This window comes from Sporomusa sp. KB1 (assembly GCF_007830295.1).
Lineage (GTDB): Bacteria > Bacillota > Negativicutes > Sporomusales > Sporomusaceae > Sporomusa.
On sequence record NZ_VLKC01000002.1, the window covers coordinates 752,969 to 810,639 of the forward strand.

Here is a 57,671-nt window from a genome sequence, read left to right on the forward strand (position 1 = left end):
CTGAGATAAAATTCACCCTGACCAGGCGCTCCTGTAATCCCGCTTACAGGACCGACACGTTGGGCATTTACTATGACAACAGGAATTTCACTGCCCAAAGCCCAGCCATATGGGTCAGCGTACAGAACGTAACCGGGGCCTGATGTGGAAGTCATGGCTTTGAGCCCTCCCAGCGAAGCGCCAATACACATATGCAAGGCTGATAACTCATCCTCAGCCTGAATATAATAGCCACCTATCTGGGGCAGGCGGCGGGACATATTCTCGGCAATCTCGGTTGCCGGCGTAATCGGATACCCTGCAAATACCTTGCAACCGGCAAAAATAGCGGCTTCAGTAATAGCTGCATTGCCTGTATCAAATATTCTTTTCACGACAATCCTCCTTCGCCGGTTTTTCATTTATAGTAATGGCAAAATCCGGACACGCAAAATAGCAGCGCCGGCAGCCGATGCATGCTTCTGAAGACTTAACTTGTACCGGCCTATATCCCTTATCATTAAAATAGTCAGCCTGAGTAAACACTCCTTGGGGGCAAACTTCTATACAATAGCCGCAATCCTTGCAACCTTGCCCATCGACCTCTACATTATATTTTTTGTTCTTTTGTTGCTTGCAAGCCATAATAGCCGCTAGCTCCTTTCTACGATAATTTCTGGTTCACTGAGATGCTACGACGCTCTCGCTCCCCGCTGCGGCAGGAGAAGCCGCAGTGAGTCTGCTATAAAGTTCGATTAGTTTACGCCGCTGAATTTTTCCATTAGGTCCTTTAGGAAAATCGTCTAGATATAGAATGTTTTTGGGGATTTTGAAATCGGACAGACATGTTTTGCAATGATCCAGTATTTTTTCTGTACTCAATTGCGCTCCTGGCCTTAATTGTACAAAAGCTACGATTTCCTCACCAAATAAGTTATCAGGCACACCTACCGCTGCAGCCACTTCAATCTCTGTCAATTGATACAAAACCTCATCCACTTCCCGTGGCGAAATCTTTTCCCCGGCCCGGTTGATCAATTCTTTTCTTCTGCCAGTCAGAAAGAGATATCCGTCTTCATCAAAATAGCCCAAATCACCCGTATAGAACCAGCCGTTCTTAAAGCTTTCCTTATTAGCTTCAAGGTTGTTGAGATATCCCGGGGTAACATTAGCCCCCTGGAGAATAACCTCTCCTACTGCCCCGGTAGAGACTAGGTTGCTCTGCTCATCAACAACTCGAATTTCGTTACCCACAGGCAATCCGACTGAACCGGCTTTTCTAGCTCCAGGTGGCAACAGGTTGGTTGCGACCTGACTTCCCGCTTCAGACAACCCGTAGGCTTCAATCACCGGCACGCCAAACCGCCTTTCAAATTCTTGCAGAATAGCTACCGGCAATGACGATGATGCCGAACGGGCAAACCGCAGACTAGCTGACCGAACAGACTCATCGACTTCTTTTGAAAGCAAAATCGACAAAATGGTTGGAACAGCACTAAACCAGGTTACCTGATATTGATTGACCCAACCCCAAAATCTACTGGCACTAAATTTTCGTGGTACGATAGCCTGCCCCCCAGTAAACATAGGGGTAATTAGCGTAATTACCAGTCCATTGATATGAAAAAAGGGCAGTATACATAGAACAATATCCGTTGCTGTTAGTTGGTGTCCCTGGCTGATGAAGCCAGCTTCAGCCAACAGGTTGCCATGGGTCAGCACAACGCCTTTGGGAACTCCTGTTGATCCGGATGTAAAAAGCAAGAGAGCCTCATCAGCAACGTTTGGCTCAGACGCCTGCAATACGTTCTTTATACATTTTTCAAAAATAGTAATAATACAGAGTTCTTCTTTTCCTTCATTATTTATTTGATATCGTCTGATGTTTTCATTAAATTGGGGGGGCAATGCCTTGGCCCCCTCGCGGTCTGCAATAATCAATTGAACCCCGGCCTGTTCCAGTAAACCCGAGATTTCCGAGGGTTTGAACCGGGGATTCAGCGGAACAACAACCCCGCCTGCCAAAAGAATACTCCAAAAAGCGACCACCCAGTTTACTCCATTATCCAATATCAGTGCTATCCGTGAACCTTTTTGCAAACCTAGCTGCCCTAACTGTTGCGCAAATTCTTGCGCTACCCGGTAGAACGCACCATAAGTTAAGTCAGTCCCTTGTTCCGGCGCTGATATAAAGATACGTTCACCGTCATTCAAAACACGATATTTAATCAACTGAGCCAAGGATTCAAAACTCATACTCTCTCCCCTTATACGGTATACTGTGCAAAAGTTTGCTTGCAGGGATTACCCTAGGCATAATGCATTGTCCGCTTATCAATATCATAAATGGCGGTAGATACACTCTTATTGTTTACTCTTTTTATAATAACGGTCGTCAAATAACTCGTTAATATCATAGTCTTTCTTGAGGACTTTGGTTTCTTTGAGGAAGTCCTTTACCTGCTGGAGAGCAGCGATATCTTCCGGAACTATTTTAGAATCCCAATCAGAGCTTTTTACAATTCTTGAAATAGCAGATACAGGAAGTTTACTTTCTTTCGCAATTAACTCCAATGCTTCATCTGGATTACTTTTGATGAATGCAGCAGCTTTCTCGTTCACTTTAAGGATGCGTTCTGCGTAATCCGGGTATTTTTGCGCAAACTCATTTCGAGCCAGGAATACGCCAATATAGCGTTTAACTCCACTCGAAGAATCTTCCAGAATTTTGCCAGCCTTAGCATTCTCTAAAACAGAATTCCACGGTTCCCAGGTTACCACTGCATCCACATTGTTAGTTTCCAATGCTGCCTGATGATCACTTGCCGGCAGATTAACAATATTAACATCATTGGTATTTAAGCCATTTTTCTTCAGCAGAAGAATTAAGAAATGATGGGCGCTCGAACCAACCTGCACAGCTATCTTTTTTCCTTTCAAATCGTTAACAGATTTAAACGGTGAATCGGGCCGAATCAACAGCGCATTACCCCCAGGAGTATAGCCGGCACGGCTAATTACCTTGATATCTATACCAGCTGACCGAGCCGATACAGGCGGCATATCACCAGTGTGTGCAAAATCGGCACGCCCGCCGGCAAAGGCTTCAATCATGGGTGGCCCTGACAGATAGAGATCATATTTTACAGCTACTCCATCTTTGGCGAATTCTTCTTCATACATTCCTTTGGCCTTTGCCAATAGAATGATTATGCTTGAGTTTTGATAAGCAACGTGAATTTCCTGCGGTTTCTCCGCCTTTTTTTCTACTTCTGCTGTTTTAGTGTCTTTACCAGCACACCCTGCAGTCAAAATGCCAATCACAAATAATGCCAAAAGAAATACCACCAGCTGTTTCTTTTTCATACTCTCAACCCCTTATTGCTTTAAAATTTTAATAAGTTCCATTTGAAGCCCGATTACCAGTACCGCTTCCCCTTCGTCGACTAAGTTAAGCATTGCTTTAGATACTATAAGCAAACGGCACTTCAACGTCTGAGAAAAATTCAGTGTAAATTTTCTTACGGATTTTTACAAATTCAAAACTGTTCCGGTCACGCGGACGGGGCAAATCAACAGGAATAATAGATTTCGTCGTAGCAGGCAGCTTAGACATCACTACAACCCGGTCTCCCAAAAAGATGGCTTCGTCGATATCATGGGTAACCAACAAAATTGTAGTCTTTTCTGCTCCCCATATACGGATAATCTCCTGTTGCATCGTAATACGCGTCATAGCATCCAGGGCACCAAACGGTTCATCAAGCAATAAAACCTGTGGACGGTTTACTAATGCCCTTGCTATACTAACCCGCTGTTGCATACCGCCAGATAATTGATACGGATAGGCCTTTGCAAACCCGGCTAAGCCCACCAGTTCCAGGTGTTCCTGAACAATACGCTGCTTTTCCTCATTGCTACGCCCGTTGCCCAACCCAAAAAGCACATTCTCTTCGATCGTTAACCAAGGATATAGCCGTGCCTCCTGGAAAACCATCCCTCTGTTTACTCCTGGTCCCTCAATCAAATCCTCACCAAGACGTATCTCTCCAGAGAAACCTCGTTCCAGACCGACAACAAGCCTGAGAAGTGTACTTTTACCGCAGCCGCTGGGACCTATGATGCTGATAAACTCCCCCGGCGCTACCGTTAAATTAATATCTTTCAAAACATCCACCGATTTACCCGCGATTTGGAATGTTTTATTCAAATTATCAATCGTAAGCGTTTGTGGTATTACCGACGCTAGGCTCATCTCTCTCACTCCCTTTAGTGAATGTTTACATTCCATCTTAGCAAACGCTTTTCGAGCAATTGTAACAGTTGTTCAATAATGATTCCGGTAAATCCAATGGAAAGTACGCCAACCAATACAACATCAATTTGTGATAATTCCCTGGCATACATAATCATATAACCAATACCCGAGGCTGCTGCAATCAGCTCAGCTGCCACTACGCTGCGCCACGCCACGTCAATGCCGACTCGAACACCAGTAAAGATTGCTGGCAAGGCTGCAGGCAAAATCACCTTGGTTAACAGTGTCATATGATCCTTTTCCAAGATAGTAGCTACTTCCAGGTATTTTTTATCGACATTTCTAATTCCCTCTACTACACTGACCAATACCGTCCAGAAACTCCCAATAGCGATAACGGTAATCTTTGAGCCTTCATCAATTCCCATCCATAAAATAAGAACCGGAATCCAGGCAATGACCGGAATAGGTCTAAGCACCCCAAAAATCAGGCTAACTGCTATCCGCATTTTCTTTGATAACGCTACCTGAACACCCACTAGAACGCCAAGCCCTGCCCCAATAATAAATCCTTCAGCAACCCGCAGAATACTAACGCCTAAATTAGCAAGCAATTCTCCGGAAGCCAGTAGTTCAACCAACATAACGGCAATGACGGAAGGCCTTGGCAAAAGGTTGGCCCGAATTAAACCAAGCTGACTGGCCGCCTCCCATACAGCCAGGAGTAAGACAGGTGCCACTAATGCAAGATAATTTTCTTTCAACCATAAAGCAATTTTTTCCATTGACTCTCCTCCCCGCTTTTCTCAATAAGCTTTATTTTTTAAATAAAAAAAATAAAGGCCAAGAATTCCAAAGAATTCTTAGCCTTCAGTTCTCTGATCAGCCAATATATTAGGTTTAGTATATAGTACCTTTAAATTGCTGTCAACATAAATTAATTATTATTTGATAAGATAAGGGACCTCTTTCAATGTAATTGCTTTATTCGGACACACGAATGAGCAAATATCACAATACCAGCAGTCATCACGGTATTTCATAAATGGTACATCATCGTCTCCTTTTCTCAAAACATCACGCGGACAGTAGTCAATGCACAAACCGCAGGAACTACACTTCTCACCATTAAAATCTAGCCATTGATACTGTTTGCTTTCTTTGCAGCTCATTACTTTACGCCCCCTTTTCCTGGAACAAACCGGGCCGGAATTTCAAAGCCCTCTCTTTGAACCTTTTCTTCAATCCAGGGATCTCTTACCTTATTAGGCGGGTGTTTATAGCCAGTACCAATGCTAAGATTTAAAGCTGGATATTCATAATCAAGTCTGGCCGGGAATGTCCATTGAGGGGCAGGCACTTCTTGTTGAGAGGCAATCATGCTTCCGGACGCTCTATCCTTATGTAACACTACCCATTTGTTGTCCCAGTCCGGATCACGCTGAGGATATGCTAAACGGTAATGACCTAGTCCCCATCTGCTTTCTGTCCGGTACAATGATGCTCTGGCCGCCATTTCCGCACAATCGATAATGCTTTGTATCTCGGTTACTTTGATTAAATCATGATAATCATTAACCTTTATGCGCGGCAAATCCTCTTTGCGAATTCTTTCCGTCCACCATAGCAGCTTATTCATCAGTGGATCACTCTTCGGGGGCGTTAGATATTGACTTATCTTGGAACGAATCTTATATTCAACTTGTTCTACCGGTATACCCTCTGCCAGCTCTAAAGGCCGTACAACTTCTTTGATAAGTTGATTTATGTCGACGTCGAGCTGCGGCGCCTTATGCGTTTTCGCAAACTCTGCCGCACGCTCTCCGGCAATACTACCAAACACAAACGCCCCTGTAAGGTACTGATGAGGAACTGCCGCGCAATCGCCAGCAGCATACAAGCCAGGCACGTTGGTTTCTGTATGCTTATTTATTTGTATTCCAGACATACTGTGCCCGCTGCATAGCGTTATTTCCTCCATACCCTGCTCAACTGAATCCCATCGTCTATAGTTTTCATCCCGTTGAATATGAAAAAGTCCCCGCGATGTACGCTCGGTTCCCCATAGGATTTTTTCCAGACCTTGAATAGTCTCTTCAGGAAGATGGTCCATTTTAAGATACACAGGTCCTCTTCCCTCCTGGAATTCCCGCCAAACAGCCAAGAACATATCTCCTGACCAGTAACCATGAGTCCAGTACTTCTCACCCAGTGCGTTTACACCATAACCGCCTCTTGGTATAACCACATAGCCGCAAGCAGGCCCATTGTAGTCTTTCATCAATAGGTTAGTCTGGAAACATTCCAGATTTATTAAGTTAGCGCCTGCATGGTACGCCATGGCAAATCCCTCTCCGGTATTACCCGGGAACTCGTATAACCCACTGAGATAACCATCTCTTGGCAGACCAAACTTACCAACAGCACCTGCCGTCAAGATAACGGTAGGTGTATTTATTACATAAAAATCACCTGTGCGGATATTAAAAGCAAGCAGCGCCGACACCCGGCCATCGGTAGTTAAGAAACGTACGGCAGGCGTAAAGTCAAGTACCTGCACCCCTAGATCCCGTACCCTTTTAGCCAAAGCCCGTTTAATGTCTTCTCCATCCATAGCAAGATATAACGGATGTTCGGTCGGATGGAGAAAGCTAGCTTTATAATTGCCATTCTCATCAATCGGAAACAAATCACCAGGCTCGCGGTTAGTATATTCTTCAAGATCCTTAATCACCTGAAGGCTTTTTTCGCCAAGTACATAGGCGCATTCTTGATCTAATATCCCTTCGGTTACCTTGGTAAGTGCTTCCACTACATTTTCGGGTGTGCCATATCCGGGAACGGCCACAATATTTAGAGCGTCCATTCCTCTACCAATGGCACCTGAAGTTTCTATGGGCCCCTTATCTAAGATAATGACTTTGGCGTCAGGATTTTTGCTTTTAGCTTTTATCGCCGCTATTGTACCTGCACTGCCACCTCCAATAATGCTTACGTCAGCTGAAATATAATGTACTGCCATTCCTTATTCCTCCTCATGTTCCCTATATGACATACTCTAGAGAAGTCTCAGTGACTAGTGAAAACTCCCTAAAAACACGATCACGAATTTTGTTAAAATCATAGTCTGTCCTATTGCGGGGTTTAGGTAACTGGACGTTAACAATAGCATTCACTTTACCTGGATTTGGCGTCATGATTACCACCCTATCACCAAGGTAAATGGCCTCGTCAATATCATGAGTTACAAAAATCACCGTCGGACTATTCTTCTTGCAGATGCTGGTAAGTTCGAGCTGGAGCTGCATCCTGGTAAAGGCATCCAGCGCTCCGAAGGGTTCATCCAGTAACAGAATCTTAGGCTCCAGTACAAGGGCGCGGGCTATTGCCACCCTTTGTTTCATTCCTCCGGATAACTGATGCGGATATACGTTGGCAAAGTTGCAAAGATTTACTAAGTTTAAATACTCAAGTGCCTTCTCACGGGCCGCTTTAGCCGGTACCTTTCTTAAATCCAAGCCAAACTGAACATTCTCAACAACTGTTCGCCAGGGAAATAACGCATAATCTTGAAAAACAATAGCGCGATCACTACCGGGCGCGGTTATCCTCTGACCATCAATCTCCACCCAGCCGGAGCTTGCCTGTTCGAGACCGGCAATAATCTTCAGCAATGTGCTTTTGCCACAACCAGATGGCCCCAGCAAACACACAAATTCCTGATCATTTACGCTGAGACTTACGTCATTCAGGGCAATAATCTCTCTGTCTTTTTTAAGATGAAATGATTTTCGAACATCGTGCACCTGGATTGCCATGGTCTAGCCCCCAATTTCTTCACGCCATTTTAACAAGCTTTTCTCAATTATTTTGATTAGTTCAAAACATACTGTACCCATTGCGCCGATGGTAATCATCCCGATAATGGTCTCCGAATATGCCATTAACGTGTAGGAAGTCCAGGTATAATAACCAATTCCGTATTTCCCGGAAATCATTTCAGCGGCAATTACACTCATCCATGATACTCCGATTCCAATAGTAAAGCCTGTAAATATATTCGGGATAATTCCCGGCAAGTAAACATACTGTAAAAGCTGTAACTTAGTAGCATTCATGCTCTTGGCCGCGATAATTAGTGATGGATTGACATTAGCTACTCCAGCAATTGTATTAACAAGAATGGGAAAAAAGGCTCCCAGGAAAGTGATAAAGATGATACTCCCTTCCACTGAAGGGAAGATTAATATCGCTACCGGTATCCAGGAAATCTGGGGAATGGGGCGCAGCATATCAAAGATAGACAACAGCAAATCTTCGGTAACCCTTGATAGTCCAATAATTAGCCCCAAGACTACTGCAAGTGGCAGAGCTGCTAAACTACCAGCAAGAATTCTCCCGAAACTCACCAGTATGTGGTAGTAATATACCTGCTTTTGCAAAACAGCAATGAAGGTTTCCCCAACCTCTACCGGGGAGGGTAGATTGCCAAACATAAGCGGCGACATGACATTATTACCAACTAAAACCTGCCATGTGCCAACAAAAACAATTATAGCTATTATCTTTCGGATTACCCTGGTAATTCTATATCGAAAAGAAGATAAATCCGACATACCGCCACCTCTATTTCAACGGAATCCAATCACCTTTCAGCTCAGTTTCAGTAGGATATTTGTAGCCTAACTCCTTAAATGCAGCCTTTAAATACTGATCGTCAACAAACTTGTTCAAATCAATACTCTTGAGTTTTTCAAGCTTTTGCAGAAAATCCCGGCTACCCTCTAATGTCGTTATGTCTTTCGAATAGATTGCCGCATCAAATCTGACATTCTGAACAATCTTTTTGGTTACATCAAGCGGATATTGGGATTCCTCCTGGAAGATCCTCGCCGCTTCCTCAGGGTTTTCTCTAATAAACTTATGCGACTCAATCAACGCCTTTAAAAAGGCAACAGCATATTCCCGATTGTTTTCCACCCAGGTGCGATCAGCCACAACACCATCTAAATAATCCACATTAGTCTCACTGCCATCAAGCAAAACATCACCAATATCTTTTGTTTGAATTAGGCTGGGATAGGGCTCCCAGGTAGCATGGGCAATAATTTTGTTTTGTTCAATATTACTCATGCCCACAGTAACGTCCTGGTTAACAATTGTCACATCATTCGTTAAGCCATATTTATCCAGGGCCACTAGCAGCATCCTGTGAGCGCTAGATCCAAGAATTGTCGAAATCGTTTTCCCTTTCAAATCTTCCATCTTTATGTTGCTGCCTTTGGGAGTTAATATGGCCTGATTCTTCCCTCCAGCACCTTTTCCGTCGAAAGCAAGAAATACGGATTTGTAATTGCGGGATGTCTGTCCTTGCTCGCCGTTAATTAGTATGGGCATGTCCCCCATGAGTGCTAGTTGCAGCTTCCCCGCAATCATATTATTTGTTAGCGGGGGACCGGAAGGTGAATTAAACCATTCAATCTCAAAAACCTTATCCGGATACTTTTCCTGCAAGTACTTTTCGTAGAGTTTTTTGTTTTTGATAATTAGCGCACCCCAGGTTTGAGCTGTTGGTGCTTGATAGCCGATTCCTATTTTCACAACTTCCTTTTGGGATTTCGGCGTCTCTGCCGCACTTCCGGATGTACTGCTCTGGTTCTTCCCCGAGCACCCTGCGATTACCAAGCTGGCTGTAAGCAGTACAGCAACCAAGTAGCCAACAAACGTTTTTTTCCCTAACACTAAAATTCCTCCTTACATTCTTAGCATTACACCGTCTCTACGACTCTCTTCACCCCCTTTAGCGCAATATAAAAAAGAACAGACCGCTACCAAACGGTAGTTATCTGTTCTTTGTTAAGAAGAATAACTATTTCATTAAAGGATTTTTGCCTTTATCAGGCTTTTAATCCAGATAAATTGTCCAACATGATAAATTTTGTTCAAGTATCCAACTGGGAAAAAAATACTTAATCTTTCGGTCAATAACCTGATAAATTATCTTCTCAATATCATTAACACATTGCATGATATACACTCTACGATAATCAATAACTTTATCCAAATGGCCTGACTCAATGATTAACTCTTCGGCTTTGGTTAAAAAACCATGCTGCACACAAATAAGTATATTATCAGCAATACGTACCTCAGTTTTACTTGGTCCTTTCCCAATTCTCTCCTTGGCAAACTTGGCTATTTCTCTTTCCAGTAGTTGCTCTTGCTGATTAATTGTCAGGCCAAGCTGTTTTACGGTATTCAATATGTACACCTCTCAATTCCCTAAGCCTTGTCGATAGAGTAGAATGGTATACCTGACAAAAAATAAAAGGCCGGAAGAGTCGGTAAAATATCTACCAACTGCTTCGGCCTTCAGTTTTTCTAATCAGCCTAGCTAAAATATTGTATTAATAGTATCATACTCTATCGATGGCGTCAATAGGTAACTTTGGATAAGCAGGGATTATCAAGAGCACTTTTTACAGTGTTCAACCGCTCAAATTGTTCTTCACGCAAGGTTAAATTACCCAGAGGATATTCTTTTCCCAAATACTCGTATTTTTGCTGCCCTAAACGGTGATAGGGCAACAATTCATAACCAACATTGGGCCTTCCCTTAATAAAGTTAATTATGGCTGTAATATCTTCCTCTGAATCATTAAATCCAGGAATTACAGGTGTTCTGACCAATATGGGCAGGTTAGGAAAAGCCGCTGTCAGTCTGACAAAATTTTCAAGGATGATATCGTTAGCTAGCCGGGTTTGCTCACAGTGTCTACCTGAATCCAGGCACTTTATATCATAAATAAGCGTATTTAAATAGTGGCACGCCTTCTCCAGCGTCTGCCAGTCAGCATAACCGCTAGTTTCCATTGTGGTATTTATCCGCCTGCGTTTGGCCGCCTGTAAAAGTTCAACCGCAAAATCAGGCTGCATTAGTGGTTCCCCGCCACTGAGAGTCAGGCCCCCGCCTGACCGGGAGAAAAAAACGTTATCTTGTTCTACCACCTCTAAAATATCGTCAATACTCATCAATTGGCCGAAAGTATGTAAGGCCGTTGTAGGACACGCCCCTGCGCAAGAAAAGCACTGTTTGCAAACATCCCGGAGAACTACTGGCTTATCAGCTTCTCCCTGCCGTAATGCGTTATGGGGGCAGGCGTTGAGACATCTGCCACAGGCAGCGATCCCAATACACTTGTTTTGGTTGTAAGCCAGCTCCGGCTTGCTCGCCTGGGATTCCGGATTACTGCACCAGCGGCACCGCAGCGGACAACCTTTTAAAAATACAATGGTTCTTATTCCCGGGCCATCATGCACCGAAAATTGCTGGATATTAAAGACATACCCTGACCGTTTGTGATTGGGTTCCATGGTAGTAGCCTCCTACAAACTATGCTCGGTTCTGGCAATGACATCGTTCTGCAAATCAGGCGAAAGATCTATGAAATACGCACTATATCCGGCCACCCGGACAAGCAAATTCCGGTATTTATCAGGCTCCTTTTGGGCTGCCAGCAAGGTCTCTTTGTTGATAATATTAAACTGCAAATGCCAGAGCTTTAAATCACACCAGCTGCGGATGAGGGAAGTGATTTTTCTTGTTCCTGCTTCACCTTGCACACATGAAGGGCTTAACTTTATGTTTAATAGTCTTGATGCCCGTTCCTGAAAACCCAAATTTTTTGAATTAGCATTTGACATGAGCACGGCAGTCGGCCCTTTCACGTCTGCGCCATGCGAAGCAGAAGATCCGTCAGAAAGAGCCGCACCTGCTTTTCTACCATTGGCGGTAGCACCAACAACCTTACCGAAGGGAACGTGAGAAGTTACCGGTACATACCTTACATCAAGGCTCACACCTATTGTCTTGGAGTATTTGTGCGTAAATTGAAGGGCCGCTAAATCTATATTTTTTGCTATAGAATCGGCATAAGGATCATTGTTCCCATACCGGGGAGCATTTAACAGCAATTGTCTTACAGCTTCCTGCCCCTGAAAATCATTAGCTAGTACAACTATCAACTCATCAATAGTTATCTGCTTCTCTTCATATACGAACTTTTTAATGGCAGCCAATGAATCGACTACCGTAGCATAGCCGATAATGTCAAAATAACCCAAGTCGATTCCGCCAGCAATACTTGCTGAATGAAGATCTTTATAATCCTTTAGGCATTGTTCATGCAACACAGATCCCAGCGGAGCAGCAAAGTGCTTTTCCCGTAAATTATTCGCGATATACTGTTGCTTGAAAGCTTGCTTAAGCAAATAGGTTTGCTGTCCAATATAGGCCTGCCAAAATTCTTCCCAGGTTGCAAAACTTCTTGGATTCCCTGTTTCAATAGTTAATAGTTCATCATGGTAGATTTTCATTCTTCCATTGTACAAAACCATTTCTAAGGCAGCGGCTATATTAACATACGCGCAGGGACTGGTATATGTATCCCGGTTGGGCATTCTGACCTCGGTGCAGCCTGAGACAGCATAGGTATTTGCCTCTTTAAAACTAGCGCCTTTAGCAACCAGTAAGGGAATAACCTCTTCATCATTGATCAGTTTAGGAAAGCCTGAGCCCTCCTTTATCGTCTCAGCTATCTCATATAGATATCGTTCCGGTGAACGTGCATGAACCCTGGCGGCTAAATCAGGATAGTTGATAGGAAATTCCCGTTTCGATTCTAAAAATAAATACGTTAATTCATTGGTAGCATCCTCACCATTCTCATCCTGCCCACCAATGGTAACAGCTTCCCAATGCGCATAGGCTTCATTAAAGCAGGCACCAGCCGGGCTAACATATAAATCAATATACTGAGCCATTCCTACCCACATACATTCTAAAAGCTCTTTGGCCTTTTCCTGATCGACTCGCCCCGCTTGTAAATCAGCTTTGTAAAACGGATATAAGTACTGATCCATTCTTCCATTAGAGATAGTAGCACCGGTCTTTTGCTCCAGTCGGGAAAACATTTGCGTAAACCATTGTGCCTGAGCAGCTTCATAAAAAGTACGGGCAGGATTTTCTGGCACCCAATCACATATTCTGGCAATCTCCTCTAACTCGCGCTTTCTGTTTACATCAATTTCATTTGCAGCAAGTTCGGCGGCCAGTCTTGCGTGCCGCTTGGCCCATACAACAATAGCCTCTGATACAAGGATGACAGCCGCAAGGAAAGGAGCCTTCTCAAGCGCGTCCTTGGGATCAAACAGGTCAAGAGCCTCTAGTTGGCTTTGGGCCTCCTGTTTTATGGCCTTAAAGCCCTTTTTCAATACTTTCTCAAAATCATGAACCCATTGTAGTGCTGAGCGCATAGTGGCCGTTTCATTAACAATAAATCTTGATTTCGACACATTTACCGGATCGTAAGTTACCCTTAAAACATCTTCAGGCAGTGATGTGGCAAGGTCTTCATAAAACGTTTTCCCTTTCCAATAGGGTGCAATCTCCTGTTTGATATAGGCCATATCTTCATCGGCAATATAGAAAGGAGACTCTATCCGGTTAGGCAATTCGTCTGCCATTTGTTCCAGAAAGCAGCCATCCAGTTCTGGATAAATGACTCCATATCTACCCTGGCAACCTGCCCGGCCTGCCAAAAGCTGTTGATCGTCGATATATACCGTAATGTTTTCAGCAATGTGCTGAAGAGCCTTAGCCCACCGCAAGATTAACGGTTGCCCCTCAGTTGTCTTAAAAGATTCGGTAAAATACTTTGCTCTTTCGATATCGATTTGGGGGCGTTCTCCTTTAAATGAATTAAAAATGTTATATGGTCTTGGTCTTTCACAAGCTTTGTATTTACCTGTTAATTCTTCAGTTACTCGCTGCTCCTGCGGTGATAAAACAACGGCAGACAAACCCATAATTAACCCTCCCTATTTTACGCGTACTGAAAAATAAAAAAGGCTAAGTGATGGTTTCTGTTACCAACACTTAGCCTTCAGATTTCTGATCAGCCGTTTACTGTATATTTACGTGTAGCCTCTGGATTTCCAGTTAGCTTTATTTTGCTTATTTTATCATTGACAATTCTATTCGTCAATACCTAATTCAGGACATACACAGATCAAACTACATCTTTTGCATAGTATGAGATTAGCTAGCCGGCAAAATTAATAGAGGGAAGGTTTAATCCTTCCCTCTTGCCTAAAGCGCCCATCCCTATAGCAGTCACTGTACTTGATACCCACTAACCATATACAACTTAGCTTGCGAACGGGAACAACCTAATTCTTACACCCAATGGAAAGCTGTGATTCAATTAACCTTTTTGAGGAAACAAAAAACACTACCCTGCCAGATTAATAACCTACTTTGCAACAAACGGAAAACGGAACGTTTCCTACCTACTGCAGCTTGGGTTTGAATCTACACTATAAGGATGGTGCTTACTTAAATAATATCATAGACGAACCACATTTGCAAGTAGTATTATTCTGAAATTTTCGATTGTTGCAACCATTGTTTCATTCTGTCTTAGTAGTAACGCTAGCCTCTAATAATTGATTTTATTTCATCCTTAGTTGGAACTTTCCCTTTCACCTTAACGACACCATCCACGACAAGTGCTGGTGTCGTCATAACTCCGTAGGCCATGATATCTTTCATATTTTCAACTTTTACAATCTCGGCGGTAATTCCTAGCTCAGCAACTGCTTCCATTACCCGTTCGGTTAGGGTATGGCACTTTGCACACCCCATTCCCAATACTTCAATCTTCATTTGTAATTCCCCCTTGTAATATCTTACTCCCTTGTACAACTACCTTTTTTGCACACCCCACAGGGCAACCATCAATTACAACTACTTGATTGGCTTTTTTTTGCTGCATCAATAAACGGCTGCATGTGTGCTGCAAAATTTGTATCCTACATCAAAAGATAACTAAAGGCATTAAATGCGTAACCACATATAATAATGCCAATGGTAACAATACCCACAAATATAGCTAACAGCTTTGTCTTAACAACTTTCTTTAACAGAATCATAGACGGGAGCGAAAGTGCCGTTACACCCATCATAAAGGATAAAGCAGTACCAAGTCCTGCTCCCTTCAAAACTAACGCCTCCGCAATTGGTAATGTTCCGAAAATATCAGCATACATTGGAATTCCTACCAAAGTTGCCACCAAAACAGAATACCATTTGTCTTGACCTAATACAGCACTTATCACTGCCTCTGGAATAAAATTATGAATAGCAGCACCGATTCCCACACCGATCAAAATATATAGCCATACCTTTTTTACTATTTCCATCACTTGATATTTTGCAAACTCTATTCTGTCACTCGTTGTTAATTCTTCTTGTTCCATTTCCAGCATCTTGTTGCTGTGAACAAAGGGCTCAACATACTCTTCCAGGTTTAATTTGCTAATGATAGTTCCACCAACAACCGCAAGTACAAGGCCCATAATCACATAAGCTATTGCGATCTTCCAGTTAAATATACTTGCAAGCAGAATTATAGATGCTAAATCTACAAGTGGTGAAGATATCAAAAACGAAAATGTAACACCAATTGGTAGTCCTGCATTTGTAAAGCCAATAAATAAAGGAATTGATGAGCAAGAGCAAAAAGGCGTAACCGTTCCCAGTAACGCAGCCAATATATTTGCTGAAATTCCTTTAAATCGCTCTAATATCTTTTTCGTTCTCTCAGGCGGGAAGAAGCTTTGGATATAGGAAATCATAAATATTAAAACAGTAAGTAAGATGAATATCTTTATAACATCATAGATAAAGAAGTGAATACTTCCACCCACTTGACTACGTATATCTAACCCAAATACATTTTGTACAAGTAAAGTAACTAAATTATAAAGCCATTCCATTTTGAGTAATTGGTTATTTAACCATTCAAAGATAATCAAAAAAAATCATCTCCCTAATAATTTTTATGTGCTTGCACCGGTTTACTATACTACCGTAAAGATGCAACTCCCACCGCGGCAATCATGATGCCAAAGGTAATGAGGATTACAATTGTTAGACTTTGATTATTACCCTCGCACCATATGCCATTATTATGAGCGTGATCATGATTAAACATAAAAAACCTCCCTTTTTACTATCCCTTCGTTTTATTTATATTATAAATTTATCATATTATAATATAAATAATTGATAAGCACAAGATATAAAAAAATGCTAGGATTATTTTCCTAGCATTTTTTGAAAATTTGCCATTTAAGTTTGATACTAATATGTATTGGATTGGATTGGATTTTTGAGTCATTATTAACGTCTTAAGGTTACAATTAGTCGTTTCGGATTTAGGAGCAATTTAATAGCATCTTCAGGATTTTTAACGATGATCGTTGCCGCTGCCATTACTGTTAGAACAATTTGACGACACCAATTCCCAGCCAGGTAGCAAAAAAACCGACCAGGATATTAAGCCCGACATTATAAAAAGCCTGCATGACATTCACTTCCTCCAAGAGATGCAGCGTTTCATAACTAAACGACGAAAAGGTAGTCACGGCCATAAACAATCCAATAATAAAACACCCCACGACATTAACCAGCAACGTCCCCATCGGAAACTCTGTACCAAACCGCACTGCCGCCCAGTTAGACGTCAGATACCGGGTAGTCGCGCCAATCCCCCACCACCTACCGCCACTAAAATGATTTCTAGCATATCGTTTCACCTCGCTTGCCCCGATTACCTATCCACTATTTTCAACACTTGAGTGGTTTATTGCCATATTTGATGACTTCAACATCATCAATTGTCACAAGCCCCTTTTCCAGCATTTCATCTAAATAAGGCAACAATTTCGCTATATATTCCTCACTGTCAACAATCTCAACAAGTATGGGCAAATCACTTGATAAATCTACAATACTCGCTGTATGAATACGTTTATCGGCTCCATATCCCAACAGGCCTCGAAATACAGTCGCGCCTGCCAGATCCAGCTCTTTGGCCTTTTCTACGATAGCGCGATACAGCGACCGCCGTTTCCAATGGTCACTTTCCCCGATATAAATCCGTAATCGTTTGGCTTGACATGCAATTTTGGGCACAAAGATTCCTCCTTCAACTTTGATATTCAAATCTACCACTATTTACGTTCTCGCTGCAAGACCAACAGGTTCTGGTATCTCGTCCCATGCAGTAATATGCCAGGAACAGGCTTCAGTCAAAGACGGCATATGCGCGATTCCCCCTCCTGCATCGTTTTATAAAAAAGCAAAGACTCCTACCGTTAGTATGGTAGGAGTCATCACCTGGTTAACCAGGATTCGAGCGAACTCCATCGCTCATTATAATTACTATAATTTTACAAGCTGAACTCCTTCTCGTCAAGAGTCCAGCTTATAATTTTTCACTTATTACAATCATAACAAATGTTTCGATAATGTTTGATTTAGGGTTTGACTTTAACTAGCGAGTCTTTGCCTCCCTGCTGCCTGAATAACAAAAATTCTTCCATTACCTCCCCAAATCTCTGGATAGTGTCCGTTGTATCTTTTCCCTCTTTATCCAGCCGATCAAGTTCTTCAGATAGTTGCCAAATTTCATCATATAGCTCAGTCTCTTGTTTCTTACAATCCCGGTATCTGATATTCATAAGTTAGTTAAACCCACCCCTCCTTATTTTATCTGGAGGCTTCTATGCCCTCCTGTAATCTCCCATGAATGGGAATTTTACAGGAGGAAATTAAAAAGGATCACATATGCAGGATTATTTCTACCCTACACATGCGATCCTAATCGATTATTGCAACAGTATCAAGATACAGAAAACAACCCAAATAACAGAACCCGTCAGCGTGTCCTGCTAAACCTGTATCAAGATATGATACCATCGAATATTGCATGCAGTCGCTCAGCCCCTGCCTTAACGCGCCAATCATTACACCCCAATTGTCAAAACTTGTAATTCAGCTAACAACCGGGTATAATAAGATTGTCGTCGTGGACAGTTCGCTGTTACGTGTAGGTGCCCTTTCACCTGCTCGTGCCTATAGGTGTTCCACCACCTATGGGACACGGCGACTTAACTTTTTAATTTCCACCTATTACTAATATTAGTACTCTTTTACATGAATTGCAAGTACATGAAGATAAAAAGATTGATTTTCTATTAATAAGACCGTCCCAAAAGCTTAACAACTTTTAGGACGGTCTTATTCTTGGTTTAGTCTACTGTATTTTTTTAACCCAACCGAAGCAGTGATTTTTGCGGACAGTTCATCTTTTCACTTTTGCCGCAAAGAATTTTTTCAGATTATCAGGTACATCCTTGATTATATGTTGAGACGCTTGCTGCCCCCCGTATACATGTCTTAGTATTGCATCGACAATCATCGCCTTAGGCGGAGTGGTGTATTCTTGTCCCTGCCAGGTCCACACCCTGCAGTCAACATCTTCCCCGCAGACATCGCCGCAGGATTCACAAAGGCTTTCCTTGAAATCTAGTTGAATATCCTGGCCATTGATACGGATGGTTGGCGAACTTACAAATCCTAGTTCTAATGCCTGTTGTTCGCTTTCAACCAGTATCTTTCGAACTTCGATTTCGTAACCTGTTGCCTTCAAAACGTTCGCCACCTCTATGATGGCATCCTCAAGACTCGCGTCAGTCCCCAGACACCGGTCACACACCTCCAGGTCGATATACAGGAACTCGATAAGCAATCGCTTTTCCTGGCACTCCCCGGATGTACAACAATTCGTACCACACCCGCAGCCTTTTGTATTTTGTTTCACCGTCTTTCCTCCCGTCATTATATAAAATGGGTTCGCATTAACTAAGACGGAAACATCGTCAAAAGGACGCAACCTTTATTATAAATCGCAAAATGGATTGGACTTCACTTTTACCTTATATTCGATGATGTTTCCACGGCGATCAAGTTCCAGGCTGCAACACTCACAGAGCATTTTTTTCAATCTTTTTTGCGCCCGCTGTACACGCGATTTAGCACCCGAGTAAGATAAGCCCAGTAATTCAGCCAATTGCTTTTGTGTCAGACCCTTATACTCCGTAAGAACTATTGCCTCCCTATCTTTGTCAGGCAAGTGGTCAATCATGGCCCTTAGACAACTGGAGATTTCCTTGTTGCCGTTGCTGTCATCTCTAACCGCTTCCGGCTCCGGTGGTTGAGCAAAGGGTTCTTCCTGCCTGCGGGCGCGATAGTAGTCGTGGATCGCGTTGCGGGCGATTTGAAAAATCCAGGCATTCACCTTGCCGGCGTCGTTAAGCCTGTCAATATTCCTGTATATCTTGTAGTAGACCTCCTGCAAAATGTCTTCGGCATCCTGAGGGCTAGGAACCCGTTTTGAAATAAATTTTTTCAAGTGACCCGCAAACTCCCCGGAAATGTAGTCCCCGTAACTATTCACATCTTTCACCTGCCTAACTTTCTCGCGAGCTCATCCTATACCGAGGTATCTCGATCACTCAGATAAGATTTGCTTGAAAGGTTTTAGCCTTTCCCCCTAACAACTTTCTTTTACTCTCCACTATGATAAGAACTGAAAACTACATCTTATCACTTGCAACCAGCCGTTTGAAAAAAAAGATTTTTTCTATTTTTATCGTAAGCCTTTTAAATATTTCGGCTACAGTTGGATGATAGTATACTTCAATTCCATCAATATTAACTTGTTTGTAATGGACGGCCTTGTCAGTTTTGCCCAATCGCACGGATGGGATACGCGGTGTTTGCCCACCGCATTTGCCGCCACTTCAAACCCCGCCTGGCCGTTCCACAACCCTAATACTAATCGCAAGCTCTGATGACTTACGCTGAATGTATTCTCTGGCCGATCCTTCAATTATTATTTCCACCTTGATGTCCCCTTATCTTGGACTTGACTCAGATTTAGCAATACCCGCATAATTACTGCAAAAAAAGCCACCAAATTTGCCCTTCATATCCTCAAAAAGTGTTGACTCACGGTCAACCTATCACATTTGTCAGCCTTTACCTTCAACATCGCCAATTTGTATTGCGACTCCATCTTTGACAATGACAGGTACTTTATCAGAACCATATCGATCTTTACACAAATTCTTAGCCCAATCGTGCACACTTGTGTTGACTTCTTGAAATGCAATCCCTTTCTCCCGATAGTCTTGCAATACCTTAGCGCAGAACGGGCAACCTGTTTTCGTATAAATTACAATACCATCCCTGTTTGGTTCGCTAGTAATCGTTTGATCGCTGACAGGTGCATCCTTGCTACCACTCTCACACCCACAGCCGCAACTGCTACCGCCGCAACCGCAATCACAGGTTCCCTCGTCACAATTGTTGTTCTGAGCAGCCTTGGCTTTTTCGTACATGGCAGCCACTGAGTCCAGCACATGCGTAACAATACCTGAAACTTTATCAATTTCAGACATGTACCTATGAGCTCCATTAACACTGGCAAGAACTTCTTGCTCGCCAATAAGATCGCCTATATTTATCCCGACTATCGGTTTAAAGCAGTACTTTTCAACAGCCTTTCTGGCACAAGCTTTAGCACAGCCATCAAGAGTAATCGTAGGATGATTCATGGAAAATCTCTTTTCATTGGCAGTACCGATAAGCAGACGTGGAAGACTGAGAGCAACTACCTTTGTTGCTCTCAATTCGTTCACGACTCTTGCAGCTACAGCCCGAGAGATATAACCACCTGTACATTCACTGCCACAGCAAGCAATAATGCCGATTGTTTTGGGGTGCACTATCATTTCTCTCCCCCCTTTTCGGCAAGTTTTAAATCAGCTATTATTTTACTAGCTATTTCACAAACTTGCCTTTCTCCACTTTCGCTTAGTCTAACAATGGTGCCTAGACTTGCAGTATCAACTCCGGCCACTAGGCGATCAATAATATACTCAATATCAATATCGCCACCCATTATATCGACAATGTTGGTCGCACACTCTTTGCTACATCCATTGATGACAATGCACGGTGTATTTGCTATTGTTTGTACCGTCTCTGTTTCTCCATTTACCAGACAGGCTAAGCCAAGCATTTTCGCCTGCTTATTCACCTCTTCTTTCACCTTTAACGCTATTTCTTGAGTCATTAAGCCATAAACAGAATCAATGCCACAGCACGGAATAATAACTGGTATTTTTTTATCCAAATTACACCCTCTCCTAACTTATTTAATAGAAGAAAACCCGGCTTAACCGGGTAAAAATGAGTAGCCTTTATATGATTCTATACCGGTCCGCGCATTCGCCGGGAAACCAGTTCGCATTCTTTAAGCATTAACGTTTGAGCCGCTGTCAAAGGCTCTCCATCCTCAACCTGGGGCTCAATAAAATAATAGCAATTAGACTTTTCTTCGGCAATAACATCCGATATCTCGAACTTATATTTAAGACACCATAACTTTCCATCACCTAATCGATCAGAAATTCCACAGGAACAACATTTTGCTGACATATCTAAGACCACCTTTCTCTTATTCTAACCCTTCTGCCCTAATAGCGTGCCAGATAGACAGGAAAGTTCCTTCTTAACCTTAGGTAGAATGTGTTTTAGAACAAAATTAAGCGCTTCTTCTGGATCTTCATCATAATAAATGCTTTTTAGTATTAATTGCTCAGATTCATCGAAGGCAACAACCATATTAGGCTTTGGAAATGATGTTGCTGCATTATCAAGGTAGATAGACATCGGTCAACCACCTTCATATTATTTTTTATACAAATCTTTACTATTTTATATTTACACGATTGCCAAATATAAGTATAATCAGATTGTATCATTGACTGTTCATATAGTCAACAGTACACCTAAATAACCACTTTGAAATTACACAAAGAAAGATGGTCGATAGAATGACAAAGGAACCCAAAAACATTTCTACTATGAGAAATGCTATAAAAATTTTTATGAGAAGTTTGGGAGTCTTGGAAGGTAAAAAAGCTTTTTGCTATGATTGTACGTATGCTCAATGTCATGTAATCTGGGAAACCGCACAAGAAAAAAAAATTTCTGTGAATGAACTTGCAACTCGGCTAAATATAACTAAAAGTGCAGTAAGTAGAACTGTAGATGACTTGGTAAACAAAGGCTACCTTGATCGTAACCCAAATCCAGATGACCGCCGCTACGTAGATATTGAACTCACCAAAAAAGGGCAAAAAGTTTTTCTGGAGATAGAACTTAACTCGCGCCGCTATTTTGAAGCTGTTTTAGAAATTATCCCCGAAAACAAACGTGAAACAACATTGGAAGGAATCCAGATTTTCAGTTCTGCCCTGTATCAGGTTTTAAAAAAAGATACTTTAGAATAAGTGTACCATCAAGGCTCCTTTTGTTTGCAGGATATTCTTTTGTTTTGGCAACTTCACCAGGATTATCTAGCCAACAACTCCATAAGCCCGCTCTCGTCGTGTACACCCTTGCGTATAAGAGAAGGGATAGGCCCTCTAAATTGAGGAGCTATCCCTTCTTTCATTTTTATATATGTTCTTTCAATCGCCTGGAAACAAGTCGCATTCTTTGAGCATTAAATGTTATTACCCTATGTTTGGCTGCGCAGGCATCAGCAACTTCATCACAAGTTGCGAATTATTGTTTATCTGGAACCACAAAATACTTCCGAAAACGCAACGCGACATTAACTAAGCCAATCATAACCGGCACCTCGATAAGCGGCCCAATAACAGCGGCAAAGGCCTGACCTGAATTTATACCAAAAATGGCTACAGCCACTGCAATCGCTAGTTCAAAATTATTACTGGCTGCCGTAAACGATAATGTAGTTGTCTGCTCATAGTTAACTCCCACACGATGGCTTATGAAAAAAGATACTAAGAACATAATGCCGAAATAGATAATGAGTGGAATGGCAATACGCACCACATCCATCGGTAGTTTAATAATATAGCTGCCTTTTAGGGAAAACATAATTACGATGGTAAAGAGTAACGCTATTAATGCCAGCGGACTAATCTTAGGTATAAAACTCTGTTCGTACCATTCACGACCCTTTGCCGGCAATAAGATACGTCTTGTCAAATATCCGGCCACAAAGGGAATACCCAGATATATTGCCACACTCATCGCAACATCCTTCATGGACACCTGGATTTGCATACCTGTAAAGCCAATCCAGCCTGGCAGTACAGTGATGAAGAAATAGGCAAACACCGAATATAATACCAGTTGAAAAATTGAATTAAGTGCTACCAGTGCAGCCGCATATTCATTGTCGCCCTCTGCCAGTGAATTCCAGATAATTACCATGGCAATACAGCGAGCCAAACCAATAAGTATTAAGCCAACCATGTAGTCTGGTTTATCAGCTAAAAAGGTTATAGCCAGTACGAACATTAACACCGGGCCGATTATCCAGTTTTGCACCAGTGACAGCACTACAACCTTGCCGTTACTAAATACCTTGCCGATTTCTTCATATTTAACCTTTGCTAATGGCGGATACATCATTATAATTAAACCGACTGCAATCGGAATTGATGTTGTGCCAATTGACAAGGAATCCAGCCACGCAGCCATCCCCGGAAAGAGATAACCGCCGCCAACTCCAATAGCCATCGCCAGAAAAATCCACAATGTCAAATACTGGTCTAGGAAAGATAATCGCTTTTGAGCCTGTGCCATTTTACTACTCCCCCTTCACTTCTTTGTGATTCCTTAAAGTACCGAAAGTTCAAACAATCACCACTCTCCTCCCTTTGTTAATTTATTACGCAACCGAGCAACTATTTAGAATGCTAAAACGATTCGGCAGCGAGCAACACTTGTCTTAATCGTCAACAATTTTTACGGCTAGCTCACAGCAACCGCCTAGTTCCCGGTATTTTTTCAGTCTTGCCACGTCCTTTTGGCGTTGCGGATCGTTCTCCATTTCCTTGGACAGCAGTTCCTTCACAAAAGAGTACTGTTCAAGTATTTTTTCATTGACCCGATAGTATATCCACTGGGCCTGTTTTTCGCCGGTAATGAGCTTCACCTGTTTTAGCTTGGTCATATGGCGAGAGGCGTTGGACTGGCTAATTTTCAATATTTCTTCCAAATCACACACACACAAGGTTTCCATATACAGCAAGTTCAAAATTCTAATTCTTGTTTCATCAGCTAATGCCTTGAGTATTTCTACAATATCCATTAGTTCCACCTCTTTACCTATTGGGTTTTGTCTTTTGAGTTATAAAAACACTTCTCTTGTATATGATTATATTCAATTTTAATCATGATCGTCAAGCATTTTTTAGGAAACATCCTACTCATAATAAAACAAACAGCACATAAAAGTGTGCTGTTTGTTTTATTATGAGTAGTAAGAAGAAGCATAAATTATTTTAAAAATTTCAATATACTCTGACTAGCACCAATCTGTTCACTTAGTGTTTTTTCCGCTGCACTAACTATTTCAAGTACAGAGGGATAAACGATTCGATAAATTACCTTTTGACCATCTTTGCGAGAGTCGATTATCCCTTGTTTCTTTAAGTTGCTCAAATGCTGTGACAAATTTGACTGTTCAATGTCCAGTTCTTCAATAATCTCGCACACACAGCGTTCACCCTGTTCCAGGGTCTGGAGAATTCTAAGTCGCACAGGATGGGCCAGTGTCTTAAAGAAATCAGCCGTCAACTTTACTACTATATCTTCTGCCACGCATATTCCCTCCTTAAAATATACCCAATCATATATATCAAAACTTCGCCTCAAAGGTTCCCTCGACTAGGCTATCCCAACTACAACCAAAATCAAATATTAGCCCTTTATCATATAATAAATCATTTCTTTTTAACATACAACCTTTACAAAAGTAAAACCTCCTACAGCAGCTATTTCAGTGCCATAGGAGGCTTTCTTCTCTTGAACCAGCTAATTTGAGGATATAACGATTAGATCAAACCAATCGATTTGGCCAATGCAAAAGCTAGACCACAACCAATAAATGGTCCAACGACGGGAACCCAGGAATAGGTCCAGTCAGAAGAACCTTTACTATTCTTTCTATTCCCGCTTGTGCAGCTAATTAATAATTTCACGAATACAATACGCCTTGCTTATTACATACCTGCCACTTGCTGCGGTTCTGGTGTGCTTAACTCAAAATCAGAAAGTTTCGCCATATTATACATAGTATAGGTCATGGTTTTAAGCATGGCAACCATCAATATAGCTCCGGTTCCCTCGCCTAGTGCCATATTTGCCTTGATGGGTATATCATCAGCCAATATATTACCTAACAGCATCGCATAAGACATACCCGGTTCTTTGGACATATGGGAAGGCAACCCGCAATGCTCTACCTCCCTGTTAATCCGTGCGGCACAGGCAAAAGCTACGGCGGTAATAAAACCATCAATGACAAAAGGAGTTTTGCGTTTTGCACACGCAATCATACCCGCACATATGGCGACAATATCAAAGCCCCCAACACAGCGCAAAATATCCTCAATGCGGCAAAAGCTCTCCCGATGCCGCTCAACGCCTTTAGCCACTACAACACACTTTCTTCTGATAATCTCGTTAGTTGGCGTACTTGCTCCATACCCTACAACAAACTCAGGTAAAATTCCGGTCATGGCATGCAGCACGGCAGAAGAAGTAGTAGTATTACCAATTCCCATCTCACCAAAGGACACCAAATTAGCCCCTTGGGTATCTATGGCATAGTTAACCATCTCTTCCCCTACATGCCAGGCCTGCTCAAATTCAGCCGGTGTCATGGCTTCCTCTTTCATAAAATTTTTGGTGCCCGAAGCAACTCTGCGGTTGATGCCTACTGATTTTTTGTTATTGATTCCGATATCAATTACCGAATAAGGAACATTATTAGCCTGACAAAAACAACTAATCGTCGCTCGCCCGTCTACCATGTTCTGTGCCTGGAGGTAGGTAATTTCCTCGGGAAAATTCACCACGCCTTCTTCAATAACGCCATTATCGGACGCAAATATTAAATGATAGGGTTTAATTTCCGGATGCATCGTGCCCCAGGCTAATAACATTTTTTTAAAAACCGTTTCTAATAATCCTAGGCTGTTTGCTGGTTTTGCTGCTCCATTAACTAAATCATCTACTCTTGCCTGATAGTTCATGCTTAATCCCCCTATTTCTTGTTTTGTACCAATACAATAAATAAAAGAAACCCTTAGCCCAAAAGAGCCAGGGTTATATTTTCATAAAATCCTGTCCTCCTGGTACTACCTCTGGCGCGGAGGTAAATAACAGCCAAAACAGGCAGGTCTCCTGGCTTACGGATCCAAAGAACACCCCTGCCTTCCCGCTTGCTGGTGGCATAATAAAAGTATTCTTCCCCGCTTACAGTGGCGCGACCGCGTCGTTTAAGGATTTAGGCAATCCTTCCGAACTTCCCTATTCTCCTCTTAGCTTACTAAGAGGCACCTGTATGGTGGCAAATTATTAAGTTTTGATTTCTGTTATACTCATTCTACAGTTATGACCATTCTCCTGTCAGCCTATGTAGGTTCGCAAGATGTTGAAACATTTAGTCAAAAACATAACTTCCCCGCTTGTCTATCCTGCCTTCAAAGAGTACAATATGAATAGAAAGTTTTAAAGGCAGGTGACAGCAATGGAGAATACGGAATTATTGCAAGCCATCCGCTCTATGATCCAGGAAGAAATACAGCCTATTAAAGAAGAAATAACTACCATCAAATCCGATATCGGCACTCTCAAGTCAGATATGGACACTCTTAAGTCTGATATGGATACAATCAAATCTGATACTTCCGCCTTAAAGTCTGATATGGATACCGTCAAATCCGATATTTCCGCCTTGAAGTCTGATATGGATACCGTCAAATCCGATATTTCCGCCTTGAAGTCTGATATGGATACCGTCAAATCCGATACTTCCGCCTTGAAGTCTGATATGGATACCGTCAAATCCGATATTTCCGCCTTGAAGTCTGATATGGCTACCGCCAAATCCGATATTTCCACCATCCAATCCACTATGGCTACCAAAGCTGATATTACCCGCTTAGAAAACAAGATTGAGCAATACGGCGAAGTCCAGCAAAAAGACATCTATCATTTGCTCCAGTTAACCAGTAAAAAAGTTGATAACATCCACGAAGACTTAAAATCCCTGGCAGAAGTCACCGGCGAACATGAAATGAAAATTCGTTCTCTTGCCCGCCGCCCTGTTTGAAAGCGTACAAGTAATTAACCCGGCTATGTGCCGGTTATTTTTTTGCGCAACAAAGCAAATACCCGATTAGAATGGCGATAGCCAACACACCTGCTGCTGTCAAACCAATCGAATTACCTAAACCAGCTAACCGTTGCCAGTTATGCCCTAGCCCAGTCCCCAGATAGATAAGAGCACCACACCAAATAACTGAACTAATAAATATTCCGAAAATATAGGCCCTGCCATTCATCTGGACAAAGCCTGCCGGAATTGGAATAGCGCCGCGAATAACAGGTAGCAGCCTTCCAAAAACAATGGTAAAAATGCCGTATTGAGTAAGCCATTTTTCAATAATCAGCAGTTTCGACTCAGTTGGTATGAGGAAGGAAAAATGTTGAGCTATAATTTTTGTTCTGCTAAACAAACCCAGTCCATAACTAATAACAGCCCCCAGTAAATCTCCCAATGCGGTGACCGCTATCGCAGGAAGCATTTCTAGTTGTCCGCTATATACTAAATAACCGGTAACCCCCAGGGTTAATTCCCCTGGCAGGGGCAGGCCTGTACCAGTAAGCAGCATAGCTGTAAAAATAGCAAAGTAACCATAGGTGTCGATATGATTAAGTACTGCTTGTTCCATTGTCGAATTACCTAACCTCCACTGCGTAATCGATACATTGCTAATGTATCCCTGATATAAAAAAAAATCCGGCTATCCGGATTTTTTTTTAGGTACAGCATCTGTCTTTTCTTAGCTCAAGAAATAAAAGTCGACACATCCTCCACCGGTTTTCGCGGCGGAACTGATACTTTATCAGCAGCAGGAACACCCAGTGGTGTCATGGCAGCCAGCTGATAGCCTTCTTTATTAAAACCAATATATGCCGAAATATCTTCAGCAGCATGCGTCGGTCCGGTCATCCAGCAAGTGCCATAACCCAGGCTGGCAGCAGCTAACAGTAGATTTTCCAAGGCGGCTGCGATATTTTGAATACCAGGATTGGGGTTGGCATATTTTATGGCTTCCTCGCGTGGCATAATGCCATCAGCTAAAAGCATATCAGCGATAGTATAATAAGGACCGGCATATACAAGAATCAACACAGGCGCAACCTTAAAAGCTGTTTGATAGGGCAGGCTTCCCTTTAACCCCTTAATTTTTGTCTCATCACATAAATATGTGCACAACTCAGCGTTCTTTCTCTCAACAATTCGGGCAATCTCGGCAATTTTCTTTTTATTTGTGATAACAACAAAATGCCAATTTTGCCGGTTTTTTCCTGATGGTGCATAAGTAGCCGCTTTGATTAGTTCTTTGATTGTTTGCTCTGGGACTTGTTCCTCTGTAAATTGACGTACACTATGACGCTTGTAAATAAATTCTAAGTCCATAATAACTGACCTCCTTGCATTTTCGGTATATTCACTGATCCCCTGCCTTCGTCCTGACTAGGCAACTTGTTAAAAAATCGTCTAATCCTTTTGGCTAACCAATTTTTATTTGCATGTAACGAACCTGATGATTTAAAGAACACCCTCACTGTACATCTTTTCAAGTTGTGTAAGAAACATATCCATCCACTTATTGCTTTGTTCAATATATTCAGGGTGAGCAAGCAGTTCTTCCGGCGTCTGCACATATACATCGGGAATCATTTCTGCGCGGCAGTTTTCTATAAGACCGGTGATGATCGACACTGTGTTTTCCAGGTGGTACTGAAAACCAAATACTCTGTTTTTATAAATAAATGCCTGCTGCTTGCAGGCATCGCTTGCTGCTATGCATTGTGCATCTTCCGGCAAAACGCTGAAAGTATCCCCATGCCACTGGAATACTATTGGCTGTTGAGGGAAAAAAGAGAATAAAGGGGATAACCTTGTTTCTTCCGTCAAGCTGACTGGAAACCAGCCAATCTCTTTATAAGGATTTTGGGTCACCTTACCGCCGATTACATCAGCAATTAATTGACCACCGAGACAGAGGCCAATAACTACTTTACTGGCGTCAATCGCTTCTCTGATGAACGCCTTTTCATCAGCAAGCCACGGATAGATTGCTTCTTCATAGATATTCATCGGCCCTCCCATGACCACAAGCCAATCGAAATCGGCCTGCTCTGGGAGCGGCTCATGCTGGTATAACTGCGTGTTTGTCAGCACATGACCGTTTTCCCTCGCCCATAGCAGAATGCTGCCAGGGTTTTCAAAAGGGACATGTTGCAAATAATGAAGTCTCATTTTGTCTCCTATCCTTTCATCGTAGTTTTCTTCTGTTCATTTTCTCACAAATAAATAAAAAAAGTCAACTCTAATGCAAATCTGCACTCCGCTTAGTTGACACTTCATTGTATGACTATTGATTATTTTTCTGACACGCCTGAACCACCAACTTGGTTAGGTCAGGCAACAACTTCCGTCGATACCGGTTTCATGCCCAATACCATCTGTTTCATAGATATGAAACTCTTCAGCGTGACCATAGTGCAAATCAACCAACTGCTTATATTTTGGAGGTCACAGCTATCTTATACACCCTGGCCAGAAGATTACATTTTTTCATAGATTCGGGTTTAGGGCTACGGAACCTATGGGATTGATCTTCTGCTAAAAGCCCGATGGCATCGGCACGGCATTGCTGACAGTGAAGCATTTGGGGAATGTCGGTTTGGCACAAATCCCGCAAAGCATTTATCTCTTTTATGCTGGTCTGGGGGAAATTCTGAAACACACTGCCTGGCGCCGGGATGAGCGGCATAATATTAGTCATTAGTGCGCCCAAACTCTTTACTTTTTTTACTACTGCCGGGATATGTTCATCATTAATGCCCTTGATCATAACAATATTGACTTTGACCAGGATACCGTTATCTGCCAAAAGCTTAATGCCTTGCAGCTGGTTGCCGATCAATAGTTCAGCAGCATTTTCACCCACATAGTACTTACCCAGATAATGAATATGATGATAGATTTTGGCCCCGATGGCAGACTCCAGACAGTTTACAGTAACGGTTACATGCTGAATCCCCAGGTCAATAATATCCTGCCCATAGTGAGGAAGCATCAGGCCATTAGTGGACAAGCAAAATATCATATCAGGCGATTCGGCCTTGATTAACTGAATACTGCTTGTTACAGCCTCCCAATTGGCTAAGGCATCACCCGGACCGGCAATCCCAACAACACTCAACTGGGGAATTTCGGCTTTTACCCGGATAAACTTTTCCAGACTCAGTGCCGGGGTCAATACCTCACTTGTCACACCAGGACGACTTTCATTTACACAATCATACTTGCGATTACAGTAGTTACAGCTAATATTGCAAATCGGTGCCACTGGCAGATGCATTCTGGCAAATTTATGATGGGCATCAAAAGAATAGCAAGGGTGCTTGGCCGTAATTTCTGCTAATTCTTGTTTTTCCATAGCTAATCAGCCTCTTTTCATTGCGCCTGAAACATATGCTCCAGATCAATTGGGTTTTCTTTGGCAGTAAGCTCCTCCGGATCAATAGAGTAAACGGCAACAGCATTGTTATCAAAGGATGAACGGTATTTATCCACAAATTGCCCTGAAAGTGGGGTTTTAAAAAACTGCGGCATAAACTTTTCTAAAAACTGCGCCAGTACTTGCGTTTTTTCGGCTAAATCCTGAACAAGAACCGCCTTACCAAAAATAACAACACTCAGGTAGGCAGTATCACATTTGGCCGGCACGGGGTCGGCTACAGTGCCAAATTCTTCAAATACGGTAAAACAGACGGACGGACTGGCGGCAAGGACGACGTTTTTTTTGCCGCTGCCCATACCATGGATATATATTTTACCATTCCAATAAACATAATTGACAGGCAAAGCATAAGGCCTCTCGGCAATTTCACACATGCTTAATGTTCCAACCCTTTTTTCGGTTAAAAAACGGTTAATCTTTTCTTTATCCGCACAAATTCGTTGGGTGTATTTTATTTGTTCCATCCTATCTATCACTCCCTTTAGCTAATAAGCGCACGCCGGTTGAGAAACACAGGCTGGCTATACTTCGTTACTGTTCTTAAAAGCCTCTCTAACTGCAGCAATCCTTGTCTGATCAAATAGTTGCTTAACCTCATTACACATTGCCAAAACGCGATCCGAATCAGATTCTTCGGGAATTCCATGATAATAATTTTCAAGAGAACAAATACCAAATAGTAAATCCAGCGATCTTATTTCCTTATTTAATACCTCAGAAACGTCAATAATTGTTTCTACTGCATCCATAAGACAGGTATAGTTGTGATTTCCCGGCTCTTCGCCGTATAAATCACATAAAGCAATAAGATAGTTTTCGAGCGCAACTGAAGCTACATTAAATATTACACTGGAACACTGTCCTTCTTCCAAAAACTGCTCGGCCCGATGATGATACATCTTGGCACTGCGATAATCTGCCTCAAACGCTTCTATATCGATTTTATTGATATCAATCATTGTTTTATCCTCTTTTTTACTATTGATTCTGCCAGAACCTGATCCGTGTCAGGAACTGGCAGAATCCAATAAATTCCCAGATGTCTTACACTAGCTGATGCTCAGAATGCTACTAGTCTTGAAGATGACTTACCAAACATTGAGAACCCATTCCTTGTTTTTCTTGTATTCCATGTCGGTAAAGAGCGTGTTCGCCATCTGCTCAGCAAGCCAGGTCGCACCCGCATAACCGACAACCGGATGACGATACAGTCCCGCTCGGTCGTAGGTGGGGAACCCTACGCGTACCATCGGAATATTATTGTCAATGGAAACAAACCGTCCCTTGGAATGACCCAGAATGAGATCAAGTTCAAGGCCCTCGTTCTTGATCCGGTTTTCCAGTTCCCACAGATCTGCATTCATGATGATTTCCATATTGAAATCGACGTTTTCCTGCAGCGCCTTAATCCGGGGATCGTCCGGGTAGGACGTATTGTCATCACCAAGCAATAGCAATACCGGTTTCATCTCCAGATCGATACAGAACTCTGCAAGTCCGATAACAAGATCGGCATTGCCATAGATAGCAACCTTCTTATCAGCGAAAAACATGTGAACTAGATCGGTCAGGGCATCAATGGCAAGTCCCCGTTCCCGGACAAGTGATTTGGGAATCGGCTTGCCGGTTAGTTTCTTCACGTTCTGTAAAAAGGTATCTGTGTTGCGGATACCGATAGGCGTCGGACCAATGATCGCCGGAATATCGAATTCTTTTTCCAGATAGGTGGCGGTTTGACCGCCTTCATACCTGTTCAAAGCAATCGTTCCCAACGCGTCCGCTGTCCCGGTCAGGTCCGCAATCGTCGTGTCACCATGGGATACATGGTTGCCGTCAGGCATCAACGGGGAATCGAAATTCTCAATTTCGAACAGCACGGTCGACTCCACCTGCATTGCCGCCAGCAGATGCTTAAGTTCTGTTACATCTCCCGGATTGACCCAGCCGGTAATCAGATTGAGTTTTCCGCTGGGTTTATTTTTTTTCGCAAAGTGACTTACAAACTCTTTCACCGCAACATCGTATCCGCTCACCATACTCCCCTTAAAACTGGGTGTATGCACCGGAATCAAATGAACCTCTCGACCGGCATATTTTTCTTGCAAAAGCTCATTATTGAGTTTCAAAACTACACCGTCGATATCATCACCGATGACTTCTGTCGAACAGGTTGAGATGATCGGTATGACTTTGACATGCGGGTACCGCATCAACAGCACATCAATTGCCTCTTCAACGCGATGGGTGGCACCAAATACCGCACCATCCTCGTGCAGCGAGGAAGACGCTATCTCAAAGCTCTCCTTGAAATGCTGTGAAAACAGCAGGCGGACGAACATAACACAGCCCTGGCCTCCATGAACGATCCCAATACAATCCTTAATTCCTATACTAGCGTACTGCGCGCCACAAGGCTGACAGGTAAATATCGGGTTGATAACGCCGGCACGCTCTTTGGGTTTTACTTCACAAAACATAGCAATTACTCCTTTTTCTATTTGTTTTGTTCTGCGTCCGCCGTAATGGCACACAGCTTTTACCTTACTCTTTAATAATGCGGGTCAGTAAGCTCTGCATTCAGCGATCCTGTAATGGTTAAGTAGTCCATACGGTCTTTGAGTCCCTGCATGAGCAACTTAATCTCCGGTTTATCCATCGTAAGCAACCATGGATACCGGCTTTTGAAAGCATCAGCCAAACACACGGCATCTACCCAATAGACTTTGTCAGTCGGATTGATAATGTCAACGGGTTCATCGCACAATAGCTGCATCGTTTTCGTAAGGATTCCCTCGTTTTGTTTCTCCCGGTCCCAGGAACGGGAGTGAAACTGCCACAGACATTTTTTCATTATATAATCTACTAGCTGCTCAGTCCTGTCTTTCATCATATCCTCCATAGCTATCATCCTCCGTTACACCGCAGAAAGCTGCTTGGCTGCTGGTGGAATTTGCGGATACGTCTTGCCGCGCAATTGTGAAATGACATCATATTTACCTGTATACTCTCTCATCAAGCTTGAAGAGGTTACGTCTTCGCTCAAGTTCGCATCAGATAACATTTTTTGAGTGACAAATCCTGTATTAGTTGGAATTTCATCCTTACTAATATCCACAAAGGCCAACTGGTGAAGCGGTGAATAGATCGCATTGTAGATATCACGGGCAAATCTGACCCAGCCTTCATAACCCTTCCAGGGACCATTGTGGTAGGCATGGGCATTGAGGTAGGGAACCCGGATCTTCTTGGCAACCTCGCCCGGACGCTTACCGGTAAAAATGATGTCAGGTTTCAGCATCTCCATCGCTTCTAGTCCTTCCAGTTCATTGGGATCATCAATGGCGAGCGCGCCTTCTTCACACCGGGAAATCCCTTTTTCAAAGTCTCCCTGATGACCGAATTTCGAATACACCGAAACGACTTCGACCCCCATCTCTTCATGAATTACATGCGCCCAGTGCCAGAGCTTGGAACCACCCGGCCAGAGACACACTTTTTTGCCTTGCAGGCGTTCCCTGTACCAGTCAAGTTCCGGTTTCCATCTGGCGGTTTCTTCATCAATGATGGCCTGGGCTCTGTCTTCAATACCGAAGAATAACCCAACCTTCCGCAGTGACGCCGACAATGGTTCGAAGCCAAATCCATCAATATCAAGCCGTGGAGTCCCGTATCGTACCCGGAGTTCATTGCAGATATACTCGGCCGAACGCGCGCATTCCAATACGTTGAGGTGCGCCCGGTGCATAGCTCGGAGATCATCATAGGACCCGTTACCGGTAAAAGTGGACAGAACCTGAATACCCATTCTCTTAAAATAGTCCTGCATAACCTCCTGGTCTCCCTGAATGTTATACTCGCCCACGTAATTAATGACATAGTCGCTGGTGATTTTCGGTTCAATATTGCCGACCTTCTGATTGATCCAGGCGATATTGATTTTATGATGTCCCCCTGACTGGCTCGGCCCCCCGAACCCGGGGGAATTGCAGACGAAGATATCGACATCAGGCATTTCTTCCATCACTTCCTGGGCAATTGCATTGATATCATCACCGATCAAAGCGGAAGCACAGGTTTGGTAGAGAGTCATCCGTTTCTTATCGGGGAATGCCTTGAACGCCTCAATAATGTTTTGCTTGAGCAGTTTTTCGGCGCCGAATATAACATGTTTTTCCTTCATGTCTGTCGCGTAAGTATATTTGAGCTGGAAGTTATCGTTATCGCTGATATAGCGTTTGGTTTGCCAGGTGTCGTAGGTACAACCGACCGGTCCATGGCTCATATGGATAACATCCTTCATCGGTGTACCAATAACATGCTTTGCCCCGCAGTACGCACAGCCGCGTTCCGAAATCGACCCTGGAATTGTATTAAGATATCCGAGGGGAAGGGCCGATGTCAAATCCTCGCCGGGCCCTTTTATCACTGCATGCTTTTTTCTTTCTGGAATACACTTGCTGCATTCAAACTCATGATATGGCATGGATTTGTTCCTCCTTACTTTTTAAAATATTAATCGGAAATACCGTATTTAACAACCATAGCCTCTAACTCATCCATCTTGAGCGGTTTAGGAATAACAAAATTCTTATTTTCGATAATCTTTTTGGCCAATTCTCCATACTCTTTTGCCTGGTTGCATTCAGCGTCATACTCGACAACTGTTTTCTTGTTAAATTCGGCTTTTTGCACGATATTATCGCGCGGTACAAAGTGAATCATCTGGGTGCCGATGGCAGCTGTAAACTCTTCCAGGAACTCTCTTTCCCGGTCAACTTTACGGCTATTGCAAATAACCCCGCCAAGACGGACGCCGCTTTGCTTCGCATATTTAACAAGGCCTTTGCAAATGTTGTTGGCTGCATAGATAGCCATCATCTCTCCGGAAGCAACAATATATACTTCCTGCGCTTTACCGTCACGGATAGGCATGGCAAAACCACCGCAAACAACATCACCAAGTACATCAAAAAATACAAAATCTAAGTCCGGTGTATAAGCACCGTTTTTCTCCATAAGATCAATGGCTGTAATTACGCCCCGGCCTGCGCAGCCTACACCCGGTTCAGGACCACCGGACTCAACACAACGAATTCCCTGGTACCCTGTTTTTACTATTTTTTCAACGGTAATTTTTTCTTCACCCTCATCACGCAGCATATCCATTAATGTCTTTTGATTCATCCCGCCGAGAATAAGCCGCGTTGAATCTGCCTTAGGATCGCAGCCATGGATAAATACTTTCTGATCGTAGAAATGGGCCATTGCCCCTGCTGTGTTTTGTTGGGTAGTGGATTTTCCGATGCCGCCTTTACCATATATCGCAATTTTTCTTGGCATTTCTGCACTCTCCTTCTTACTTTAAAGTTTTAATACTATTGGCTATAAACTGTTTACTATTCTTCCGGTTACACAGCCGCGTCGCCGGTTTCGCCGGTTCTGACACGAATGGCATCTGAAATCGGCAGGATAAATATTTTGCCATCACCGACCTTGTTATCTGTCCGGTTTACTGCGATAATTGTTTCAATAATTTTAGCTACTTCCTCATCATGGGCTAAGATAGTAAACATCCGGCGAGGAAACAACCGTGTACCATCCAAAAATTGAACAATCATTTTTTCAGTCTTGGCATCGTCTTCTTTAGACAAGGCCAATAAGGTTTTCCGCCGTTCTGCAATAATCGACAGATCCTCAACCAGCCTGCCGCGCCCCATCACTTTAGTGGCGGTAAAACCAGCCACCCCAATCTCCACCAGGGCTTTTTTTGTAGCACTGACTTTGTTCATCCTGATCACAGCAATAATTTCTTTCACAGTTGCTCCTCCTTTACAGCCCTGTAGCACCGGTGGAAACAGTATATACTCCATCAAGCGGGCTGATAAAGATTTTACCGTCACCAAACGATCCCTCGCCGCTGCTCTTAGCGTATTTGATGATAATTGACACAATTTCCTCTTTGTTTGCTGCAGGAGTCGCCATCATAATCAGGCTCTTGGGAATTTCGTCATATACGACGTCACCAACTTTTATCCCCATCTGCTTACCGCGGCCTACAACATCGACCACAGTGGCGGCATGGAAGCCGGCAGCCGATAGTTCTGAAAGAAGTACGTCTTTTTTCTCCGGTCTAACAATGGCTCTAACCATTATCATCGCTATCTCTCCCTTGATTTTTGTATTACACTGGGTTTCAACACTTTCAGCCTAGACTATACTTTGACTAACCGGTATGGCGAACGTAAGCTGATAGTAATTTCTCCTTTTAAAAAACTGTCAATCAGAGCTTCCGATTTCCTGATTTCTTTTTTATTTACCAAGGAAATTAAATCGGCTTTACAGACAGTACTAAATTTGTAATCTTTTACTTTTCGTTTAGAGAGTTCGGTCGGAAGCATACTCTGGTCTGCACTAATCCCGGGGTTGGCATATCTATTGCTGCCAATGATAGTTTTGCTGTCTGTTTTCAATGCTCCCTTTTCCACGATATTGTCTCCTCCCTATTTTTCTTCTTGAAAAGAGAATACTAACTTGTTATAATAAAATGGGTAATTTGAATAAACCTAGTGCTACTGGGAATAGTAAATTTACCTGTGCTTCATGGGTATTCGTAGTGCTCATGAAGCTTTATATTGTTATGCTTTAACTCGATATAACCACCTCCTTAAAATATCGGCATACACCAAACTTTTTGACACAACCAATTTATACAAGCTGCATTGCTTACTAAATTGACTGTGGCGATAAGTTTGTTTATTGTTGAGTAATTAATTTAAATTAAAAATGGGTAAACTAAATAAACCCTAGTGCCACTGGAAATCGAAGATTTTTCGTCTTCTGCTCCTGAGCTTGATAGATATTCGTAGTATCTATCAAGCTTTTTGTTTGACTATTTAAAAGAATAAAAAAAATCAACTAACCGCACCTTGTGACGGCTAATTGATACCCCTTTGTACCTGTAGTTGAATTACTATTTACACATACAATACAACAAAACCAAATTATAGTCAATAACATTTTCTAAATTTCAGCACTCATATCAAATAAAAACTATCTAAAACTAATTACGATTACTCCATAACGCTTTATTGACATTGTTTTTGTTTGTTTTTGTTTTGTTTTTTTAAAAATGATTTGCATTCAAGAAATAATCAGTTATAATATAATCAAAAATTGAGTTTCAAAGTCACAAGGATGTGCCGACCGGAGATAGCCGAGTCGGTTTTTATTTTCTGGAGGTGATGCCACATGTCAACTCACTTCACTTTGTCTACATAACCCGTTTTGGAACGACTTTCATCTCTGAACCACTTTCACAAACATGATGTAAACCTGACCTCGCTTCTGAAGCGGATCTGCGAACTTTACTCAACAAACTTTACGCGCAAGCGAAAGTGGCCAAAAATTAGATATTATATTATCTTTAATCATTGCTGCAGCTCCTCATATAACGTACTGCTAATACCATAATCCAATCAAGCGCCAATAAACAACGCCTACTGTTAAATATAGCACCACATGCAGCAAGGTAATCACGGTGCCAACACACCACCAAGTCTTTTTATTATTATATCCCTTTTCCATCAAAAGCGGCCCTAGCGCGTTGCCATAATGCGTCAATGTGCAAGAAATAATCATTAAATAGGCTAACACAAAAAAGGCCGGATACCTGGGTACATCAGTAGCTGCAACAAACGAAAAAATAAGCGGTGAAAAGGCTACCACATAGCCCGTATAGGATACGAAAAAATAGTGTGGCAAAATGGCCAGCGCCGCCACTAGCAGCAAAATACTATAGGGACCCAAACCGGCTGTCGGCAGCAATAGTTTGATAACTCCGGCAAACCAGGCAAAAAATTCCAGTTTGGTCAGGGCCACTGAAAAACCTAAAATCGCACCAAACCAAATGAGAAGCGACCACATTTCTTTGGTTTCAGCCAAGTCATTCCAATTAAGAACTCCGGTTACCAGCATAAGTGATACACCAATAAAGGCTACTAGCGTGCTATCTACTTTTGTTACCGTACCTGTGGACCATAGAATCAATATTGTTAAAAATATTCCAATTGCAGTTAACTCATTCCTGCTAATATGGCCCATGCCTGCCAATTCCCGCCTGGCACTGGCCCGCACCGCTGCCATAGAGACTGTGTCCGGCGGACATAACTTATATACAATATAAGGTGTCAATAAAAAACCGATAAACCCCGGCAACGCCGCCAGGGTCCATAATGGCCAACTAATACTTATGCCTAGCACATCCTGAGCCAGCTTAACATTGATTAGATTTGGCCCCATCCCAGTCATAAACAAACCACCGGAAAGCATACTGGCAGTAAATGTCAGCAGGGTAAAATAGGCACCCGTTCGCTGCTTGCCTTCCGGGTTATCGGAACTGCTGGCATCAATAACCCCCTCAGCCAGCGGATATACCAATCCGCCTGTTCGGGCTGGTGAAGACGGCGTACTAGTAGCCAGTATCATATCAATAAAGCTTAAAATATAACCAATCCGCAGCGTTGTCTTGCCAAACTGACTAATTAGCCAAAGGCCAATCCTGCGGGTAAGTCCTGACTTTTTCAGACCGACACCAATCATCGAAGCTACCAGTGTCAGCCACATCATTGTATCAGTGTACCCGACTAATATCTCACGAATGGGCAGAACAAATATACCTGACAATGTTGTGATAACTAATAATAACGTCGGTTCAGAACAGGGTTGCAAAATAAGACCCAGTATTAAAGCAACAAACACACCAAATAAATGCCACGCTGTTACGCTTAAGCCACTGGGGACCGGATAAGCAAAAAACACTCCGGCAACACTCAACAAAACGGCGATTTTGGCAAAGCGCACTTTCACATACTCATCTCCTTAAATAAAAACTTCTTTAATACTACCACTTTCTCTCCCTTGTTACAAAACTTTTTTTATCTTTTGCGACAAGTTAAGACTCCCGCCTTCTTACAAATACACTTTACTTATTTTGTCTAGTACTGCTATAGATAACAAAAACAGGGCCATGCGGCCCTGTTTTCGTTACAACTTTATTTTATCCTAATGCACCATTGACAGCAAATTTCATTATACCCTCTCTGTCTCCCGTGGACGAAGCTTGGAAACGTCTTTGCTGTCTATAATCGTGGTAAGTGTTCGCAGCAGTTCGTCTTTGCCTTCAGGCATTATATTTTCCAAATAGATACAGTTAGATGGATGAATCGAAGTAATACCGGAATGTTTCAGCTCCATATCCCGAATCATTACACGCAGCTCTGCCAATATTTCCATTTCTTCCGGGACTTCGAACGCCCCGCTTTGAGTTTTCTCATAGAGCTCAGTTCCTGGCTGTACGATAATCGTTAGAATACCTATATAATCCGGCTGAATCTCATTACAAATCAGAGCCGTATTCTTTGCATGCTCCCAGGCTTTGGCCCCTTTCCCTGCCAACCCTAAAATCACGGTAACAAACAAATTTATCCCCGCTTGCTTTATTTTTCTCCCTGCTTGAACCATTTCCCCACGGCTAACGCCTTTTCGTATAGCACGAAGAACCTCTTCATCTCCGCTCTCTACACCCAGATGAGCCTCAACCAGTCCATGTTTTTGAAGCTCTATCAATTCAGCAAGCGTTTTATTCAATATGCTAACGGCACTCGCGTAAGTTCCAACATAGGTGAGGCTGGGAAAAGTATCATACAGGCAGTCTAATATCGTTATCAAATTCTCTGCAGGCATACTTAGTGCATCACCGTCTGCAAGAAAAACCTTTTTCACATCACCATAATATTCTTTTGCGAGCTCAATATCTTTTAAAATTTCATTTAGCTCACGCAAACGATATTGCTTATCTTTATACATATAGCAAAATATACATTGATTATGACTGCAGCCAATCGTACACTGCAGTATATAATCGTCTCCTGCTAAATGGGGGCTGTAAATATTTCCTTCATATCTCATACGCGATTCTCTCTCCCAGCAATCGAGCGCAGACTAATTGTTAGCTACTTTGCGCACATACATGAACTTAACTTTTGCGTTACTCGGTTTATTTTTATACAGCATACTATATACCATTTTCTTAGCATCTTCCGGACTACTAGTTTTTACTGTATTCATCATTAAGATAGCATCACCTGCAGTTGGGCAAAGGTGATACTTAACTTCATATGTGTTCATATTATCACCTCGCCTCAGATATTTTTACGCTTCCGCTGTTCCAAATGGAGTAACTATGGCTTCCTGTACAAAGCCAAGCAGACTAGGCTGCTATTACACCGGTAGGTTAACTAACCGGTTTATCGCTCCCGCCAAGATAGGATAAATCTTCTGGTGTATTAAGGTTACAAAATATTTCTTTAGGGTCCCCCACCTGCCGTAAATCGCTTTCAACTATTTTGCATACTCTTACATCGGGATAAAATCTAAATACCTGACTAACACCTGCTTGCAAACACTTTTCTATCGGTTTTATGCAATTGCGTGAATAGACTGCGCAGAGTGGTTCTAACCGGTTTCCTATCTCGGGAACGACTACGTCACATCCCGCTCTTCGTTCCAGTAAATACCTGGCTAGCTCTTCTGTAAAAAACGGCATATCACAGGAAACTATAAATGAGTACTGATGTTGGGCGGCCATAAGTCCTGCTTGCATTCCGCCAAGCGGACCCATGCCCGGGTAGCTGTCTGGAACCTCCACAATTCCCGGTAAATTATATTTTGCTGTGTGGTTACTGGCAATAATTACTTCATCCACAAAGTTTTGCAGTTTTCGCACAGTACGCTCGATAAGAGTTTCATTTTTAAATACTAACAGGGTTTTATCCCGCCCCATGCGTGAACTGCGTCCTCCTGCCAAAATTATACCGCTCACCGCCATAATAGCCCCCCTAGCCCATTGAATTCTATTTCTATTATACTTTCTTATTAAAAATTTTGCAGGTGCAAATGGGTGTTTTATAGCACACCACCCACCTGCAATTTTTTAACATTTGTATATGCTGTTCAAAAAAGTGAGCTATTTCTGCGCCTTATTGTTAACGTACATGCTGCTGCCCTGTAACAGGTACAGACGTATTGGCTTTTACTCGCATAATTTCGTTTTCAACCCATACCGGGTTATGATGCTCAGCCTCATGGAGCGGCTGAGTTCCATCACCAAACATGCACAAAAATTCGCCCCAATTGTAGATTCCGAGGAAGATATGCGCGAATACGCTCACTCCCAGGACAATACCAACCACCAAATGCACCATATCAAACCAGTACATGGCTGCTTTAGGCGCTACCGGCAGGAAGGCATATAGTGCCCACCCGGTAACAATTAACAGTATACCACCAATCAGCATCATAATCCCCATTTGTTTTTGACCAGAGTTCATTTTACCCATTGGCGGCACTGGAATGGTTTTGCCTAATAGAATTTTCTGCGGATAGCCACCACAAATCTTCATCCAGGCCATATCCCGCTCATCAAAGGTAAATATCCGGCGGGTAAAGGCAACAATTCTGTCCAAAGCAAAAATCGTGTAAAAAATACACGCTAACGTAAGAATGCCTGCACCAACAATATGGATTTGCATAATCAAATTTTGCAAATCTTCACCAAATGGTTTTAGCCAAATAAAAAATCCGGTAATGGCTGCTGGTAAAAAACCTACTATTAATCCCCAGTGAAATAGCCGCGAGATAAGAGGGTGCTTGAGTACCCGCGGTCCATGTTCATCATGCTGGCTCATCAATTATCCCTCCTACACTAATTTCGTTCTGTCTACATACTTAGTATGAAACAGTTCTTCGGCCAAATTACTGAGTGGATTCTGGGCAAACTTTTTGTACACATCAGTAACCGCCTGATTGTTGTGGCTTTGGCGGACTTTTGCTTTTACATCATCATTATAAATGCCTTGTGCCCGCAGCTTAATGTATTTTGTGCGGTCTTGTACCAAATCTGTAGCAACATAGGCCCCGGTCCACAAGATTGCACCGGCTACACCTACAATTCCGATGAATTCACGTCGTGAGACCTTCACGGCCTTTTCTACATAATCATAATGCGCCATTGTGTTCCCTCCTTATGACCAAGGTAGTACGGCCTTGGCTTTATCCAGCCAGGAAGTACCCATTGGGTTGATTGGCTGACCGCCACCATTGACACAGCCGGCCGGACAATTCATAATTTCGATGAAGTGATAAGGTGATTTACCAGCCTTGGTTTCTTCCAGGAGCGGTTTTACGTTTTCTTTGGTGCCATGAGCTACCGCTACCTTCAACGTAACTTCTTTACCTGTTTTAGCATCTTTCATGGTAACACTAGCTTCCTTTACGCCTTTGAGACCGCGAACAGGCTTGAATTCAAGCACATCCAGTTCCTGACCGGTGATTACAAAATAGGCTGTCCGTAAAGCGGCTTCCATTACACCGCCAGTATTGGCAAAAATAGTACCTGCGCCACTGTATTGGGCCAAGGGATTATCCTTATCAGTAAACTCAGCAACAGTCCTAAGGTCAATATTCAGTTTCTTAAACAGACGGGCTAAATCCCTGGTAGTGAGTACTACATCAATATCAGGATAGCTTCCTGATCTGCCTTGTGTCTTCCAGTAATCCGAAGCACTTGTAAATTCAGGGCGCGAAGCCTCGAATTTTTTGGCAGTACAGGGCATAACGCCTACCATAAAAATATCTTCCGGGTTAACCTTCCAAACTTCCTTGGCACCATAGGTTTTTCCGAGTGCGCCAGCCATCATCATTGGTGATTTGGCAGAAGACATATTGGGTAAAAGTTCGGGGTAATACAGCTCGGCATACCGGACCCAGGCCGGACAGCACGAAGTAAACTGTGGCAAAGGCCCTAAATGATGTTCTGCCGGCTCCCCTAATGCATAGTGGCGTATCTTGGCAATAAGCTCCATGCCTTCTTCCATAATGGTCTGGTCAGCAGTAAAGACAGTGTCAAGAACTTTAAACCCAGCCTGTTTCAGTGCTCCATACATTTTTTCTGTTACCAGGCTGCCGGGTTCCATGCCGAACTCCTCACCAATAGCAACACGAACCGCCGGGGCAATTGTAGCAACAACTGTGAGCTGTTTGTTTTTTAGCTGTGCAAGCACTTTGTCGACAACGTCAACCTTATCCTGCGGTGCTCCAAAAGGGCAATTTACCAAGCATTGTCCACAAGAGATACACTTCTCACTGTTGATCGCATGAACGGTTCCATATTTGCCGTCGATAGCTCCTGTCGGGCAAAACGACTTGCAGGAATCGCAGCCTTTACAAGCCTTTCGATCGATTTCAATAACCCTTGTTAACTCTTGTCCTTGAAATCCTTTCAAATTTAGACCTCCCCTATAAAATTTAAGCTAACTTGGCTCGCACCAAACCTTTGGCGATTGACGAGAGCTGAGTTAACTTAGTAAATCAGAAAGTAAGTACTTTCTGATTTACTAAAAAAACTATTTTAGTCAGTAATATAGGGTACTGTCCTTAGGTTGTCTGCCACCTCATATAAAGAGTTCACTGCCGCCTACCATAACTGCTGAAACTTCTTGTCCGGCGACTAACGGTCCACTTCCCGCAGGCACGTCAATTAGCGCATTGCAGGCAACCATGGATTTCAGAACACCATTACTTTGCCCGCCTGTAAGTTCTATATAATTAGTATTGTTAATTGTCTGTACTTTGGCCCGTAAAAATCTGCGCTGTGTACTCGGTTTATTAAAGCTGCCTTTCAGAATTGCCGAAATTTTGGGCGGCATTTTTTGGTCAAGCCCGAGCATTATTTTAATTAAAGGCACAACGATCAAATCAAAGGTTATACAGGCGGCGGCAGGGTTTCCCGAAAGGCCAATAATTAATTTATTATGGTAGGTTGCAGCTATCATCGGCGAACCTGGCTTCATATCAATTTTTCGAAAAATGATTTCTGCACCAATTTCTTTAAAAGCAGCTGGTACTATATCGTAATCACCTACTGAAACGCCCCCGGTAGTAATGACTAAATCCGCTACGTCTAATGCTTGGGTAAGGCGTTCAACTATAGCTTCTTTTTCATCAGGAACAATTCCCATTGCCACAGGCGCTGCCCCTAGTTGCAAACAATAGGCACCCAGAAAATGTTGATTGGAATTATATATCTTACCTGGCCGCAGTTCTTCTGCCGGATCGATCACTTCGTCACCGGTACTAAGGATAGCTATTCTGGTCTTACTAAACACCGGTACTTCATCTAATCCAATGGCGGCTAGCAGCCCCACAAGCGGCGGAGTCAACACCGTACCTTTCTTAGCAATAACTTCTCCCTGCTGTACGTCCTCACCAGCTCGAATGATATCGTTTCCCGCTTTTAGGGGATAATATAGTTCGACCTTATTTCCCGCTCTTTTTACGTCCTCAAATTTGATAATTACATCGGCACCATTTGGTATCGGAGCCCCGGTCATAACCTTGATAGCCGTTCCCTGAGTTACCTGTTTTTTAGGCATATAGCCCGCTTGTACCTCTTCGATAACTTCCAGTGTCACTGGATTTGATGAGTTAGCTTGTTCAGTATCTTGCGCCTGTAGCGCATAGCCGTCCAAAGGTGATTTATCAAATGGCGGCAGGTTTATACCTGTTCGTACATCCTGACTTAAAACCCTGCCGGCAGCGCTAGTCAACGGCACCTGACATTCTGTAACCGGATGGGTTAAATTTAATAACAATGCCTGCGCTTCTTCCAAGGGAATACCTGTCTTCATTTTTCCACCTCCTGTTTCCTTTTCACGCACCAGTACCAAACGAGCAAGCGGGGTACTGGCAAACCTCACACTCCAGACATAAGCCGCCCATTCCCAGCTTCACAACCATTGGCCTGGTAATATGCTGACCTGTCAAAACCAATGGCAGAACAAGATCAAACACTGTCGTTTTATGATACATTACGCAGCCTGGCAATCCTAAAACCGGTACTTGCCCCAAATACGCCACCATTAGCATTGATCCCGGCAATACAGGCGCACCATAGGTTACAATTTCCGCCCCTGCTTTTCTAATTCCGCTGGGAGTAACATCATCAGGGTCAACCGACATGCCTCCAGTTGTCAATATCAGTTCAGCACCATTAGCTAGTAAGGATTTCACTGCTTGTGCTATTTCCTCCGCATCATCAGGAACAAGAATGTGCTGCACTACCTGGCAGCCAAATCCTTCTACTTTTGCTTTTACAACCGGCCCAAACTTATCCTGAATACGTCCATGATAAACCTCACTGCCTGTCGTAATAACACCCACTTTATAAGAATGAAACGGTTTAACGGCAACAACCTCGGTTTGCTGGGCAATTTTCTCCACCATTGCTATTTTGGTTTCATCAATCAATAAGGGGATAACCCGGACACTGGCAATCTTATCTCCTTTTTTCACCGGCCTGTTGTTATTACGGGTCGCAACAACAATCTCTTCAATCATATTAATACGTGTTAGGAGCTCTTCATTTATAGCAACCATTCCATCATGCCCGGCGATAAGATTAACCTTGCCTTCACTGGGATCAGTCATGCTAAGTCCTTGCCCCTTTACTGCCTGGGCAAGACGTAGTCCCGCGTCATTTTCATGCAAAAATCCTTTTTTCATTTGCCAAACATAAAGATGTTCCTTTCCCAGCTTCAAGAGTTTCGGAATATCTTCTGCTGTAATGATATGTCCTTTTTTAAAGGCTTCACCCTTGAATTCACCAGGTATTATTTTAGTAATGTCATGACATAGCACATTGCCTATTGCTTCTTCCACTCTGACTATCTGCATGGCTTCTTTCTCCTTACTATTTATACTCCCAAAATTTCAACCGATCATTTCTATTTCGTCGCCAGCTTTTATCCAGCCTGGGGTAAGCACTATGGTAAAAATGCCTTCTCTAGGCATAACGCAGTCTCCTGTCTTTTCCCTGATGGCACACCCCTTGTGACACTCTTTACCGATTTGTGTCACTTCCATCAGTGTTTCCCCTACTTTAAGCTTAGTTCCTACAGGAAGCTCAAACAAAACAATACCCTCTGTAGTAATGTTTTCAGCAAAACTTCCTGTTTCAAGCTGGTCAAACCCCAGGTTTCTAATCTTATCAATACTCTCGTTTCCCAGCAGGCTTACCTGTCTGTGCCAGTTTCCGGCGTGTGCGTCCCCCTGCAAGCCGGAGTTTACTGCAAAATAGCCTTTTTCAATGGCCCGCTTAGGCTCTCCCTTTTTTTCACTACTATTTACTGCCAGTACTTTTGCCATTGTCTATCCCCCCGTGTTCTTATACATCATAGCATCTCTATACAATAACCTTCACTATTGATCTCGCTTAACATGCCCGCTTTTGCCACCCATTTTTTCCATAAGTTTTATATCCGTAATTTCCATCCAGCGGTCAACGGCTTTGCTCATATCATAGATCGTCATCGCGGCAACACTGACACCACTGATAGCTTCCATCTCCACACCGGTTTTTCCTGTCGTTTTAACCTGACAGCGTATGATTATACTGGAATTTAATTCGTCCATTTCAAACTCAATATCTACCGAAGTCAACATTAGGGGATGGCACATGGGAATAAGACTGGACGTTTGTTTTGCTCCCATTATACCAGCTACCTGAGCAACTCCCAGAACGTCCCCTTTTTTGATACCGCCACTCTTTATAGCTTGCAGGGTGCCTGACTGCATGTGAACAATTGCCTGTGCCGTAGCTGTGCGCACAGTATCATTTTTTTCACTGACATCCACCATGCGCGCGTATCCGGCAGCATTGAAATGTGTAAACTCCATTGTTATCCCCCTATTTGGTACATCTTGCGTTTATTGTCTGCACCCCAACCTTCATCCATATGGTGACGTTGCGGCTTCTCCCTGATTGCCTTGCTGAAGATGTCTATCAGTTTTTCATCGCTGGCATGATTTTGTAAAGCCAGTCGTAAATTTAACTCCTCTTTGCCAAACAAACAACTGCGAAGTTTACCGTCAGCTGTCATACGAATCCGGTTGCACTCACCGCAAAAATGATCACTCATGGCACTTATAAAACCAATTGTACCAATTCCACTATGTATGTGGTAGGATTTAGCCGGACCATTGCCTTGTACATTTACGCCTTTATATAACTCATATTTTTGTTCAATGATTTCTCGAACCTCATTTACCGTTACCACTCGATCGGTTTTATAAAAAGGCAAATCGCCCACAGGCATAAACTCGATAAAACGCACATGTAATGGCATTCTTGTTGCTAATTCAACAAAATCCAGTATTTCATGGTCATTAATTCCCTTCATAACCACCGTATTAATTTTTATTGGTGCCATACCTATTTCTATTGCTTTAGCGATCGAACGAATCACCTCATTCAGACTGCCCCGCCTGGTAATGTATTTGAAAGTTTCCGGGTTAAGGCTGTCCAAACTAAAGTTAATTCTTGTCAAACCGGCTGCCTTCAACTCTTCTGCCATGTCAGCATACAGCATCCCGTTTGTCGTAATCGCTATATCACTAATCCCCGGAATTTGGGCAATGTCTGCAATAAGCTTAGTAATATTTCTGCGAACAAGCGGCTCGCCGCCGGTTAACCTAACTTTTCGAATTCCTACCCTGGCACCGATCCTAACGAGACGGGCAATCTCTTCCAGTGTCAGGATACTTGTATGACCAAGATCTGCAAGTCCCTCTTCAGGCATACAATACTTGCAACGCAAATTGCATCTATTTGTAACAGAAACACGCAAATAATCGATATTTCTAGCATAACTATCAAACATAGCTCATTCACTTCCTTCCTAGATGTAATAAAACGAAATCTTTATCAGAATATAAATAAAACTTCTGCGAGAAGCGCACAGAAGTTTTTATCTCAAAACTCATGAAGCGCCTCCTTTCCCAGATTGGGAGGTAGTGAAATTTCTTTCGCTACCCCGTGAACTAATCGTTCAGACTGCCAGACCATGGATAACTTTAGGTCATACAGCTCGGAGTGCCAGTTATTATTTATTTCCAATTACTTTTTATCGCAAAAATCGTGCCAATCTTTTTTTCCATTATCCAATCCCAAAAACTCTTGCCTAGTAAGCATTTATCGCTGTCTTAACTTTTGTGATATTTTATTTATTTTTTATTTTGAGAAAACATCGTATCATTTTGAAATTAATAATCGTCTTTTTTACTTTGCTTGTTACCAAGTTCTTTAGACCACCGAAGCTATATTAATGCACTTCACCCTCGTGGTTATCCAGAAATGCCAGCCCTGGAGAATAGGCTTGACCTAAATATTCTCCAAATGCATAATAGGAGCGGTCTGAAGCACTACTAATTAATGGATTAATCATACTAGCCATAGGGGTTCCATTTGAATCAAGAATTTCTTCATCTGCTTTGACGCCAAGGATTTGACCAATAAATTGCGTGTGAGCCCCCATTTCAATAGCATGAAGGAGTTTGCACTCAAAAGCTAAGGGAAACTCACTAACAAAGGGTGCGTTAACATTATCACTTCTTATCGGAGTAAGGCCAGTCACGCCAAATTTATCTGTATTTTTACCTGAAACTAGACCAATATAATCTGTTTCTGCTATATGCTGCACCGATGGTATATTAATCGTAAATGCTTTCTGTTGAAGAATGTTAGTATACGTCAAGCGTGATTTTCGCAACGAAATTGCTATACATGGGGGAGCCGAGCAACATATCCCGCCCCACGCAACAGTCATAATATTAGGCTGATCACTAGCGTCGTAGCTTCCTACAACCCATACCGGCGAGGGCATAGCAAATAATTTAGTTCCTAGGGACTTTTTCATACTCCCACCTCCCTTAATTAATAAACCATTCTAAAATTTAATACGCATTCCATCATAAGCGACACATACATTCTCATAGCTTGCAACTTCCTCAGCGAGCTGATTTGTGGTCACTGGTTGGCTGTAATGGATAGCCAAATGAGTAATCACAGTTTTTTTGGCTCGAATTTGGTTGCCAAGATCAACGGCCTGCTCTATTGACATATGAGCATGGGGAAACCAATTCTCGCCATGAAAAGTTGCATCACATATCAACCAGTCAACCCCACGCACTTTTGCAGCGCTAGCTTCCGGAAGCCCGGCGGTATCCGGGTAATAGGCAAGCCTATTACCCGTTGATTCCAGCAAAAAACCCGCCGTTTCTATCCCGTGATTTGCAGGCAAAGGAGTCAAGTGTAATTCGCCCAAACAGTATTGCTTGCTAAACTCCCATGATTTAACCGCAAAAATTTCTGTCAAATTAGGAAACGCATCCGCAAACTGCTTTACTGCACTGGGTGGCAAAAATATAGGAATCGCTGCGTTTCTGGCTAATTTAACATAATATTCAAGTTCTCCAAGTCCGCCAAAATGATCATAGTGCCAATGCGTCATAAATATACAGTCAACCTGGGTAATGTTTTCTCTGATAAGCTGACGCCGTAAATCAGGAGAAGCATCAATAAGTATCTTGCTGTCACCTGTGTCGATGAATGCTCCACTGCGTGTTCTGGCTAACTCAGGATTGCTTCTGGCTTCCCGGCATCCCACACAATCACAGAAAAAGGAAGGTAAACCAGGTCCTGCCCCGGTCCCCAGTAATATAAAAGTTGCTTCCACGTCAGTTCGCTCCTCGTTGTACCTATTCTTATACGATATATTTATGGCATTCGATGATCATCGCAACAGGCTTACAGTCCTCTTTGTCCGGACATTCTAAACACTGCTCATCATAAGGCTCAGCCAGTTCGGAAAAATCACAGGCGACAAACCCGTTCTTTTCATAAAAACGTACGGCATCACCTTTGGCAACTGTCGTAACCTTGTATAAGCTGTCATTACTATCAAATGAATTTTGGCAGTACTTTTCAGGGTTATTAATCATTTCTTGTAACAACTGACTGCCAATTCCCGTGTTACGTCCAGCTTCGTTGACAGCAAATACTAATAAATGAAAGAAGTTGGTATCAAGTTGAGCTAACATTGCCCCAGCTAACACTTTATTATCTGATTTTACCAGTACGTGTTCCTCAATATCGCCAGCAAGGCCCATGCCGTAGCCTGTGAATAGAGCCTGTAATTCAGCCTCGTCTTCGCCAGTGGCAAAAACTATCTCTGTGCACATAAGTGATACCCCTGCTTATTTTTGTGAATTTAACCAACAAGCCTTTTCCCGCCAACGATTTTCCAGCGCAATGGCCAGCTTGGCGATTTCTTTTCTATTCATTTCATCCTTTTCCTCACCAGGCAAAACAACTCTTACCGCAGCTCTTAAGAAGTCGATTCTGAAACAAGCCCCGCCAACAAGCACCAGTACTGCGGCCATAACTAACCAGTATATAGAAGTAAATAGCAAGCTAATGACCATTGGTACTAACGTTCCGAAGATAACGACTCCAGCCCAAAAAGCTGAGCTAAATTCGCCACTCCATAGCTTATTCGCGCCTCGACGAGCCTCCTCGGCCGACGATAGCTTCATTCCTAATACATAGCCAGGTATAGCAAACAGCTGGGCAACTAACAAAGCGGCCAATAAATTCTTAATGGTAACAGTATAAGCATTCTCACCATAACCAAATATACACAATACCAGAGTTAATGCGGCAGCCCCAGTTGCAGTCCCATTAATTAAGAAAACGCCAATCAGTCCGCCACCATTCCAAAAGCCTCTGCCTTTTGCTTCACCCAACTCTATTCCCGGGTAGGTAACATAGAGCAGAGCCGCTATAATAGCCAGCACCGCAACAATCGTCTTGAGCCAGCCAAATCCTGCCCAAGGAATAAAACTAAAGAAAAATGTTCCATATGCAAATATCAACGGCATATATAAGCTTTGTATGAGTGAGCCAAAGCTCATAACAGAAGCAAAAGGACGCGCGTTAACCAAATGCCCCTTGGTTTTGTGAGTTAATTCTTCCAGTAGCAGCAATGCACCTACTCCGGCTGCTGCCAAGGCCACGATACTTACCCAGCCGTTAATTTGTCCGGCTATTGGATTTCCTACCAAGTCTGTTACTGCAGCAATAACAAACATCATCGCTCCCATTGCGGCTAGAAAAAAGTACCACGCCGGTTGACTTCCCCAATATTCCTGCTGTTTTTCCATGCTAGCCCCTCCTCCTATGGCATAATATAGTAAACTGATGGTTTAGTTCCTAAATGTGAGTACAACGGCTGTGCATTATTCTTCCGGATCAATTTCACGATCTCACTGTCAGGATCGTCAAGATCACCAACATGTCTTGCCTTTAACTGACAGGTTTCTACACACCGTGTAACCATACCCTCGTCTAATCGATTGAAACACAGGGAGCACTTTTCAACGATTCCATTTTCTTCATTCATTTGACGCACACCATAGGGGCAAACTACCATACAGAATTGACAGCCTACACATTTTTCCGGGTCAATTGCCACAATACCATCTTCACGGTGATGACTGGCGCCTGTAGGACAGCCATCAACACAGGGGGCATCCTGGCAATGCATACACCCTATCGTAATATTATAGGAAGTCAAATTCGGATACTCCCCAATCGGTCCCACTTTGGAAACCTTACAGTATTTCATATCGAAAGGTAAGTTGTTTTCATTTTGGCAAGCAATCGTGCAGGCATGACAGCCTACACATTTTGTCAAATCAATTAGCATTCCCCAGTGCATTAGTCGTTCCCCTCCACTTTCGAAATCCGACACATAACGCCTCTAGAGCAAAAACTGCCGCAAAGCTCATCTAAAGTGTCCGGATCGTCATCCACGCATACATTAATATTGGATTCAAATACGCCCATTAAGCTAGGATCTTTTACTTCCTTTTCAGGGAACCACCAGCCACGTTCTGCCTGAATAACATCAGGTGCTACAGCCGAGGTGATAAATGCGGTCTGCTTAACCTTGCCGGTTGGCGTTTCAATCCAAACCCATTCGCCCTCTTTGATGTTACATTTTTGAGCAAGAGCCGGATTAATGGCAACTCGTGGATAAGGCCGTAACAATCTGATTCTTGTTATTTCCCGGTGTTCAGAATGGAAGAACGGCATAAAACCACCACCGGCAACAAGACTTAATGGATATTGCTCCGCCAATTCCGGTTTGGCTTCAGCGCTGAATGGCGGTGCTACATAGTGAGGCAGCGGATCATAACCAAGCTGTTCAAAGATGGATATTTTAAGTTCAACTTTACCTGACGGAGTAGCCACACCACGAGTTTCATATTTGCGGTAATCACGCTCGGCAAAATGCATCCGGTACAGCTCAACAAATTCTTCATAACTTTCAAGCTCTAAGCCTAGCGGATCAAGTCGGTACTTGAATATTTCTTCATCAGTTTTCCAAGGCCAATACTCTGCTTGCCCCATTCTATGACCAAGTTCTGACCAAAACTCGGTATCAGTCTTACGCTCATACATTGGTTCAATTGCTTTCTCGGAAGCAATCAGCCAATCAGAAACCCCGTACGTGGTAGTCATAACCGGTCTTTCCAACCAGGAAGCAGCAGGCAAAATATAGTCAGCCAGCATAGCTGACGGCGTCATCCAATACTCCATTACTACATACAAATCAAGCTTTTTTAATCCTTCATAAACAAGTTTGGAGTTTGCATACGATACTAACGGATTATTAGCCAATGTGATACAGGCTTTTACCGGGTAGGGTTTTTCTGTTGCCATAGCTCTAAATACTGTTGAGGGATTGGCTTCACAGAACCATTCTGCCGGGATACTTTTACCCCATACGCGCAGCATATTTTCGGTTAACATTTCGTAACCTGGCCAGGAGTTCAGTTTAAACCGGTCTGACCCCAACTGTTTCGCCCGCTGCTCTTCTGGCAGCATATCATTTAATTCCATTTCCCAGTCAGTAATGAAGGTTGGGTGAGGACCAGGCATTACATCGCCGCCCGGAACGTCTAAATTGCCGCAAATGATACGCAACGCAACACGTGCTTGAGCGGAAGCTGCACTGCCTTTTCCTAATTGGTCTGTAGCAACTCCCCATACGATACAAGCCGGCTTGCTCATCGCGTACATTCTGGCAGTCTCAGCAATCAATTCCGGAGATAGACCGGTTTTTTCGGCTGCCCATTCAGGCGTGTATTCTTCTACTCTTTCACTTAATTCTTCAAATCCTACTGTCCATTCAGCAATGAAGTCATAATCGCATAAGCCTTCGTTAATAATAACATTCAGCCAGGCAAGTGCCAGAGCATTGTCCGAACCTGGCTTTAAAGGCATCCAGATGTCAGCTTTCGAGGCGGTTTCACTGTAGTTCGGATCAATAACAATAATTTTCGTTCCATTCGCTTTAGCTTGTAACATACCACGCATTTCCGGCAAATAGGAAGACCCGCCATTATGACCCCATATAACAGCACATTTTGCTCCCGCAATTTCGGGGTCGAAAGCGGCCCAACCGTAGGACGCTGCCTCGGTTAAAAAGTTAGGAATCCAGCAAACAGGAGCTGTATGAACAACATTAGGGCTACCCACGAGATTGAAGAAACGTCTCCGGGCAAAATCATCAGTCCGGTTAGTGCCCCCGGTAGTAGTGATTGTCTCAGCACCATACTTTGCTTTTAAAGCAGTTAAACGTGCCGCAATGTCATCTAATGCTTCTTCCCAGGACACGCGTTTGAATTCACCTGACCCGCGTTTACCTACCCTTTTAAGAGGATAGTTAATCCGGTTGGGGTGGTTGAGGTGATCTAATGCCGAAGCTCCCCGAGGACATTGCGCCCCCGCATTAAACGGATGCTCCGGATCTCCCACAACCTTTGTTATCACTCCGTTTTCCACTGTTGCCAGCATACCACAATTCATATGGCAGAAGTGGCAAGCCGTCTTTTTTTCTTCACTCATCCTTTATCCCCCAATTTCATACAATATTATCGGTTTTTTAGCTTTAGCGAACTGTTAGCTGTATGGCTTTTTGCGGACATTGCCCGGCACAGGTATAGCAGGCACAACATTTCTCGGCAGCTGATGCACTTGCCGTTTGCTTCCCATCCATAGTCACCATCCTAATTACGGCTTCCGGACAAAACGCTTCACATAAACCACAGCCGGTGCACTGGTTGCTGTCAATACGAACATCAACCGAATTACCTCCTACCGGTTCAGCACAAGCTACTTTATCTATAACTGGCGGCATATAGATCCGCCGCCGAGCCTCCGGAATACTTTTTACCGATAATTTTTCCAGTGCCCCTACCAGTGTGGGCAACTGTTGAAACGGTACAGAAACATAGGCTTCAAAATCACTAATATCACTAATGGCTCTGGCACCATAACAACCGAAAGAAATATTCATTTGTTGAGTTTTCATAACCTGTACCGTCAAATCAGCACAAGTTGAGTTGTAACCTGAAGTATGAAAATTATGCCGTTCCCCCGTGCTATAGCTGGCTGCACACATTAACCACATCATTTGTTCAGGATACATAGTAAAAATAACTACATCTGGTTCAAAAGTGGCATCCTCAAGCGGAGCAAGCACAGTCGCCGCATAGGTACCTGCTTCAAACTCCTGCCTTGTGGCTATCATTTTCTGTGCACATTCAATTGTCGGCAATTTTTTAAACAACAGATATAATTCACCAGAACGCAATTTAGGGGACATAGGAACCAACCCCATAATTGCAGCTCCGTCCGGGCAGGCGTGCCGACTGGGTGGCATATATAAACTATTACCTCGCCGAGCAAGGGTGATAGCCTGGCAGTGTCTCAGCGGAACCGAAGGCTGAGTTACTTTTTCCGGAACTTTTTCACCGGGCTTTACTAGTTTTACCGCAACTGGTGACCACCTAAGTGTCAACATTTTTGTAAGTGCTGTGGCAAGTTCATTATTATTCACGCTGCTTGGTCTCCTTTTCTTACCTGTCCTCTGCCATAATTTGTTCCCATATTTTTTCCCCATCAGCACCGGTGAGCATTTTAGCTACCCGTGCTTTCGCCCCAGTGAATTCTTTATTTTGATCCAGTAACAAGTGTAACGCGTGAGTTACGGGAATAGGCGAACTAAAAACATCAAATTTCAACACACAACTTAGACAGTACCCTACCAGAATATCGGCGCCGGACAACTTGACTTCATTCATTCTTTGCTCTACGAGTTTTTCCGTTAATTCCGGATTAAAGTGAGAAATCTGCCCACCGCTGCCGCAACAAATTGCTTGCTCTTTACTGTGTTTCATTTCTATTATAGAAAAGCCACTTTGCTCCAATGCTTGACGCACTTGACTGGCAAACGTAAGTTCAAACCGATCCGGACAGGCATCATGGATGGTGCACTTGATTTTGTCAGTCCGCTTAAGTGGCTCAATTTTTAACACTTCATACACTGTCTGAACACTAACATCACAAAATTCAAAGACGTTTTTCAATTGATAATAACAACCTGGGCAGGCAGTAATAAGCCTGGTAATGTTATGTTTTTGCACAAATTCCCTTAACCCCGCCTGCATGATTTCAGCTCTTTGCTGCAAACCCATTTGAAGCAAAGGTTTGCTACAACACTCTGTCCATATGCCCTGACAGTTACAGTCAGTCTGTAATCTGCAATAAACCTCACGCGTTAGTTCCGGAGAATACGTCAGCAAAGTACAGCCGGGAAAAAACCAAGTTCCACCACTGCCGACATTTTCTATATCACGATAGTCAATACCATAATAGCTGCGGAAAACATTCATAACATTATTTTTTCTATCAGGAAATAGATACCGGTATTCATCAATATCCAATTCACCATTAGCTACTGCTTCATTCCTTCGGCTGGCAAACATCTCTTTGGGGCTTAGTCCTTGTGGACAAACAGCCTCACATGCACCGCATAATGAACAGCTAAAGGCATCGTCAACCTCGACCCCTTGCTTTGCTATTATCGCCGGTGTTTTTCCTGTTGCTTTTAGAAATTGACAAATTTCAGTACATTCACCACATTCAATACAGTTTTTCGCTAGTCTATCCATCCACAACTCCCCTTAAGACCACCACGACTTACCAAAGAATTTTATAATCAACGGTGCGCTACTGCCGTGCTTTCCAGACCGATTTCATTTAAAACTGCAATGGTGTTTGCCGGTATCTTGATGCTTTTATCGCAGCGTGCTGCTAATTCCAACGCCTTGATAACCGGAATCATGCTTGCTAAATCCACTGGAATATCAACGTCAGGCGCGGCTTCAACTATACCAAATGGAATATCTTGCCGTACCGCTTTAGTTATCAACATATCCAACGCAGTTGTCCCATCAGTATTGTAAAATACCCGGTTGAAATCAAATGGCGTCGTACAGGTAAAACCAACAACGGAAAAGCCACCTTCCTGACAAGCTCCTTCCACTAACCCTGCTCCCAGTTTTTGGGATACATTATCAATTTTACGGGCCACTTTTAGACCATATTCACTCGTTGCCAACTGTTCCAGTTTGCAAACAGCATCCTTTAGGATGGAAGGCTGCAAGCTAGGCAGGTCTCCACCGACAATGATCACACTATCAGCTAAACGTTCCGAAGCCCCGTTTTTCAGAATATAATCAGCAGCATATTGCATACATTGATCAAAGTTGCCGCCTCGGTCAGCATAAACTTCTTTAATTTGCGAACGGTCGGAAATCCTGGACAACAGTTTTTCCAGGTATTCGCGATCTCCATCATGATTGTAACAAACCCGGATGTCACCACTTTTGGCCTCGATACAAACGTTAATTACGTCTAGCAGACAGCCTTCATAAAAAGCCATAGCCTCTTCCGGAGTTAATATGCCGCCCCGCTCTGTAGTAAGCCGGGTTTTAGTTTCTC

General features: G+C 43.0%; 68 protein-coding genes, 1 pseudogene and 3 riboswitches (2 of these 72 running past the window's edge). Of the genes and pseudogenes, 2 read left to right on the top strand and 67 right to left on the bottom strand.

What is annotated here, in order from left to right; all coding sequences use genetic code 11:
* The 29 genes and pseudogenes from SALPA_RS07275 to SALPA_RS07400 all read right to left on the bottom strand — a co-directional run.
* Positions 1–374 carry the beginning of a 2-oxoglutarate ferredoxin oxidoreductase subunit alpha gene (locus SALPA_RS07275; RefSeq protein ID WP_145091664.1) on the bottom strand. Its footprint begins 799 nt before the window's first position, so only the first 374 of its 1,173 coding nucleotides appear in the window; the start codon lies at positions 372–374; its stop codon lies beyond the left edge, outside the window.
* Complete coding sequence (locus SALPA_RS07280; RefSeq protein WP_145091666.1) at positions 358–624, bottom strand: ferredoxin family protein; 267 nt, start codon at positions 622–624, stop codon at positions 358–360. Before SALPA_RS07280 ends, SALPA_RS07275 begins: the two co-directional genes overlap by 17 nt.
* A gap of 36 nt (positions 625–660) precedes the next feature.
* Positions 661–2,235, bottom strand: coding sequence for an AMP-binding protein (locus tag SALPA_RS07285; RefSeq protein ID WP_145091669.1), 1,575 nt, complete (start codon positions 2,233–2,235; stop codon positions 661–663).
* A 108-nt stretch (positions 2,236–2,343) separates the two neighbouring features.
* Complete coding sequence (locus tag SALPA_RS07290) at positions 2,344–3,345, bottom strand: ABC transporter substrate-binding protein (RefSeq protein ID WP_145091672.1); 1,002 nt, start codon at positions 3,343–3,345, stop codon at positions 2,344–2,346.
* A gap of 97 nt (positions 3,346–3,442) precedes the next feature.
* Entirely contained in the window at positions 3,443–4,234 is a 792-nt protein-coding gene (locus SALPA_RS07295; protein WP_145091675.1) for an ABC transporter ATP-binding protein, read from the bottom strand.
* Between the two features lie 14 nt (positions 4,235–4,248).
* Positions 4,249–5,022: an ABC transporter permease gene (locus SALPA_RS07300; RefSeq protein WP_145091678.1), complete on the bottom strand. Its 774-nt coding sequence runs from the start codon at positions 5,020–5,022 to the stop codon at positions 4,249–4,251.
* 159 nt (positions 5,023–5,181) lie between these two features.
* On the bottom strand, positions 5,182–5,409 hold the full coding sequence (locus SALPA_RS07305) for an ATP-binding protein (RefSeq protein ID WP_145091681.1): 228 nt from the start codon (positions 5,407–5,409) through the stop codon (positions 5,182–5,184).
* Positions 5,409–7,259 carry a fumarate reductase/succinate dehydrogenase flavoprotein subunit gene (locus SALPA_RS07310; RefSeq protein ID WP_145091684.1) on the bottom strand — a complete coding sequence of 617 codons (1,851 nt, stop codon included), beginning with the start codon at positions 7,257–7,259 and terminating at the stop codon, positions 5,409–5,411. The genes SALPA_RS07305 and SALPA_RS07310 overlap by 1 nt, the downstream gene beginning before the upstream one ends.
* A 22-nt stretch (positions 7,260–7,281) precedes the next feature.
* On the bottom strand, positions 7,282–8,055 hold the full coding sequence (locus SALPA_RS07315) for an ABC transporter ATP-binding protein (protein WP_145091687.1): 774 nt from the start codon (positions 8,053–8,055) through the stop codon (positions 7,282–7,284).
* A 3-nt stretch (positions 8,056–8,058) separates the two neighbouring features.
* Entirely contained in the window at positions 8,059–8,853 is a 795-nt protein-coding gene (locus tag SALPA_RS07320; protein WP_145091690.1) for an ABC transporter permease, read from the bottom strand.
* A 10-nt stretch (positions 8,854–8,863) separates the two neighbouring features.
* Entirely contained in the window at positions 8,864–9,979 is a 1,116-nt protein-coding gene (locus SALPA_RS07325; RefSeq protein WP_145091693.1) for an ABC transporter substrate-binding protein, read from the bottom strand.
* 163 nt (positions 9,980–10,142) lie between these two features.
* Entirely contained in the window at positions 10,143–10,499 is a 357-nt protein-coding gene (locus tag SALPA_RS07330) for a Na-translocating system protein MpsC family protein (RefSeq protein ID WP_186450962.1), read from the bottom strand.
* A gap of 173 nt (positions 10,500–10,672) precedes the next feature.
* Entirely contained in the window at positions 10,673–11,611 is a 939-nt protein-coding gene (locus tag SALPA_RS07335) for a glycyl-radical enzyme activating protein (RefSeq protein WP_145091699.1), read from the bottom strand.
* Positions 11,612–11,623: 12 nt separating this feature from the next.
* The gene (locus tag SALPA_RS07340; RefSeq protein ID WP_145091702.1) at positions 11,624–14,104 is read right to left on the bottom strand and encodes a pyruvate formate lyase family protein; all 2,481 of its coding nucleotides are present in this window, start codon (positions 14,102–14,104) and stop codon (positions 11,624–11,626) included.
* 625 nt (positions 14,105–14,729) lie between these two features.
* Positions 14,730–14,963 carry a thioredoxin family protein gene (locus SALPA_RS07345; protein WP_094606452.1) on the bottom strand — a complete coding sequence of 78 codons (234 nt, stop codon included), beginning with the start codon at positions 14,961–14,963 and terminating at the stop codon, positions 14,730–14,732.
* On the bottom strand, positions 14,953–15,099 hold the full coding sequence (locus tag SALPA_RS33170; protein ID WP_370516700.1) for a putative zinc-binding protein: 147 nt from the start codon (positions 15,097–15,099) through the stop codon (positions 14,953–14,955). Before SALPA_RS33170 ends, SALPA_RS07345 begins: the two co-directional genes overlap by 11 nt.
* Positions 15,100–15,109: 10 nt before the next feature.
* Positions 15,110–16,075 (bottom strand): permease, encoded by a 966-nt coding sequence (locus tag SALPA_RS07355; RefSeq protein ID WP_222428159.1) that lies wholly within the window; start codon positions 16,073–16,075, stop codon positions 15,110–15,112.
* An 89-nt stretch (positions 16,076–16,164) separates the two neighbouring features.
* A complete protein-coding gene (locus SALPA_RS31400) occupies positions 16,165–16,293 on the bottom strand; it encodes a hypothetical protein (protein WP_255450954.1) in 129 nt (42 codons plus the stop codon).
* A 286-nt stretch (positions 16,294–16,579) separates the two neighbouring features.
* Positions 16,580–16,897 (bottom strand): CrcB family protein, encoded by a 318-nt coding sequence (locus tag SALPA_RS07360; protein WP_255450956.1) that lies wholly within the window; start codon positions 16,895–16,897, stop codon positions 16,580–16,582.
* Positions 16,898–16,928: 31 nt separating this feature from the next.
* Entirely contained in the window at positions 16,929–17,276 is a 348-nt protein-coding gene (locus SALPA_RS07365) for a DUF190 domain-containing protein (protein ID WP_145091711.1), read from the bottom strand.
* A 184-nt stretch (positions 17,277–17,460) separates the two neighbouring features.
* A riboswitch (Fluoride riboswitch) is annotated at positions 17,461–17,523 on the bottom strand.
* 97 nt (positions 17,524–17,620) lie between these two features.
* Positions 17,621–17,824, bottom strand: a complete 204-nt coding sequence (locus SALPA_RS07370; protein ID WP_145091714.1) for a hypothetical protein — start codon at positions 17,822–17,824, stop codon at positions 17,621–17,623.
* Positions 17,825–18,447: 623 nt separating this feature from the next.
* Positions 18,448–18,966, bottom strand: a complete 519-nt coding sequence (locus tag SALPA_RS07375) for a DUF2703 domain-containing protein (RefSeq protein ID WP_222427897.1) — start codon at positions 18,964–18,966, stop codon at positions 18,448–18,450.
* Between the two features lie 78 nt (positions 18,967–19,044).
* Positions 19,045–19,602 (bottom strand): RNA polymerase sigma factor SigZ, encoded by a 558-nt coding sequence (gene sigZ / locus SALPA_RS07380; protein ID WP_222427898.1) that lies wholly within the window; start codon positions 19,600–19,602, stop codon positions 19,045–19,047.
* 139 nt (positions 19,603–19,741) lie between these two features.
* On the bottom strand, positions 19,742–19,906 hold the full coding sequence (locus SALPA_RS30195; protein WP_222427899.1) for a hypothetical protein: 165 nt from the start codon (positions 19,904–19,906) through the stop codon (positions 19,742–19,744).
* A gap of 273 nt (positions 19,907–20,179) precedes the next feature.
* Positions 20,180–20,389 carry a glutaredoxin family protein gene (locus SALPA_RS33175; protein WP_370516730.1) on the bottom strand — a complete coding sequence of 70 codons (210 nt, stop codon included), beginning with the start codon at positions 20,387–20,389 and terminating at the stop codon, positions 20,180–20,182.
* Positions 20,390–20,662: 273 nt separating this feature from the next.
* Positions 20,663–20,941 (bottom strand): annotated as a pseudogene (locus SALPA_RS33180) (putative zinc-binding protein); the annotation flags it as partial.
* Complete coding sequence (locus tag SALPA_RS07390) at positions 20,938–21,345, bottom strand: putative zinc-binding protein (RefSeq protein ID WP_145091724.1); 408 nt, start codon at positions 21,343–21,345, stop codon at positions 20,938–20,940. The gene SALPA_RS07390 and the pseudogene SALPA_RS33180, both read right to left, overlap by 4 nt.
* Before the next feature lie 77 nt (positions 21,346–21,422).
* Positions 21,423–21,650: a hypothetical protein gene (locus SALPA_RS07395; protein WP_145091738.1), complete on the bottom strand. Its 228-nt coding sequence runs from the start codon at positions 21,648–21,650 to the stop codon at positions 21,423–21,425.
* 24 nt (positions 21,651–21,674) lie between these two features.
* Positions 21,675–21,884: a hypothetical protein gene (locus SALPA_RS07400; protein ID WP_145091741.1), complete on the bottom strand. Its 210-nt coding sequence runs from the start codon at positions 21,882–21,884 to the stop codon at positions 21,675–21,677.
* A gap of 164 nt (positions 21,885–22,048) precedes the next feature.
* On the opposite strand from SALPA_RS07400, the gene SALPA_RS07405 reads away from it, so the two are divergent.
* A complete protein-coding gene (locus SALPA_RS07405; RefSeq protein WP_255450959.1) occupies positions 22,049–22,507 on the top strand; it encodes a MarR family winged helix-turn-helix transcriptional regulator in 459 nt (152 codons plus the stop codon).
* A gap of 277 nt (positions 22,508–22,784) precedes the next feature.
* Here SALPA_RS07405 and arsB read toward each other — a convergent pair whose 3' ends face one another.
* From arsB to SALPA_RS07430, 4 genes are all read right to left on the bottom strand, one after another.
* Positions 22,785–23,837 carry an ACR3 family arsenite efflux transporter gene (gene arsB / locus SALPA_RS07410; RefSeq protein ID WP_145091744.1) on the bottom strand — a complete coding sequence of 351 codons (1,053 nt, stop codon included), beginning with the start codon at positions 23,835–23,837 and terminating at the stop codon, positions 22,785–22,787.
* A gap of 145 nt (positions 23,838–23,982) precedes the next feature.
* The gene (locus tag SALPA_RS07415) at positions 23,983–24,345 is read right to left on the bottom strand and encodes a metalloregulator ArsR/SmtB family transcription factor (RefSeq protein ID WP_145091747.1); all 363 of its coding nucleotides are present in this window, start codon (positions 24,343–24,345) and stop codon (positions 23,983–23,985) included.
* A gap of 188 nt (positions 24,346–24,533) precedes the next feature.
* Positions 24,534–24,857: a helix-turn-helix transcriptional regulator gene (locus tag SALPA_RS07420; protein ID WP_145091750.1), complete on the bottom strand. Its 324-nt coding sequence runs from the start codon at positions 24,855–24,857 to the stop codon at positions 24,534–24,536.
* 401 nt (positions 24,858–25,258) lie between these two features.
* Positions 25,259–26,293, bottom strand: coding sequence for a nicotinate-nucleotide--dimethylbenzimidazole phosphoribosyltransferase (locus tag SALPA_RS07430; RefSeq protein WP_145091753.1), 1,035 nt, complete (start codon positions 26,291–26,293; stop codon positions 25,259–25,261).
* Positions 26,294–26,416: 123 nt separating this feature from the next.
* Positions 26,417–26,619: riboswitch (cobalamin riboswitch) on the bottom strand.
* A 171-nt stretch (positions 26,620–26,790) separates the two neighbouring features.
* Here SALPA_RS07430 and SALPA_RS07435 point away from each other — a divergent pair.
* Positions 26,791–27,375 carry a hypothetical protein gene (locus tag SALPA_RS07435; protein ID WP_145091755.1) on the top strand — a complete coding sequence of 195 codons (585 nt, stop codon included), beginning with the start codon at positions 26,791–26,793 and terminating at the stop codon, positions 27,373–27,375.
* Positions 27,376–27,409: 34 nt separating this feature from the next.
* Here SALPA_RS07435 and SALPA_RS07440 read toward each other — a convergent pair whose 3' ends face one another.
* The 34 genes from SALPA_RS07440 to SALPA_RS07605 form a co-directional block, all read right to left on the bottom strand.
* Positions 27,410–27,997 (bottom strand): DedA family protein, encoded by a 588-nt coding sequence (locus tag SALPA_RS07440; RefSeq protein ID WP_145091758.1) that lies wholly within the window; start codon positions 27,995–27,997, stop codon positions 27,410–27,412.
* A gap of 116 nt (positions 27,998–28,113) precedes the next feature.
* Positions 28,114–28,749 carry a nitroreductase family protein gene (locus SALPA_RS07445; protein ID WP_255450961.1) on the bottom strand — a complete coding sequence of 212 codons (636 nt, stop codon included), beginning with the start codon at positions 28,747–28,749 and terminating at the stop codon, positions 28,114–28,116.
* A gap of 132 nt (positions 28,750–28,881) precedes the next feature.
* Complete coding sequence (locus SALPA_RS07450) at positions 28,882–29,595, bottom strand: type 1 glutamine amidotransferase (protein ID WP_145091764.1); 714 nt, start codon at positions 29,593–29,595, stop codon at positions 28,882–28,884.
* A 262-nt stretch (positions 29,596–29,857) separates the two neighbouring features.
* Positions 29,858–30,781 carry a nitrogenase cofactor biosynthesis protein NifB gene (gene nifB / locus SALPA_RS07455; RefSeq protein WP_145091767.1) on the bottom strand — a complete coding sequence of 308 codons (924 nt, stop codon included), beginning with the start codon at positions 30,779–30,781 and terminating at the stop codon, positions 29,858–29,860.
* A gap of 17 nt (positions 30,782–30,798) precedes the next feature.
* Positions 30,799–31,329 carry a pyridoxamine 5'-phosphate oxidase family protein gene (locus SALPA_RS07460; RefSeq protein WP_145091770.1) on the bottom strand — a complete coding sequence of 177 codons (531 nt, stop codon included), beginning with the start codon at positions 31,327–31,329 and terminating at the stop codon, positions 30,799–30,801.
* 57 nt (positions 31,330–31,386) lie between these two features.
* Entirely contained in the window at positions 31,387–31,824 is a 438-nt protein-coding gene (locus SALPA_RS07465; RefSeq protein WP_145091772.1) for a hypothetical protein, read from the bottom strand.
* Between the two features lie 129 nt (positions 31,825–31,953).
* Positions 31,954–33,342 (bottom strand): Fe-only nitrogenase subunit beta, encoded by a 1,389-nt coding sequence (anfK, locus tag SALPA_RS07470; RefSeq protein ID WP_145091774.1) that lies wholly within the window; start codon positions 33,340–33,342, stop codon positions 31,954–31,956.
* Between the two features lie 71 nt (positions 33,343–33,413).
* A complete protein-coding gene (gene anfG / locus SALPA_RS07475; protein WP_145091776.1) occupies positions 33,414–33,764 on the bottom strand; it encodes a Fe-only nitrogenase subunit delta in 351 nt (116 codons plus the stop codon).
* 15 nt (positions 33,765–33,779) lie between these two features.
* Entirely contained in the window at positions 33,780–35,348 is a 1,569-nt protein-coding gene (anfD, locus tag SALPA_RS07480) for a nitrogenase iron-iron protein, alpha chain (protein WP_145091778.1), read from the bottom strand.
* Between the two features lie 29 nt (positions 35,349–35,377).
* Positions 35,378–36,205, bottom strand: coding sequence for a nitrogenase iron protein (gene nifH, locus SALPA_RS07485; RefSeq protein ID WP_145091780.1), 828 nt, complete (start codon positions 36,203–36,205; stop codon positions 35,378–35,380).
* A 68-nt stretch (positions 36,206–36,273) separates the two neighbouring features.
* Complete coding sequence (locus SALPA_RS07490) at positions 36,274–36,681, bottom strand: P-II family nitrogen regulator (RefSeq protein WP_145091783.1); 408 nt, start codon at positions 36,679–36,681, stop codon at positions 36,274–36,276.
* A gap of 13 nt (positions 36,682–36,694) precedes the next feature.
* Positions 36,695–37,021 carry a P-II family nitrogen regulator gene (locus SALPA_RS07495; protein ID WP_145091785.1) on the bottom strand — a complete coding sequence of 109 codons (327 nt, stop codon included), beginning with the start codon at positions 37,019–37,021 and terminating at the stop codon, positions 36,695–36,697.
* Between the two features lie 56 nt (positions 37,022–37,077).
* Positions 37,078–37,350, bottom strand: coding sequence for a hypothetical protein (locus SALPA_RS07500; protein ID WP_145091788.1), 273 nt, complete (start codon positions 37,348–37,350; stop codon positions 37,078–37,080).
* A gap of 973 nt (positions 37,351–38,323) precedes the next feature.
* Positions 38,324–39,730: a DASS family sodium-coupled anion symporter gene (locus SALPA_RS07505; protein WP_145091791.1), complete on the bottom strand. Its 1,407-nt coding sequence runs from the start codon at positions 39,728–39,730 to the stop codon at positions 38,324–38,326.
* A 222-nt stretch (positions 39,731–39,952) separates the two neighbouring features.
* Positions 39,953–40,831: a radical SAM protein gene (locus SALPA_RS07510; protein ID WP_145091794.1), complete on the bottom strand. Its 879-nt coding sequence runs from the start codon at positions 40,829–40,831 to the stop codon at positions 39,953–39,955.
* 33 nt (positions 40,832–40,864) lie between these two features.
* Positions 40,865–41,050, bottom strand: a complete 186-nt coding sequence (locus SALPA_RS07515; RefSeq protein WP_145091796.1) for a hypothetical protein — start codon at positions 41,048–41,050, stop codon at positions 40,865–40,867.
* Between the two features lie 106 nt (positions 41,051–41,156).
* Positions 41,157–41,750, bottom strand: a complete 594-nt coding sequence (locus SALPA_RS07520; protein WP_145091799.1) for a molybdenum cofactor guanylyltransferase — start codon at positions 41,748–41,750, stop codon at positions 41,157–41,159.
* Between the two features lie 157 nt (positions 41,751–41,907).
* A complete protein-coding gene (locus tag SALPA_RS07525) occupies positions 41,908–42,609 on the bottom strand; it encodes a cytochrome b/b6 domain-containing protein (RefSeq protein WP_145091801.1) in 702 nt (233 codons plus the stop codon).
* 12 nt (positions 42,610–42,621) lie between these two features.
* Positions 42,622–42,933 carry an iron hydrogenase small subunit gene (locus SALPA_RS07530; protein WP_021169148.1) on the bottom strand — a complete coding sequence of 104 codons (312 nt, stop codon included), beginning with the start codon at positions 42,931–42,933 and terminating at the stop codon, positions 42,622–42,624.
* A 12-nt stretch (positions 42,934–42,945) separates the two neighbouring features.
* A complete protein-coding gene (locus SALPA_RS07535; RefSeq protein ID WP_145091805.1) occupies positions 42,946–44,205 on the bottom strand; it encodes a [FeFe] hydrogenase, group A in 1,260 nt (419 codons plus the stop codon).
* 168 nt (positions 44,206–44,373) lie between these two features.
* A complete protein-coding gene (gene glp / locus SALPA_RS07540) occupies positions 44,374–45,609 on the bottom strand; it encodes a gephyrin-like molybdotransferase Glp (RefSeq protein ID WP_145091808.1) in 1,236 nt (411 codons plus the stop codon).
* A 22-nt stretch (positions 45,610–45,631) separates the two neighbouring features.
* Entirely contained in the window at positions 45,632–46,654 is a 1,023-nt protein-coding gene (locus SALPA_RS07545) for a molybdopterin-binding protein (protein WP_145091811.1), read from the bottom strand.
* Positions 46,655–46,690: 36 nt separating this feature from the next.
* Entirely contained in the window at positions 46,691–47,125 is a 435-nt protein-coding gene (locus SALPA_RS07550; protein ID WP_145091814.1) for an MOSC domain-containing protein, read from the bottom strand.
* A 54-nt stretch (positions 47,126–47,179) separates the two neighbouring features.
* Positions 47,180–47,656, bottom strand: a complete 477-nt coding sequence (moaC, locus tag SALPA_RS07555; protein ID WP_145091817.1) for a cyclic pyranopterin monophosphate synthase MoaC — start codon at positions 47,654–47,656, stop codon at positions 47,180–47,182.
* Between the two features lie 2 nt (positions 47,657–47,658).
* Positions 47,659–48,639 carry a GTP 3',8-cyclase MoaA gene (gene moaA / locus SALPA_RS07560; protein ID WP_145091820.1) on the bottom strand — a complete coding sequence of 327 codons (981 nt, stop codon included), beginning with the start codon at positions 48,637–48,639 and terminating at the stop codon, positions 47,659–47,661.
* A gap of 95 nt (positions 48,640–48,734) precedes the next feature.
* A riboswitch (molybdenum cofactor riboswitch) is annotated at positions 48,735–48,864 on the bottom strand.
* 216 nt (positions 48,865–49,080) lie between these two features.
* Positions 49,081–49,674 carry a flavin reductase family protein gene (locus SALPA_RS07565; RefSeq protein WP_145091823.1) on the bottom strand — a complete coding sequence of 198 codons (594 nt, stop codon included), beginning with the start codon at positions 49,672–49,674 and terminating at the stop codon, positions 49,081–49,083.
* 30 nt (positions 49,675–49,704) lie between these two features.
* Positions 49,705–50,493 (bottom strand): MBL fold metallo-hydrolase, encoded by a 789-nt coding sequence (locus SALPA_RS07570; protein WP_145091826.1) that lies wholly within the window; start codon positions 50,491–50,493, stop codon positions 49,705–49,707.
* A gap of 28 nt (positions 50,494–50,521) precedes the next feature.
* Complete coding sequence (locus SALPA_RS07575; protein ID WP_145091829.1) at positions 50,522–50,998, bottom strand: GNAT family N-acetyltransferase; 477 nt, start codon at positions 50,996–50,998, stop codon at positions 50,522–50,524.
* A 15-nt stretch (positions 50,999–51,013) separates the two neighbouring features.
* A complete protein-coding gene (gene nrfD / locus SALPA_RS07580) occupies positions 51,014–51,979 on the bottom strand; it encodes an NrfD/PsrC family molybdoenzyme membrane anchor subunit (protein WP_145091832.1) in 966 nt (321 codons plus the stop codon).
* Positions 51,980–51,993: 14 nt separating this feature from the next.
* Complete coding sequence (locus tag SALPA_RS07585) at positions 51,994–52,536, bottom strand: 4Fe-4S dicluster domain-containing protein (protein ID WP_145091835.1); 543 nt, start codon at positions 52,534–52,536, stop codon at positions 51,994–51,996.
* Complete coding sequence (locus tag SALPA_RS07590) at positions 52,536–54,731, bottom strand: molybdopterin-dependent oxidoreductase (RefSeq protein ID WP_145091838.1); 2,196 nt, start codon at positions 54,729–54,731, stop codon at positions 52,536–52,538. The genes SALPA_RS07585 and SALPA_RS07590 overlap by 1 nt, the downstream gene beginning before the upstream one ends.
* 43 nt (positions 54,732–54,774) lie before the next feature.
* The gene (locus tag SALPA_RS07595; protein ID WP_222427901.1) at positions 54,775–55,725 is read right to left on the bottom strand and encodes a DUF169 domain-containing protein; all 951 of its coding nucleotides are present in this window, start codon (positions 55,723–55,725) and stop codon (positions 54,775–54,777) included.
* 19 nt (positions 55,726–55,744) lie between these two features.
* Positions 55,745–56,839, bottom strand: coding sequence for a (Fe-S)-binding protein (locus tag SALPA_RS07600; protein WP_145091841.1), 1,095 nt, complete (start codon positions 56,837–56,839; stop codon positions 55,745–55,747).
* Between the two features lie 47 nt (positions 56,840–56,886).
* On the bottom strand, positions 56,887–57,671 hold the 3' portion of the coding sequence (locus SALPA_RS07605) for a DUF2064 domain-containing protein (RefSeq protein ID WP_145091844.1). The gene runs 43 nt beyond the window's last position; 785 of the gene's 828 nt are visible here — the last part of the coding sequence; its start codon lies beyond the right edge, outside the window; its stop codon occupies positions 56,887–56,889.

Coding starts and splice junctions, on each gene's coding strand:
- SALPA_RS07515 (WP_145091796.1), bottom strand. CDS start 41,050: ATGAACACATATGAAGTTAAGTATCACCTTTGCCCAACTGCAGGTGAT.
- SALPA_RS07585 (WP_145091835.1), bottom strand. CDS start 52,536: ATGCACTGGGGAATGCTAATTGATTTGACAAAATGTGTAGGCTGTCAT.
- SALPA_RS07520 (WP_145091799.1), bottom strand. CDS start 41,750: ATGGCGGTGAGCGGTATAATTTTGGCAGGAGGACGCAGTTCACGCATG.
- SALPA_RS07510 (WP_145091794.1), bottom strand. CDS start 40,831: ATGAGATATGAAGGAAATATTTACAGCCCCCATTTAGCAGGAGACGAT.
- SALPA_RS07285 (WP_145091669.1), bottom strand. CDS start 2,235: ATGAGTTTTGAATCCTTGGCTCAGTTGATTAAATATCGTGTTTTGAAT.
- SALPA_RS31400 (WP_255450954.1), bottom strand. CDS start 16,293: ATGTTTAATCATGATCACGCTCATAATAATGGCATATGGTGCGAGGGT.
- nrfD (WP_145091832.1), bottom strand. CDS start 51,979: ATGGAAAAACAGCAGGAATATTGGGGAAGTCAACCGGCGTGGTACTTT.
- SALPA_RS07435 (WP_145091755.1), top strand. CDS start 26,791: ATGGAGAATACGGAATTATTGCAAGCCATCCGCTCTATGATCCAGGAA.
- SALPA_RS07450 (WP_145091764.1), bottom strand. CDS start 29,595: ATGAGACTTCATTATTTGCAACATGTCCCTTTTGAAAACCCTGGCAGC.
- SALPA_RS07550 (WP_145091814.1), bottom strand. CDS start 47,125: ATGGCAAAAGTACTGGCAGTAAATAGTAGTGAAAAAAAGGGAGAGCCT.
- SALPA_RS07465 (WP_145091772.1), bottom strand. CDS start 31,824: ATGATTGATATCAATAAAATCGATATAGAAGCGTTTGAGGCAGATTAT.
- arsB (WP_145091744.1), bottom strand. CDS start 23,837: ATGGCACAGGCTCAAAAGCGATTATCTTTCCTAGACCAGTATTTGACA.
- SALPA_RS07495 (WP_145091785.1), bottom strand. CDS start 37,021: ATGATAATGGTTAGAGCCATTGTTAGACCGGAGAAAAAAGACGTACTT.
- SALPA_RS07310 (WP_145091684.1), bottom strand. CDS start 7,259: ATGGCAGTACATTATATTTCAGCTGACGTAAGCATTATTGGAGGTGGC.
- SALPA_RS07335 (WP_145091699.1), bottom strand. CDS start 11,611: ATGGAACCCAATCACAAACGGTCAGGGTATGTCTTTAATATCCAGCAA.
- SALPA_RS07300 (WP_145091678.1), bottom strand. CDS start 5,022: ATGGAAAAAATTGCTTTATGGTTGAAAGAAAATTATCTTGCATTAGTG.
- SALPA_RS07545 (WP_145091811.1), bottom strand. CDS start 46,654: ATGCAGATAGTCAGAGTGGAAGAAGCAATAGGCAATGTGCTATGTCAT.
- anfD (WP_145091778.1), bottom strand. CDS start 35,348: ATGCCATATCATGAGTTTGAATGCAGCAAGTGTATTCCAGAAAGAAAA.
- SALPA_RS07400 (WP_145091741.1), bottom strand. CDS start 21,884: ATGTCTATCTACCTTGATAATGCAGCAACATCATTTCCAAAGCCTAAT.
- anfK (WP_145091774.1), bottom strand. CDS start 33,342: ATGTTTTGTGAAGTAAAACCCAAAGAGCGTGCCGGCGTTATCAACCCG.
- SALPA_RS07430 (WP_145091753.1), bottom strand. CDS start 26,293: ATGAACTATCAGGCAAGAGTAGATGATTTAGTTAATGGAGCAGCAAAA.
- SALPA_RS07320 (WP_145091690.1), bottom strand. CDS start 8,853: ATGTCGGATTTATCTTCTTTTCGATATAGAATTACCAGGGTAATCCGA.
- moaA (WP_145091820.1), bottom strand. CDS start 48,639: ATGTTTGATAGTTATGCTAGAAATATCGATTATTTGCGTGTTTCTGTT.
- anfG (WP_145091776.1), bottom strand. CDS start 33,764: ATGGAGGATATGATGAAAGACAGGACTGAGCAGCTAGTAGATTATATA.
- SALPA_RS07405 (WP_255450959.1), top strand. CDS start 22,049: ATGACAAAGGAACCCAAAAACATTTCTACTATGAGAAATGCTATAAAA.
- SALPA_RS07460 (WP_145091770.1), bottom strand. CDS start 31,329: ATGGAACAAATAAAATACACCCAACGAATTTGTGCGGATAAAGAAAAG.
- SALPA_RS07280 (WP_145091666.1), bottom strand. CDS start 624: ATGGCTTGCAAGCAACAAAAGAACAAAAAATATAATGTAGAGGTCGAT.
- SALPA_RS07340 (WP_145091702.1), bottom strand. CDS start 14,104: ATGGGTTTGTCTGCCGTTGTTTTATCACCGCAGGAGCAGCGAGTAACT.
- SALPA_RS07295 (WP_145091675.1), bottom strand. CDS start 4,234: ATGAGCCTAGCGTCGGTAATACCACAAACGCTTACGATTGATAATTTG.
- SALPA_RS07315 (WP_145091687.1), bottom strand. CDS start 8,055: ATGGCAATCCAGGTGCACGATGTTCGAAAATCATTTCATCTTAAAAAA.
- SALPA_RS07575 (WP_145091829.1), bottom strand. CDS start 50,998: ATGTGCACAGAGATAGTTTTTGCCACTGGCGAAGACGAGGCTGAATTA.
- nifH (WP_145091780.1), bottom strand. CDS start 36,205: ATGCCAAGAAAAATTGCGATATATGGTAAAGGCGGCATCGGAAAATCC.
- moaC (WP_145091817.1), bottom strand. CDS start 47,656: ATGGAGTTTACACATTTCAATGCTGCCGGATACGCGCGCATGGTGGAT.
- SALPA_RS07370 (WP_145091714.1), bottom strand. CDS start 17,824: ATGAATATCAGATACCGGGATTGTAAGAAACAAGAGACTGAGCTATAT.
- nifB (WP_145091767.1), bottom strand. CDS start 30,781: ATGGAAAAACAAGAATTAGCAGAAATTACGGCCAAGCACCCTTGCTAT.
- SALPA_RS07525 (WP_145091801.1), bottom strand. CDS start 42,609: ATGAGCCAGCATGATGAACATGGACCGCGGGTACTCAAGCACCCTCTT.
- SALPA_RS07590 (WP_145091838.1), bottom strand. CDS start 54,731: ATGAGTGAAGAAAAAAAGACGGCTTGCCACTTCTGCCATATGAATTGT.
- SALPA_RS07345 (WP_094606452.1), bottom strand. CDS start 14,963: ATGAAGATTGAAGTATTGGGAATGGGGTGTGCAAAGTGCCATACCCTA.
- SALPA_RS07530 (WP_021169148.1), bottom strand. CDS start 42,933: ATGGCGCATTATGATTATGTAGAAAAGGCCGTGAAGGTCTCACGACGT.
- SALPA_RS07290 (WP_145091672.1), bottom strand. CDS start 3,345: ATGAAAAAGAAACAGCTGGTGGTATTTCTTTTGGCATTATTTGTGATT.
- SALPA_RS07415 (WP_145091747.1), bottom strand. CDS start 24,345: ATGGATATTGTAGAAATACTCAAGGCATTAGCTGATGAAACAAGAATT.
- SALPA_RS07565 (WP_145091823.1), bottom strand. CDS start 49,674: ATGAAAAAGTCCCTAGGAACTAAATTATTTGCTATGCCCTCGCCGGTA.
- SALPA_RS07355 (WP_222428159.1), bottom strand. CDS start 16,075: ATGGAATGGCTTTATAATTTAGTTACTTTACTTGTACAAAATGTATTT.
- SALPA_RS07445 (WP_255450961.1), bottom strand. CDS start 28,749: ATGGACTTAGAATTTATTTACAAGCGTCATAGTGTACGTCAATTTACA.
- SALPA_RS07440 (WP_145091758.1), bottom strand. CDS start 27,997: ATGGAACAAGCAGTACTTAATCATATCGACACCTATGGTTACTTTGCT.
- glp (WP_145091808.1), bottom strand. CDS start 45,609: ATGAAGACAGGTATTCCCTTGGAAGAAGCGCAGGCATTGTTATTAAAT.
- SALPA_RS07395 (WP_145091738.1), bottom strand. CDS start 21,650: ATGTCAGCAAAATGTTGTTCCTGTGGAATTTCTGATCGATTAGGTGAT.
- SALPA_RS07600 (WP_145091841.1), bottom strand. CDS start 56,839: ATGGATAGACTAGCGAAAAACTGTATTGAATGTGGTGAATGTACTGAA.
- SALPA_RS07305 (WP_145091681.1), bottom strand. CDS start 5,409: ATGAGCTGCAAAGAAAGCAAACAGTATCAATGGCTAGATTTTAATGGT.